The 55,320-nt window shown below is 74.1% G+C and carries 49 protein-coding genes, 2 pseudogenes and 1 riboswitch (1 of these 52 only partly in view); of the genes and pseudogenes, 24 read left to right on the top strand and 27 right to left on the bottom strand.

From position 1 onward, the window contains the following. A protein-coding gene (locus tag IH61_RS0117265; RefSeq protein ID WP_031070614.1) for a pyridoxamine 5'-phosphate oxidase family protein crosses the window boundary here: on the bottom strand, positions 1-575 show its 5' portion. It extends 109 nt beyond the left edge of the window; 575 of the gene's 684 nt are visible here — the first part of the coding sequence; the start codon lies at positions 573-575; its stop codon lies beyond the left edge, outside the window. 34 nt (positions 576-609) lie between these two features. On the opposite strand from IH61_RS0117265, the gene IH61_RS0117260 reads away from it, so the two are divergent. Then, positions 610-1,947: an aminotransferase class I/II-fold pyridoxal phosphate-dependent enzyme gene (locus tag IH61_RS0117260; protein ID WP_031070612.1), complete on the top strand. Its 1,338-nt coding sequence runs from the start codon at positions 610-612 to the stop codon at positions 1,945-1,947. A gap of 158 nt (positions 1,948-2,105) precedes the next feature. After that, positions 2,106-3,314, top strand: coding sequence for a GDSL-type esterase/lipase family protein (locus tag IH61_RS0117255; RefSeq protein WP_234327210.1), 1,209 nt, complete (start codon positions 2,106-2,108; stop codon positions 3,312-3,314). Positions 3,315-3,368: 54 nt separating this feature from the next. Here IH61_RS0117255 and IH61_RS0117250 read toward each other — a convergent pair whose 3' ends face one another. After that, positions 3,369-4,727: an NAD(P)/FAD-dependent oxidoreductase gene (locus IH61_RS0117250; protein WP_031070609.1), complete on the bottom strand. Its 1,359-nt coding sequence runs from the start codon at positions 4,725-4,727 to the stop codon at positions 3,369-3,371. A gap of 182 nt (positions 4,728-4,909) precedes the next feature. Between IH61_RS0117250 and IH61_RS0117245 the strand changes: the two genes are divergently transcribed. The 4 genes from IH61_RS0117245 to purB all read left to right on the top strand — a co-directional run bounded on the left by IH61_RS0117245 (position 4,910) and on the right by purB (position 8,222). After that, positions 4,910-5,665 (top strand): HipA family kinase, encoded by a 756-nt coding sequence (locus IH61_RS0117245; protein ID WP_031070607.1) that lies wholly within the window; start codon positions 4,910-4,912, stop codon positions 5,663-5,665. Positions 5,666-5,705: 40 nt separating this feature from the next. Continuing rightward, positions 5,706-6,122: a DUF3037 domain-containing protein gene (locus IH61_RS0117240; RefSeq protein WP_078911165.1), complete on the top strand. Its 417-nt coding sequence runs from the start codon at positions 5,706-5,708 to the stop codon at positions 6,120-6,122. Between the two features lie 141 nt (positions 6,123-6,263). Beyond that, the gene (locus tag IH61_RS0117235; protein ID WP_031070604.1) at positions 6,264-6,719 is read left to right on the top strand and encodes a MarR family winged helix-turn-helix transcriptional regulator; all 456 of its coding nucleotides are present in this window, start codon (positions 6,264-6,266) and stop codon (positions 6,717-6,719) included. Positions 6,720-6,791: 72 nt separating this feature from the next. Further along, complete coding sequence (gene purB, locus IH61_RS0117230) at positions 6,792-8,222, top strand: adenylosuccinate lyase (RefSeq protein WP_031070602.1); 1,431 nt, start codon at positions 6,792-6,794, stop codon at positions 8,220-8,222. 7 nt (positions 8,223-8,229) lie between these two features. On the opposite strand, the gene IH61_RS0117225 is transcribed toward purB, so the two are convergent. After that, positions 8,230-9,768, bottom strand: a complete 1,539-nt coding sequence (locus IH61_RS0117225) for an MFS transporter (protein ID WP_051837263.1) — start codon at positions 9,766-9,768, stop codon at positions 8,230-8,232. Between the two features lie 312 nt (positions 9,769-10,080). Continuing rightward, positions 10,081-10,262, top strand: a riboswitch (cyclic di-AMP (ydaO/yuaA leader). A 2-nt stretch (positions 10,263-10,264) separates the two neighbouring features. Here IH61_RS0117225 and IH61_RS49955 point away from each other — a divergent pair. After that, a complete protein-coding gene (locus tag IH61_RS49955) occupies positions 10,265-11,239 on the top strand; it encodes a M23 family metallopeptidase (RefSeq protein WP_031070598.1) in 975 nt (324 codons plus the stop codon). A 210-nt stretch (positions 11,240-11,449) separates the two neighbouring features. Here the strand turns inward: IH61_RS49955 and IH61_RS49590 are convergent, their stop codons facing one another. The 4 genes from IH61_RS49590 to IH61_RS0117200 form a co-directional block, all read right to left on the bottom strand. Then, the gene (locus IH61_RS49590; RefSeq protein ID WP_031070597.1) at positions 11,450-12,157 is read right to left on the bottom strand and encodes a DUF2470 domain-containing protein; all 708 of its coding nucleotides are present in this window, start codon (positions 12,155-12,157) and stop codon (positions 11,450-11,452) included. A gap of 113 nt (positions 12,158-12,270) precedes the next feature. After that, positions 12,271-12,726, bottom strand: a complete 456-nt coding sequence (locus IH61_RS0117210; protein WP_051837261.1) for a RidA family protein — start codon at positions 12,724-12,726, stop codon at positions 12,271-12,273. Between the two features lie 35 nt (positions 12,727-12,761). Further along, entirely contained in the window at positions 12,762-13,511 is a 750-nt protein-coding gene (locus IH61_RS0117205; protein ID WP_031070593.1) for an IclR family transcriptional regulator, read from the bottom strand. 31 nt (positions 13,512-13,542) lie between these two features. Next, the gene (locus tag IH61_RS0117200) at positions 13,543-14,664 is read right to left on the bottom strand and encodes a sugar kinase (protein WP_051837281.1); all 1,122 of its coding nucleotides are present in this window, start codon (positions 14,662-14,664) and stop codon (positions 13,543-13,545) included. A gap of 144 nt (positions 14,665-14,808) precedes the next feature. On the opposite strand from IH61_RS0117200, the gene IH61_RS0117195 reads away from it, so the two are divergent. The 5 genes from IH61_RS0117195 to IH61_RS0117175 all read left to right on the top strand — a co-directional run bounded on the left by IH61_RS0117195 (position 14,809) and on the right by IH61_RS0117175 (position 21,398). Beyond that, entirely contained in the window at positions 14,809-16,110 is a 1,302-nt protein-coding gene (locus IH61_RS0117195) for an amino acid deaminase (protein ID WP_234327209.1), read from the top strand. Continuing rightward, positions 16,110-17,738, top strand: coding sequence for an N-acyl-D-amino-acid deacylase family protein (locus IH61_RS0117190; protein ID WP_051837259.1), 1,629 nt, complete (start codon positions 16,110-16,112; stop codon positions 17,736-17,738). The genes IH61_RS0117195 and IH61_RS0117190 overlap by 1 nt, the downstream gene beginning before the upstream one ends. Next, positions 17,735-18,379: a bifunctional 4-hydroxy-2-oxoglutarate aldolase/2-dehydro-3-deoxy-phosphogluconate aldolase gene (locus IH61_RS0117185; RefSeq protein WP_234327208.1), complete on the top strand. Its 645-nt coding sequence runs from the start codon at positions 17,735-17,737 to the stop codon at positions 18,377-18,379. The genes IH61_RS0117190 and IH61_RS0117185 overlap by 4 nt, the downstream gene beginning before the upstream one ends. Positions 18,380-18,618: 239 nt before the next feature. Next, positions 18,619-20,202 (top strand): alpha-amylase family glycosyl hydrolase, encoded by a 1,584-nt coding sequence (locus IH61_RS0117180; RefSeq protein WP_031070581.1) that lies wholly within the window; start codon positions 18,619-18,621, stop codon positions 20,200-20,202. A 137-nt stretch (positions 20,203-20,339) separates the two neighbouring features. Beyond that, the gene (locus IH61_RS0117175; RefSeq protein ID WP_031070579.1) at positions 20,340-21,398 is read left to right on the top strand and encodes a hypothetical protein; all 1,059 of its coding nucleotides are present in this window, start codon (positions 20,340-20,342) and stop codon (positions 21,396-21,398) included. 372 nt (positions 21,399-21,770) lie between these two features. Here the strand turns inward: IH61_RS0117175 and IH61_RS0117170 are convergent, their stop codons facing one another. After that, on the bottom strand, positions 21,771-23,435 hold the full coding sequence (locus IH61_RS0117170) for a peptide-N4-asparagine amidase (RefSeq protein WP_037972917.1): 1,665 nt from the start codon (positions 23,433-23,435) through the stop codon (positions 21,771-21,773). Between the two features lie 300 nt (positions 23,436-23,735). Here IH61_RS0117170 and IH61_RS0117165 point away from each other — a divergent pair, with 300 nt between their 5' ends. Continuing rightward, positions 23,736-24,698 carry a pseudouridine-5'-phosphate glycosidase gene (locus IH61_RS0117165; RefSeq protein WP_037972915.1) on the top strand — a complete coding sequence of 321 codons (963 nt, stop codon included), beginning with the start codon at positions 23,736-23,738 and terminating at the stop codon, positions 24,696-24,698. Positions 24,699-24,709: 11 nt separating this feature from the next. Next, positions 24,710-25,585: a carbohydrate kinase family protein gene (locus IH61_RS0117160; protein WP_199823337.1), complete on the top strand. Its 876-nt coding sequence runs from the start codon at positions 24,710-24,712 to the stop codon at positions 25,583-25,585. A gap of 3 nt (positions 25,586-25,588) precedes the next feature. On the opposite strand, the gene polX is transcribed toward IH61_RS0117160, so the two are convergent. Next, positions 25,589-27,313: a DNA polymerase/3'-5' exonuclease PolX gene (polX, locus tag IH61_RS0117155; RefSeq protein WP_031070570.1), complete on the bottom strand. Its 1,725-nt coding sequence runs from the start codon at positions 27,311-27,313 to the stop codon at positions 25,589-25,591. Between the two features lie 315 nt (positions 27,314-27,628). Between polX and IH61_RS0117150 the strand changes: the two genes are divergently transcribed. After that, positions 27,629-28,375: a hypothetical protein gene (locus IH61_RS0117150; RefSeq protein WP_031070568.1), complete on the top strand. Its 747-nt coding sequence runs from the start codon at positions 27,629-27,631 to the stop codon at positions 28,373-28,375. 32 nt (positions 28,376-28,407) lie between these two features. On the opposite strand, the gene IH61_RS0117145 is transcribed toward IH61_RS0117150, so the two are convergent. Continuing rightward, positions 28,408-29,106, bottom strand: a complete 699-nt coding sequence (locus tag IH61_RS0117145) for a DUF6629 family protein (protein WP_031070566.1) — start codon at positions 29,104-29,106, stop codon at positions 28,408-28,410. Positions 29,107-29,114: 8 nt separating this feature from the next. Continuing rightward, positions 29,115-30,071 (bottom strand): DMT family transporter, encoded by a 957-nt coding sequence (locus IH61_RS0117140; RefSeq protein ID WP_199823336.1) that lies wholly within the window; start codon positions 30,069-30,071, stop codon positions 29,115-29,117. A gap of 191 nt (positions 30,072-30,262) precedes the next feature. On the opposite strand from IH61_RS0117140, the gene IH61_RS0117135 reads away from it, so the two are divergent. Next, positions 30,263-30,526: a dsRBD fold-containing protein gene (locus IH61_RS0117135; RefSeq protein ID WP_031070561.1), complete on the top strand. Its 264-nt coding sequence runs from the start codon at positions 30,263-30,265 to the stop codon at positions 30,524-30,526. A gap of 68 nt (positions 30,527-30,594) precedes the next feature. Here IH61_RS0117135 and IH61_RS0117130 read toward each other — a convergent pair whose 3' ends face one another. Both IH61_RS0117130 and IH61_RS0117125 read right to left on the bottom strand, forming a co-directional pair. Beyond that, positions 30,595-31,365, bottom strand: a complete 771-nt coding sequence (locus tag IH61_RS0117130) for a hypothetical protein (RefSeq protein WP_051837254.1) — start codon at positions 31,363-31,365, stop codon at positions 30,595-30,597. Positions 31,366-31,425: 60 nt separating this feature from the next. Next, positions 31,426-32,352 carry an AEC family transporter gene (locus tag IH61_RS0117125; RefSeq protein WP_031070557.1) on the bottom strand — a complete coding sequence of 309 codons (927 nt, stop codon included), beginning with the start codon at positions 32,350-32,352 and terminating at the stop codon, positions 31,426-31,428. 134 nt (positions 32,353-32,486) lie between these two features. Between IH61_RS0117125 and IH61_RS0117120 the strand changes: the two genes are divergently transcribed. Continuing rightward, entirely contained in the window at positions 32,487-32,945 is a 459-nt protein-coding gene (locus IH61_RS0117120; protein WP_031070555.1) for an HD domain-containing protein, read from the top strand. Between the two features lie 206 nt (positions 32,946-33,151). Here the strand turns inward: IH61_RS0117120 and IH61_RS0117115 are convergent, their stop codons facing one another. Then, a complete protein-coding gene (locus IH61_RS0117115) occupies positions 33,152-33,523 on the bottom strand; it encodes a transglycosylase SLT domain-containing protein (protein ID WP_234327207.1) in 372 nt (123 codons plus the stop codon). A gap of 507 nt (positions 33,524-34,030) precedes the next feature. Continuing rightward, positions 34,031-35,566: a carboxyl transferase domain-containing protein gene (locus IH61_RS0117110; RefSeq protein ID WP_031070552.1), complete on the bottom strand. Its 1,536-nt coding sequence runs from the start codon at positions 35,564-35,566 to the stop codon at positions 34,031-34,033. Positions 35,567-35,878: 312 nt separating this feature from the next. Here IH61_RS0117110 and IH61_RS0117105 point away from each other — a divergent pair, with 312 nt between their 5' ends. Both IH61_RS0117105 and IH61_RS0117100 read left to right on the top strand, forming a co-directional pair. Next, positions 35,879-36,271 carry a ribonuclease gene (locus IH61_RS0117105; protein ID WP_031070549.1) on the top strand — a complete coding sequence of 131 codons (393 nt, stop codon included), beginning with the start codon at positions 35,879-35,881 and terminating at the stop codon, positions 36,269-36,271. 256 nt (positions 36,272-36,527) lie between these two features. Next, positions 36,528-37,103, top strand: a complete 576-nt coding sequence (locus IH61_RS0117100; RefSeq protein WP_078911161.1) for a universal stress protein — start codon at positions 36,528-36,530, stop codon at positions 37,101-37,103. Positions 37,104-37,310: 207 nt separating this feature from the next. Here IH61_RS0117100 and IH61_RS0117095 read toward each other — a convergent pair whose 3' ends face one another. Continuing rightward, the gene (locus tag IH61_RS0117095; protein WP_031070545.1) at positions 37,311-37,937 is read right to left on the bottom strand and encodes a TetR/AcrR family transcriptional regulator; all 627 of its coding nucleotides are present in this window, start codon (positions 37,935-37,937) and stop codon (positions 37,311-37,313) included. 75 nt (positions 37,938-38,012) lie between these two features. On the opposite strand from IH61_RS0117095, the gene IH61_RS0117090 reads away from it, so the two are divergent. Continuing rightward, entirely contained in the window at positions 38,013-38,630 is a 618-nt protein-coding gene (locus tag IH61_RS0117090; protein ID WP_031070543.1) for a DUF2867 domain-containing protein, read from the top strand. A 33-nt stretch (positions 38,631-38,663) separates the two neighbouring features. On the opposite strand, the gene IH61_RS0117085 is transcribed toward IH61_RS0117090, so the two are convergent. Next, positions 38,664-39,470, bottom strand: coding sequence for an IclR family transcriptional regulator (locus IH61_RS0117085; RefSeq protein ID WP_031070540.1), 807 nt, complete (start codon positions 39,468-39,470; stop codon positions 38,664-38,666). Between the two features lie 301 nt (positions 39,471-39,771). Between IH61_RS0117085 and IH61_RS0117080 the strand changes: the two genes are divergently transcribed. The 3 genes from IH61_RS0117080 to IH61_RS0117070 all read left to right on the top strand — a co-directional run bounded on the left by IH61_RS0117080 (position 39,772) and on the right by IH61_RS0117070 (position 42,970). After that, entirely contained in the window at positions 39,772-41,082 is a 1,311-nt protein-coding gene (locus tag IH61_RS0117080) for an extracellular solute-binding protein (protein WP_031070538.1), read from the top strand. 62 nt (positions 41,083-41,144) lie between these two features. Beyond that, a complete protein-coding gene (locus IH61_RS0117075) occupies positions 41,145-42,125 on the top strand; it encodes a carbohydrate ABC transporter permease (protein WP_031070536.1) in 981 nt (326 codons plus the stop codon). After that, positions 42,122-42,970: a carbohydrate ABC transporter permease gene (locus IH61_RS0117070; protein WP_031070534.1), complete on the top strand. Its 849-nt coding sequence runs from the start codon at positions 42,122-42,124 to the stop codon at positions 42,968-42,970. Before IH61_RS0117075 ends, IH61_RS0117070 begins: the two co-directional genes overlap by 4 nt. Before the next feature lie 53 nt (positions 42,971-43,023). Here the strand turns inward: IH61_RS0117070 and IH61_RS0117065 are convergent, their stop codons facing one another. Next, on the bottom strand, positions 43,024-43,668 hold the full coding sequence (locus IH61_RS0117065; protein ID WP_031070532.1) for an alpha-ketoglutarate-dependent dioxygenase AlkB: 645 nt from the start codon (positions 43,666-43,668) through the stop codon (positions 43,024-43,026). A 184-nt stretch (positions 43,669-43,852) separates the two neighbouring features. Here IH61_RS0117065 and IH61_RS0117060 point away from each other — a divergent pair, with 184 nt between their 5' ends. Next, the gene (locus IH61_RS0117060) at positions 43,853-44,374 is read left to right on the top strand and encodes a universal stress protein (protein WP_051837252.1); all 522 of its coding nucleotides are present in this window, start codon (positions 43,853-43,855) and stop codon (positions 44,372-44,374) included. Between the two features lie 13 nt (positions 44,375-44,387). On the opposite strand, the gene IH61_RS0117055 is transcribed toward IH61_RS0117060, so the two are convergent. The 9 genes and pseudogenes from IH61_RS0117055 to IH61_RS0117020 all read right to left on the bottom strand — a co-directional run. After that, the gene (locus IH61_RS0117055; RefSeq protein ID WP_031070528.1) at positions 44,388-45,989 is read right to left on the bottom strand and encodes an amidohydrolase; all 1,602 of its coding nucleotides are present in this window, start codon (positions 45,987-45,989) and stop codon (positions 44,388-44,390) included. Next, positions 45,986-46,831 (bottom strand): PaaX family transcriptional regulator C-terminal domain-containing protein, encoded by an 846-nt coding sequence (locus IH61_RS0117050; RefSeq protein ID WP_037972921.1) that lies wholly within the window; start codon positions 46,829-46,831, stop codon positions 45,986-45,988. Before IH61_RS0117050 ends, IH61_RS0117055 begins: the two co-directional genes overlap by 4 nt. Positions 46,832-46,869: 38 nt before the next feature. After that, positions 46,870-47,625 carry an Asp/Glu racemase gene (locus IH61_RS0117045; protein ID WP_031070524.1) on the bottom strand — a complete coding sequence of 252 codons (756 nt, stop codon included), beginning with the start codon at positions 47,623-47,625 and terminating at the stop codon, positions 46,870-46,872. A 78-nt stretch (positions 47,626-47,703) separates the two neighbouring features. After that, positions 47,704-48,609, bottom strand: coding sequence for a fumarylacetoacetate hydrolase family protein (locus tag IH61_RS0117040; protein ID WP_031070522.1), 906 nt, complete (start codon positions 48,607-48,609; stop codon positions 47,704-47,706). A gap of 16 nt (positions 48,610-48,625) precedes the next feature. Beyond that, the gene (locus IH61_RS0117035; RefSeq protein WP_051837250.1) at positions 48,626-49,777 is read right to left on the bottom strand and encodes a cupin domain-containing protein; all 1,152 of its coding nucleotides are present in this window, start codon (positions 49,775-49,777) and stop codon (positions 48,626-48,628) included. After that, on the bottom strand, positions 49,774-50,745 hold the full coding sequence (locus tag IH61_RS0117030; RefSeq protein WP_031070517.1) for a carbon-nitrogen hydrolase family protein: 972 nt from the start codon (positions 50,743-50,745) through the stop codon (positions 49,774-49,776). The genes IH61_RS0117035 and IH61_RS0117030 overlap by 4 nt, the downstream gene beginning before the upstream one ends. A gap of 8 nt (positions 50,746-50,753) precedes the next feature. Continuing rightward, positions 50,754-53,147 (bottom strand): FAD-dependent monooxygenase, encoded by a 2,394-nt coding sequence (locus tag IH61_RS0117025; RefSeq protein ID WP_051837249.1) that lies wholly within the window; start codon positions 53,145-53,147, stop codon positions 50,754-50,756. Further along, positions 53,144-53,467 (bottom strand): annotated as a pseudogene (locus IH61_RS48555) (acyl-CoA thioesterase); the annotation flags it as partial. The gene IH61_RS0117025 and the pseudogene IH61_RS48555, both read right to left, overlap by 4 nt. Positions 53,468-53,605: 138 nt before the next feature. Then, a pseudogene (locus IH61_RS0117020) lies at positions 53,606-55,204 on the bottom strand (AMP-binding protein); the annotation flags it as partial. Between the last annotated feature and the right edge of the window lie 116 nt (positions 55,205-55,320).

Below are 55,320 nucleotides of genomic sequence, written 5' to 3'. Positions count from 1 at the left end.
AGGTCGAGGTCCTCCGGGTCGTCGTTGGCGCCGTCCTCGCGGGTCTTGGCGGAGACCTCGTCCAGGTCGAGGCGGATGACCGCGGTGGCGGCCAGCTCCTTGGGGTTGGCCGGGCGGACCTCGGCGGAGCGGCCGGGGACGGTGTGGTCGACCAGCGCGGCCAGGGCGACGTCCAGCTCCTCGGGGTCGGTGACCTGGTACGCGGTGCCGTGGGCGACGACCGAGCGGAAGTTCACCGAGTGGTTGAAGGCGGACTTGGTCAGCACCAGGGCGTCGACGAGGGTGACGGTGACGCAGACGGGCAGGCCCTGCTCGTCGGAGGCGCCGCGCAGCGGGCGGCTGCCGGTGGAGCCGTGGACGTAGAGCCGGCTGCCGACCCGGGCGAAGATGGTCGGCAGGACGACCGGGGCGCCGTTGGCGACGAAGCCGAGGTGGCAGATGTAGGAGGCGTCGAGGATGGCGTGGATGGCCTCCTGCTCCCAGGTCGCGCGGTCCTTGTAGCGGGTGGGGGTGGTGCGGGGGGTGCGGGAGTAGCCGGGCGCGCCCGCCGTGGCGTCTGCTGTGTGGACCGACATGACAACCTCTATGTACTAGTGCATAATCTGCTTTGTGCTAGGAGACTATCCGCTCAAAGGGCGACGCGCCAGTGAGATCGCGGCCCACATCGAACAGGGAGTCAGCCGGGGCCTGATCGCCCCCGGCACCGCGCTTCCCCCGCTGCGCGACCTCGCCGCCGAACTCGGCGTCAACCCCAACACCGTCGCCGCCGCCTACCGGCTGCTGCGCGACCGCGGAGTGATCGAGACGGCCGGGCGCCGCGGCAGCCGCGTCCTGCCCCGCCCCTCCCTCACCCCCCGCGACCAGATCCAGGTGCCCGTCCCCCCGCACGCGCGGGACCTCTCCACCGGCAACCCGGACCCGGCCCTGCTGCCCGACCTCGGCGCGGCCCTCGCGGCCGCCGCCGAGTCCGCCCGCACCTCGCCCGTCCTGTACGGCAGCGCCGCCGCCGTGCCCGAGCTCCTCGACCTCGCCCGCGCCTCCTTCGAGGCCGACGCACTACCCGGCGGGCCGATCGTCGTCGCCTCCGGCTCCCTCGACGCCGTCGAGCGCATCCTCGGCGCCTGGCTGCGCCCCGGGGACGCCGTCGCCGTGGAGGACCCGGGCTGGGGCAGCCTGCTCGACCTGCTGCCGGCCATGGGCCTGCGGCCCGCGCCCGTCCTGCTGGACGACGAGGGGCCGCTGCCCGCCTCGCTCGCGGCCGCGCTGGAGGAGGGTGCCCGGGCGGTGATCGTCACCAGCCGGGCGCAGAACCCGACCGGCGCCGCGCTCACCGCGCGCCGGGCCGAGGAGCTGCGGGCCGTCCTCGCCGGGCACCCCGACGTGGTGCTGATCGAGGACGACCACGGGCACGGCATGGTCGACCAGCCCTACCACCCGCTGGCCGGCTCCGGGCCGCTGCGCTGGGCGGTGGTGCGCTCGGCGGCCAAGGCGTACGGGCCGGACCTGCGGCTCTCCGTGGCGGTCGGCGACGCGGAGACCGTCGGGAGGGTCGCCGGGCGGCTGCGGCTCGGGGCCGGCTGGGTCAGCCACGTGCTGCAGCGCACCGTCGCCGAGCTGTGGCGCACGGACGCCGCGCCGGCGGCCGCGGTGGCCGCCACGTACCGCGCCCGGCGCGACGCGCTGCTCGGCGAACTGGCCGCGCGCGGGATCGAGGCGCACGGGGAGAGCGGGCTGAACGTCTGGGTGCCGGTGCCGGACGAGACCTCGGCACTGGCGGCGCTGGTGCAGCGCGGCTGGGTCGTGGCTCCCGGCGCGCGCTACCGCATCCAGTCGCCGCCCGGACTGAGATTCACCACGGCGGCGCTGGACACCACGGACGCACGACGGCTGGCCGACGATCTGGCGGCGGTCCTGGGAACGGGCGGTGGACGCTCCCGGCTGGTCTGAACCCGTCGGTAACAAAGCGGGAAACCTCGTGCACGCCTCTGGCGCGGGCTTGCGCGAGCATGCCATCTTCTTGGCGCCACCGGCCGGCGGCCTTCCCCATCCCGACGCGTCCCCCCGTCCCCACCATGCGGGGGGATCGAGCCGCAGGAGTTTCCGTCGTGCCCGAAAACAGTTCGAGCATCACCCGCCCCGCCGCGCGCCGCGGTTCACGGCTGCTCGCCGCCGCCCTCGCCCTGCCGCTCGCCGCGGCCGGGCTGGTGGCCGCGGCGCCCGCCGCCTCCGCCGCGCCCGCCACTCCTGCCCTGGCCGCTCCCACGGGGCCGACCGCCAGCGTGACCCTCGGCGACAGCTACATCTCCGGCGAGGCCGGCCGCTGGAAGGGCAACGCCGCCGGGACCAGCGGCAGCCGCAACGGCACCGACCGGGCCTGGAACGGCAGTTCGGCCGACCCCTCGACCGTGTACGGCGCCACCGCCGCCAGCGGCTGCGACCGCTCGGACGTCGCCGAGGTGATCGGCGCCCCGACCGTCGCGCAGAACCGGATCAACCTGGCCTGCTCCGGGGCCGTCACCGCCAACGTCTTCCGCGCCTCCAACGGCGGCCAGACGCTCAAGGGCGAGGCCCCGCAGGCCGACCAGCTCGCCACCGTCGCCCGCCAGAACAACGTCAAGCTGATCACGCTCTCGATCGGCGGCAACGACCTCGGCTTCAGCGGCGTCATCTCCGACTGCGTGCAGGACTACCTGATCTGGTACTCGTACTGCCACGACTCGGCGCAGTCCTCGATCGACTCCAAGATGCCCACCGCGATGGCGGGCGTCGGCAAGGCCATCGACGAGATCCGCGCCGTGATGGCCGGGGCCGGCTACGCCCAGGGCGACTACCGCCTGGTGCTGCAGTCCTACCCGTCGCCGATCCCGCGCAGCGCCGAGATGCGCTACCCCGAGAGCGGCTGGAGCCGCTCCGACACCGGCGGCTGCCCGTTCTGGGACGGCGACGCCGACTGGGCGCGCGACACGATGGTGCCGCAGATCTCCACGGCGCTGGCGGGCGTCGCCGCCGCCAAGGGCGCGCAGTTCCTGGACCTGTCCGACATGCTCCAGGGCCGCGAGGTCTGCTCGACGGCCACCAGCCAGCCCACCGCCTCCACCGGGCCGTCCGCGACCACCAGCGAGTGGGCGCGCTTCCTGGACGGCGGGCTGAACAGCACCCAGGGCGTGCTGCAGGAGTCCATGCACCCCAACTACTACGGTCAGGCCGCGCTCGGGCGCTGCCTGACCCTGCTGTGGGGGCGCACCAGCGGTGACTTCGCCTGCCGCAACACCGCCGGGCAGGACGCGAGCGGGATGTACCTGAGCGCGCGCTGATCCGCGCGGCGGCCGCCCCTCGCGCCGAGGGGCGGCCGTCCGTACGCCCGCGGGTCAGCCCTTGGCGAGCAGGGACTGGGCGTGGGAGCGGACCTGATCACTCGTCAGGTACGCGTCGGTGTACTCGAAGTCGCGCAGCCGGGCGGGCTGGCGGGCCAGGAAGCCGGTGCGGACGAAGTCGTCCCCGGCGGTCGCGTTGAGCAGCCAGTTCGCGCCGACGCGGAACTTGGCCGCGTTGGTGCGCATCGCCATCAGGTGGTAGCCGCGCGCCACCACCTGGGCGGGCACCCCGCGCAGCTCGACGCCCATCGGCTTGGAGACCGCGTCCTTGCCGCCGAGGTCGACCACCAGGCCCAAGTCCTTGTGGTAGTACGGCTCCAGGGGCTGGTTGCGCAGCGAGGCGATCACGTTGTTCGCCACCGCGCGGCCCTGGCGGGCGGAGTGCTGGGCGGTGGGCGGGCAGACCGCGCCGTCGCCCTTGGCGAGGTCCGGGACGGCGGCCGCGTCGCCGAGCGCGAACACGCCCTCGAACTGTGGCACCCGCATCTCGGCCGTCACCGCGAGGCGGCCGCGCACCGTCTCGGCGTCCAGGGTGCCGATCAGCGGGCTCGCCGCCACGCCGGCCGTCCAGATCAGGGTGCGGCAGGGGAGTACCCGGCCGTCGGTGAACTTGACGGTCTCGGCGCCGACTTCGGCCACCGAGACGCCCAGCGACACCTCGATGCCCCGCTCGCGCAGCACCTCCAGGGCGGCGGTGCCGAGGGCGTCGCCGAGTTCGGGCATCAGCTTCGGGGCGATGTCGATCAGGTGCCACTTGATCTGCCGGGCGTCCAGGCGCGGGTAGCGGTGGGTGGCGGCGGTGGTCAGGCGCTGCAGGCAGGCGGCCGTCTCGGTGCCCGCGTACCCGCCGCCGACTACGACGAACTGGAGCCGGGACTCGCGCTCCTTCTGGTCCAGGGTGGCGGAGGCGAGGTCGAGTTGGGCGATCACGTGGTCGCGGACGTACGTCGCCTCGGCGAGGGTCTTCATGCCCCGGGCGTAGTCGGTCAGGCCCGGGATGTCGAAGGTGCGGGTGACGCTGCCGGGGGCGAGCACCAGGACGTCGTACCTCTGGGCGATCACTTCGTCGGTGATCTTGCGGACCACGCAGACCTTGGACTGCGGGTCCACGCCGATCGCGCCGCCCGGAATGATGTGGGTGCGGCGCAGGCTGCGGCGCAGCGAGACCGCGACCGACTGGGGGGTGAGGACGCCGGCGGCGACGTGGGGCAGGAGGGGCAGATAGAGCTGGTAGCTGAACGGGGTGACCAGGGAGATCTCGGCCTCGGAGGGCGCGAGTTTGCGTTCGAGGCGGCGGGCGCACTCGAGGCCGGCGAAGCCGCCGCCCACGATCAGGATTCGAGGTCGTTCCATCGCTCATCCCTTTGCCGTGCGGGTCGTTCCGTGATTGTCCCCATCGATGACCGCCACACTCGCACGGAGCAGCGGGGGCTGCCACCGGGGCGGGGCCAGTGGGGGCGGCCGGTGCGGGCGGGGCCAGTGGGGGCGGCCGGTGCGGGCGGCCGACGGGGGCGGCGTCCGGATAAGCTCGTGCCGTGCTCCCCGAGGTGACGGCGATCCGGTACGTGACGCCACTGCGAGAAGGCGGCTCGATGCCGGGCCTGGTCGAGGCCGACGACCGGCGGCTCTACGCGCTCAAGTGGGTCGGCGCCGCCCAGGGCCGCAAGGCGCTGGTGGCGGAGGTGCTGGCCGGGGAGCTGGGCCGGCGGCTGGGGCTGCCGGTGCCCGAGCTGGTGACGGTCGACCTCGACCCGGTGCTCGCCCGCAGCGAGCCGGACCACCAGATCCAGGACCAGATGCGGGCCAGCGGCGGGACCAACCTGGGGATGTCCTTCGTCTCCGGGGCGCTGAACTTCGACCCGCTCTGCTTCGAGGTGGACCCTGAACTCGCGGGCCGGGTGCTCTGGTTCGACGCGCTGATCGGCAACGTCGACCGCTCCTGGCGCAACCCCAACCTGCTGGTGGCCACCGGCGGGCTGCGGCTCATCGACCACGGCGCGAGCCTGATCTTCCACCACAACTGGCCGGGCGCGGCCGCCTGGGCGCGCCGCCCGTACGTGGCCCCCGACCACGCGCTGATCCACCACCGGCCCGACCTCGCCGCCGCCGACAAGGAGTTGGCGCCGCTGGCGGAGGAGGCCATAGAGGGCGCGGTGGCGCAGATCCCCGAGGTCTGGCTGGTGGACGAGCCGGGCTTCGACTCGCCCGGGGCGGTGCGCGCCGCGTACCGGGCCCAGCTGACCGAGCGACTGGCCGGTCCGCGCGACTGGCTGCCGGAGGTGCCCGCATGAGTGAGCGGAGCGAGCGAACGATCGATGGCGGGGCGGGCGCATGACCGAGACCTCGCAGAGCCTGCTGCCGGCCGTGGTCGAGCTGTACGACTACGAGTACGCCGTGATCCGGGCGGTGCCGCGGGTCGAGCGCGGCGAGTGCGTCAACGTCGGGGTGCTGCTGTACTGCCGCCGCAGCACGCACCTGGCGGCGCGCACCCATCTGGACCAGGGGCGGCTGCTGGCGCTGGACCCGGTGGCGGACGTACAGGGGGTGCGGCGGGCGCTGCAGGGCATCGAGGCGGTCTGCGAGGGCGGCCCGCAGGCCGGGCCGGCGGCCGCGGACAGCCCCGGGCAGCGCTTCCGCTGGCTGACGGCGCCGCGCAGCGCGGTCGTCCAGCCGGGGCCGGTGCACACCGGGCTGACCGCCGATCCCGAGGTGGAGCTGCGGCGGCTGTTCGAGCAACTGGTGCTGTGACCGGTGCTGTGACTTCGGTGCGGCGATTGCTGGTGCGATTGGTGCTGTGACCGGTGCTGTGAGGCGTCCCCGCGGCGACGCGCTGACGGTTGCTGTGGTCAAAGCTTGAGTTACTGAAGCAGTTCGCCGTACCCTGGGGCCATGGGTTCGACCTCGACGACGACCGTCCCGACCAACGCCGAGCTGATGGAGGTGTTGGCCGCCGTCGGTGCCGCGTACTTCCAGGACTTCGCGGCCGCCGCCGCCCGGCACGGCCTCTCCTCCTCCCAGGCGAAGGCGCTGGGCGCCGTCCAGGAGCCGGTACCGATGCGCGCGCTGGCCGGGCGGCTGGGCTGCGACGCGTCGAACGTCACCGGGATCGTGGACCGGCTGGAGTCGCTGGGCCTGGCCCACCGCGAGGCCGCCGCCGGGGACCGCCGGGTGAAGATCGTGGTGATCACCGACGAGGGCCGCGAGAGCCTCAACCGCATCCGCGGCGAGATGGCCCGCACCCACCAGGCGTTCGAGGCGATGACCGATGAGCAGCGCATCGCCCTGCACTCGATCTGCGGGCAGGTGCTGCCCGTGCTGGCCGGCCGGACGGGCGCGCCGCAGTAGCGCCATGGCTCTACGGGCGTAGCGCGTCGGTGGCTGCGAGGGCCGTGACCTCGGCTGTTAGGCTTGCGAAGCGTGAGCGCGAAGCCCCAGATCCCCAATGTCCTGGCCTCCCGGTACGCCTCGGCGACCCTGGCCCAGCTGTGGTCCCCCGAGCACAAGGTGGTCCTCGAGCGCCACCTGTGGCTCGCCGTCCTGAAGGCCCAGCAGGACCTCGGCGTCGAGGTGCCCGCGACGGCCGTCGCCGACTACGAGCGGGTGATCGACCAGGTCGACCTCGGCTCGATCGCCGCCCGTGAGCGGGTCACCCGCCACGACGTGAAGGCCCGCATCGAGGAGTTCAGCGAGCTCGCCGGGCACGAGCAGATCCACAAGGGCATGACCTCCCGGGACCTGACCGAGAACGTCGAGCAGCTCCAGATCCGCCAGTCCCTGGAGCACGTGCGCGACCGTACGGTGGCCGTGCTGGTGCGCCTGGCCGGTCTGGCCGCGCAGCACTCCGAGCTGGTCATGGCCGGCCGCTCGCACAACGTGGCCGCGCAGGCCACCACCCTGGGCAAGCGCTTCGCGTCGATCGCCGACGAGCTGCTGGTCGCCTTCCGCCGCCTGGAGGAGCTGATCGCCCGCTACCCGCTGCGCGGGATCAAGGGCCCGGTCGGCACCGCGCAGGACATGCTGGACCTGCTCGGCGGCGACACCGACAAGTTGGCCGAGCTGGAGCGCCGCGTCGCCTCGCACCTCGGCTTCGACAACGTGCTGACCAGCGTCGGCCAGGTCTACCCGCGCTCGCTGGACTTCGAGGTGCTCACCGCCCTCGTCCAGCTGGCCGCCGCGCCGTCCAGCCTGGCCAAGACCATCCGCCTGATGGCCGGCCACGAGCTGGTCACGGAGGGCTTCAAGGAGGGCCAGGTCGGCTCCTCCGCGATGCCGCACAAGATGAACACCCGCTCCTGCGAGCGCGTCAACGGCCTGGCGGTCATCCTGCGCGGCTACGCGTCGATGACCGGCGAGCTGGCCGGCGACCAGTGGAACGAGGGCGACGTCTCCTGCTCGGTGGTGCGCCGGGTCGCGCTGCCGGACGCGTTCTTCGCCTTCGACGGCCTGCTGGAGACCTTCCTGACCGTCCTCGACGAGTTCGGCGCCTTCCCCGCCGTGGTCGAGGCCGAGCTGGACCGCTACCTGCCGTTCCTCGCCACCACCAAGGTGCTGATGGGTGCGGTGCGCGCGGGCGTGGGCCGGGAGACCGGGCACGAGGTCATCAAGGAGCACGCCGTCGCCTCCGCGCTCGCCATGCGCGCGGGCGCCCGGGAGAACGAGCTGCTGGACCGCCTCGCCGCCGACGAGCGGATCCCGCTGGACCGGGCCGCGCTGGACGCGCTGCTGGCCGACAGGCTGTCCTTCACGGGTGCGGCCGGGGCGCAGGTCGCCGAGGTCGTCCGCCGGGTGGAGGCCGTCGCGGCCGCCTACCCGGAGGCCGCCAAGTACGCGCCGGCCGACATTCTCTGACGGCACTTCAGTTTTTGGGCCCCGCTGCCGGACCGGTGGCGGGGCCCTCGTGCGTCTGGAGGCGGCCCGGGTCCAGCGGCGGGGTGGTGGTGCCGCAGGGCCACTCGCAGTTCGGCTCGGCCACCGGGCGCTCCTCGCCCCCGGGGGTGAGGACGTTGCCGCGGATGGTGGAGAAGGCGATCAGGCCGCCGGCGGCCAGCAGGCCCGCGCAGATCAGCATCGCGGTGTGGAAGGCGGAGTCCACGGAGGACGGCACCCGGTAGGCGTCGCCGCTCAGCCCGGCCAGGGCGGGCAGGGCGGCCACCGCGAGCAGGCCCGCCGCGCGGGCGGCGGCGTTGTTGACGCCGCTGGCGATGCCCGCGTGCCGTACCTCCACGGCGGCCAGCACCGTCGCCGTCAGCGGGGCGACCAGCAGCGTCATGCCGCTGCCCATCACGGCGACGGCGGGCAGCACGTCCAGCCAGTAGGAGGAGTGCGCCCCGGTGCGCAGCATCAGCAGGACGCCCGCGGCGCAGAGCAGCGGGCCGAAGGTGAGCGGCAGGCGCGGGCCGATCCGCTTGCCGAGGCGCCCGGCGCGGGCCGAGAAGAGCAGCATCAGCACGGTGATGGGCACCAGCGCGAAGCCGGAGACCAGTGGGGAGAAGCCGGCGACGATCTGCAGCTGCACCACCAGGAGGAAGAAGACCCCGCTGAAGGCGGCGTAGACGCAGAGGGTGACCAGGTTCACGGCGGTGAACAGCCGGGAGGTGAAGAGGCCCAGCGGCAGCATCGGGTCGGGCGTGCGGCGCTCGACGACCAGGAAGGCCGCGCCGAGCAGCACGCCCAGCACGCCGGAGACCCAGACGCCGGGGGAGAGGCCCTCGCCGGCGGCCGTCAGGGCGTAGGTGATCGCGCCGAGGGAGAGCGCGCCGAGCAGGGCGCCGGTCACGTCGAAGCGGCCGCTCGCGCCCTCGTCCCGGCTCTCGGGCACGTAACGGGAGGTGACGGCGATCACGGCGGCGGCCAGCGGCAGGTTCAGCAGGAAGATCCAGCGCCAGCCGGGGCCGTCCACCAGCCAGCCGCCGAGGAAGGGGCCGATCGCGGCGGACACCCCGCCGAGGCCCGACCACAGGCCCACCGCGGGCGAGCGGTCGTCCGGGTGGAAGACGGCCTGGAGCATGGCGAGGGAGCCGGGGGTGAGCAGGGCGCCGCCGACGCCCTGGACGGCGCGGGCGGCGATCAGCACGTGGATGTTCGGCGCGGCCGCGCAGGCCGCGGAGGCGATCGCGAACCAGACCACGCCGAGCAGGAACACCCGGCGCCGGCCGTACCGGTCGCCGAGCGCGCCACCGAGCAGGATCAGCCCGGCGAGGGTGAGCAGGTAGGCGTTGAGCGTCCACTGGAGGGACGCGAGGGAGGCGCCGAGATCGGCGCCGATCCTGGGCAGGGCGACGTTGACGACCGTGCCGTCGAGCATCGCCATGCTGGAGCCGAGCACCGTCGCCAGTAGTACCCAGCGACCCTGCGCGGTGCCCAGGCGCAGGGTGCCGGCCTCGGAGGTGGCCACGGGGTGATCCTCCGCCCGCTGGGGTGTGCGTGACAAGGGTCACCGGGTGGTGTGTCGGTGGTGGGCGGTGGGTGAGCGGGCGGTCACGGGGCGTCGCGGAGTTCGGCGCAGGGTCGTGGATCAGTGGCGCGGGGTGAATGAGTTGTATGCGTACGGTGCTTGTGCCGGTTCGAAGGGTGAGCGTTTCGGCGGGGGTCGGAGTGGTTTCGGGAGATCGACATTGCTTCACCCGGACGGATGAGTTTTAGTTCAGCGACCGACCGGCCAGCCCGGTCGGACCCACCGGGTGGAACGCCGAGTCCTGCCGCTGCCCGGTGGCTCGCAACGAACTCTGTACGGCAGGAGCGGGGGACCCACAGGTAAGTCGCCGGACCGTTTCTGCGCGCCACAGTGCGTGTACGACCAGGGCCGGCTCGGGGTGAAGCCGCGCATGCGGCCGGGCAACTCCAGCCCGAACCCGACAGCTCACCTCGCAGGCGTCGGAGAGGAAAGTTCCATGCCTGCTCAGGCTCGTCGTATCACCATGCCCCGCGCCGTCCGCATCGGCATCGCCACCGCGGTGACCGGGGTCTCCTTCGTCCTCCCGCTGGTCACGGCGGTGAACGCCCAGGCCCACACCGGCGGTCACACCGCTCCGGCCGCTCCGGCTGCTCCGGCCGCCGCCGCTGCTCCGGCTGCTGCCGCCGCCGGTTCCGCTGCTCAGGAGAGCTACCGGGTCGTCAGCGGTGACACCCTGTCGAAGATCGCCGACGCGAAGCACGTCGAGGGCGGCTGGCACGCGCTGTACGAGCGGAACCGCTCGGTCGTCGGCGCCGACCCGAACCTGATCTTCCCGGGTCAGCAGCTGACCGTGGCCGCTGCGGCCGCCGCCGCTGCTCCGGCCGCTCCCGCCGCCCCTGCGGCTCCGGCTGCTCCGGCCGCTCCGGCGCAGAAGCCCGCCGCCGCGCCGAAGGCCGACCTCCAGGTCACCACCGAGGCCGCCAAGCCGGCCGCCAAGGTCCAGACCCAGGTTCAGACCGCCGCCCCGGCGCAGGCCGTGACCGCCGCTCCGGTCGCCGCCACCTCCGGTTACGTCGCGCCGCTGGCCAACCCGGTCCTGGGCGAGGCGTACGGTGTCGCCGGTTCGATGTGGGCCTCCGGCCACCACACCGGCCAGGACTTCGTCGCCTCCACCGGCACCCCGCTGCGCGCGGTCGCCAACGGTGTCGTGGTGAAGGCCGGCAACGGCGGCGCCTACGGCAACGAGGTCGAGATCAAGCTCGCCGACGGCAAGTACGCGCAGTACGCGCACCTCTCGTCGATCGGCGTGAAGATCGGTCAGACCGTCACCGTCGGCCAGCAGCTCGGCCTCTCCGGTGCGACCGGCAACGTGACCGGCCCGCACCTGCACTTCGAGATCCGTACCGGCCCGGAGTACGGCTCGGACATCGACCCGGTCGCGTACCTGCGTGCGCACGGCGTCGCGCTCTGACGCGACGGGGTCGCTCCAACCACCGCCGGTGCGGGGCGAATCGATCGTCCGGGATGGTCATGTCGGGTGACCGCTCGACCGGATGACCGCCGTACCGGTGGACATGGGCGCGGGACACGCCCAGGCCGGCCCGGCTTCGCGGGACCTCTCCCTGCGAGGCCGGGCCGGCCGTTGCCGTTTTCCGGGCTCTGCACGGCAGTTGGGGCCGTGTCAGGCACGGTTGGCGTGCAGGCCCTGGTGGGCGGCGGTGAGGAGCTCGTGCACGAGGTGGCCGAAGTCCTCGGCGTCGCGGGCGGGTTGGGGGAAGACCAGGCGTACGTCGCGGTGGCCGTCCGGGTGTTCCAGGCGCAGGACGAGGCCGAAGCGGTCCACGGCGAGCGGGCGCACCTCCGGGCGGCCGGCGAGCAACTCCCGGTCGAGCAGCCGGGTGAGGACGTGCAGGGCGTCGGCGTGGTCGTCGGCGAGGTGGGTGAGCAGCGCGGCCTCGTGGCGGGCCAGGGGGTCGGGGGTGGCGAGGGCGAGGTCGGCGGCGGTGAGCGCGCCGGTGCCGTACGGGGTGGAGACGACGGCGTGGGCGACGTCGATCCGCAGGTGGACCGAGAGTCCGTCCTCGGCGAGGTGGGCGAGGTGCAGCCGCCCGGCGAGGGTGAGGCGGGCGCGGACGCGGTCGCGGACGGCGACGGGGGCGACGTCGGTGAGGTCCACGACGACGGCGAGGCCCTCCGTGGCTCCGGTCGCCGCGCCGGTGAGCGGGGAGTCGAGCGGGACGCGCAGGCGCAGTCGGGAGCCGTGGACGGAGACGGGGGTGTCCAGGTCGTGGCGCTCGCCGTGGGCGCGGACGGTGAGCGAGGAGGCGGCGTCGAGCAGGCTCAGGGCGCGTTCGGCGTAGGTGGGCTCGGGGGTCCCGGGCAGGCTCACGGCAGTCCTCCAGTTGGTTAGGTGAGCCTAACCTAATCATGTGGAGTGGCTGTGGCAAGCGTGCGAGGGCCCGGACGCGCGGCGCGTCCGGGCCCTCGGGGGCGGGGGTGTGCTCAGGCGACGACGGCCTGGGCGTCGATCTCCACCAGCATGGGCTCCTGGGGCAGTTCGACGAAGATCGTGGTGCGGCAGGGCTTCACGCCGCCCGGCTGGATGTTCTCGTCGATGAACTCGGCGTAGACCTCGTTCATCAGCGGGAAGTCCGCCCGCTTGGTGAGGTAGACGCGGAACATGACCACGTCCTCGATGGTCGCGCCGCCGGCCTCGACGATGGCCTTGACGTTCTCCAGGGTGCGGCGGGTCTGGGCCTTCACGTCGCCGTGGTGCAGGTACTCGCCGGTGGCCGGGTCCTGCGGGCCCTGGCCGGAGACCTGGAGGATGGGGCCCTTGCGGACGCCCTGGGAGAACATCCAGGCGGGCGCGGGGGCGCCGTCGGTGCGGATCTCGGTCTTCTCGCTCTTCGCGGACTTCTGGTAGTTCTCGTAGTTCTCGGACTTCTCGCTGGACATGGGTGTCCGGGCTCCTCGCGGTGGGTGACGGTTCGTCAGGTGTGGTCGGGGCGGCCGCAGTCGGCGGAGATCGCGCGGGTGGTGGCGAGCAGCTGGGGCAGGAGGTCCAGCACCTGCTCGTACGGGAGGAGGACGTCGGGAACGGAGATCGAGGCGGCGGCGATCACCCGGCCGCCGACCTCCCGGATCGGCGCGGCCACGCAGTTGATGAACGCCTCGTGCTCGGCGTGGTCCTGCGCCCAGCCCTGGACGGCGACCTTCTCCAGCTCGGAGAGCAGCGCCTCGGGGGAGGTGATCGTGTGCGGGGTGTGCGGGGTGAAGTTGATCCCGGCGACGACCCGGCGGCGCTCGGGCAGCGGCAGGTCCGCGAGCAGCACCTTGGAGACGGCGGCGCTGTGGAGGGCGGCGCGCAGGCCGATCCGCGAGTACATCCTGACCGGGTGGCGGGAGTCGAACTTGTCGATGTAGACGACCTCGCCGCCCTCGTACGCGGCCAGGTGCACGGTCTGGCCGGTGGCGGCGTTGAGCTCGGCCAGGTGCGGGGCGGCGATGCGGCGGATGCCGCGCTGCTCCAGGGCGAGGCCGGAGAGGGCGAACAGGCCCGCGCCGAGGTGGTAGCGGTAGCCGGCGTCCCGGTAGACGAACCGTTCCTCCTCCAGGCTCTGGAGCAGGCGCAGCACGGTGGTCTTGTGCACGCCGAGCACCTCGGCGAGCTGGTCGAGGGAGCGTTCGCCCTCCCCGAGTTCGGCGAGGATGCGCAGGGCGCGGGTGACGGTCTGGCTCATCGGGCTCGGCTCCGGGGGTCGGGGTTCCCGCTCATTGTGCCGCCCGGTCGCGTACCGGCAGGTCGGAGGGCCGGGCGGCGGCCGGGTCGGCGGGGAGGGCGGGGCAGGTGATGCCCTCGGCGCTGACGCGGGTGGCGGCCCAGTCGGCGGCGGAGGCGTCGAGCAGTGCGGTGAGCACCGGGGCGGGCGGCAGTTCGGCCTGGTCGCCGTGGGCGGTGAGCGCGCAGGCGGCGCTGAGGTGGCCCAGTCGCAGCCGTCCGCGCTGGTCCAGGCCGTGGACGGTGCCGGCGAGGTAGCCGGCCGCGAAGGCGTCGCCGGCGCCGGTGGCCTCGACCACCTCGACGCTGAGCGCGGGTTCCGTCACGGCCGTCCCGTCGCGCTCCAGCGCGGTGACGGCGCGGGCGGCGTCCTTGACCACCACCGTCGCGGGGCCGGGGAAGCGGCGGCGCAGGGCGGCCGCGTCGCCGGTGCCGAAGGCGTCCTCGGCCTCGTCGGCTCCGAGCAGCAGGACGTCGGCCGCGTCCAGCAGGGGCGGCAGGACGGACGGGTCGCGCTCGCGCCACAGCGCCGGGCGCCAGTTGAGGTCGAAGCTGACGATCCGGCCCGGGCGGCGGTCGGCGAGCAGGGCGCGCAGCAGGGCCAGGCAGTCGTCGGAGAGTGCGGCGGTGATGCCGGACAGGTGCAGCAGGCGGGCGCCGGTCAGCAGCGCGGCGGCGGCCGGGTCGGCGAGCAGGGTGGGGGAGAGGGCGGCGGCGGCCGAGCCCCGGCGGTGGTAGTGCAGGCGGCTGCGGCCGGGGCCGAGGTCGTGGAGGTGGCCGGAGGCGCCGCCGACCTCCTTGAGGTACAGGCCCGTCGGGCGGTGCGGGTCGACGGTGACGGCGGAGACGTCCACGCCGCGCGCGGCGACCTCGGCGAGCAGCCGCCGCCCGAAGCCGTCGTCGCCGACGCGGCTGATCCAGGCCGTCGGCACGCCGAGCGCGGCCAGCGCGCTCGCCACGTTGGACTCGGCGCCGCCCACGGAGAGGCGGAAGTTCTCCACGGCCTCCAGGGGGCCCGGCCGGTCCGGGAGCAGGACGGCCATCGACTCTCCCACACAGACCGCGACCGGGGGAGGGCCTGGTCGGGGTGGTGGCGGGGTGTCCTGTCGCGGCATCTGCTGGGGCTCCTCGTCCGGCTGGTCCGGCAAGCGGTGGTGACGGTTCCGTTGACCCTGATCCGGCGCCGATGCTAGAACCGTGATGCCAGCATGTGCAACCCTCATTGCGCATGTTGCAACACGGCTGATGGAGGAAACACGGTGGAGCAGACCTTCGCACACAGCGTCCGCGGGCCCGGCATCGCCGAGGGCGCGGTGGCGGCCCTCGCCGACGAGACGCTGGACTGGAGGTTCAAGGCCGCCCCACCGCAGTCGTGGGGCCGGACCGTCCGCGACTGGCTCGCCACCGGACCGACCCTCGGCGACCTCGGTACCCCGCTGCTCACCCTCGACGCCGGCGCCCTCGAGTACAACCTGCGCACCATGGCCGACTGGTGCGCCGACGCCGGCGTGGCCCTCGCCCCGCACGGCAAGACCACCATGGCCCCCGCCCTCTGGCAGGCGCAGCTCACCGCCGGAGCCCACGGCATCACCCTCGCCAACCTCCCGCAGGTCCGCGTCGCCCGCGCCTTCGGCGTGCGGCGCATCCTGCTCGCCAACACCCTGCTCGACCCGGCCGGGCTCGGCTGGCTCGCCGCCGAACTCGCCGACGACCCGGCCTTCGCCTTCGCCTCCTGGGTCGACTCCGTCGAGAGCGTCCGTTTGATGGACGAGGCGCTGCGCGCCGCCCGGGCCGAACGGCCCGTCGAGGTGCTCGTCGAACTCGGCGGCCCCGGCGGGCGCACCGGCGCCCGGGGCGTGGACGCCGCCGTCGAGGTCGCCGCCGCCGTGCTGCGCGCCCCCACCCTGCGCCTGGCCGGCGTCGCCGGGTACGAGGGCGCGCTCGCCCACGACGCCACCCCCGAGGCGCTGGCCGCCGTCCGCGCCTACCTGAACGACCTCGCCACCCTCCACGGCCGGCTCTCCCGCGCCTACCCCGACGACGCCCGGCCCGTGGTCTCCGCCGGCGGCAGCGCCTACTTCGACCTGGTCGTCGAGGAGTTGGGCGGCCTGCCGGACGCCCTCGTACTGCTGCGCTCCGGCGCCTACCTCGCCCACGACGACGGCTTCTACCGCGGCATCTCCCCCTTCGCCCGGGGCACCGGCGCGGCCCCGCTGCGCGGCGCGCTGCACGGCTGGGCCCGGGTCGTCTCCCGCCCCGAGCCCCAACTCGCCCTGCTGGACGCCGGAAAGCGCGACCTGCCCTTCGACGAGGGCCTTCCCGAGCCCCAACACGTACGCGGCGGAGCCGAGTTGACGGGCACCACCGCCCGCGTCACCGCGCTCAACGACCAGCACACCTTCCTGCGCGACGCGGGCGACCTCGCCCCCGTCGGCGCGGTGCTGCGGCTGGGCCTCTCGCACCCGTGCACCGCCTTCGACAAGTGGACGGCGATCCCGGTGCTGGACTCGGCGGACGCAGCCGAGCCGAAGGTGACCGGCCTGGTAAGGACGTTCTTCTGATGGGTGGGCCTTCGACGGGGAGCGCCGGAGCGACCGTCTTCCGGGGCGCCACCGTCGTGGACGGCACCGGCGCAGCGCGCTACCGGGCCGACGTGCGGATCGAGGGCGGCCTGATCACCGAGGTCGGCCCGGGGCTCGAGGCCCCGGAGACGGTGGACGCGGACGGGCTGGTCCTCACCCCCGGCTTCATCGACATGCACGCCCACTCCGACCTCGCCCTACTGCTCGAACCCGAGCACCCGGCCAAGGTCACCCAGGGCGTCACCTGCGAGGTCCTCGGCCAGGACGGGCTCTCCTACGCCCCCGTCGACGACACCACCCTTCCCGCGCTGCGCCGCCAACTCGCGGGCTGGAACGGCGATCCCGACGGCTTCGACTGGGACTGGCGCGGTGTCGCCGGCTACCTCGACCGGATCGACCGCACCGGCGTTGCCGTCAACGCCTGCTACCTCGTCCCGCACGGCTCCCTGCGGATGCTCGCCATGGGCTGGGCCGACCGCGCGCCGAACCCCGCCGAACTCGACCGGATGCGCCAGCAGTTGGCCAAGGGACTGCTGGAGGGCGCGGTCGGCATGTCCAGCGGCCTCAGCTACACCCCCGGGATGTACGCCGACACCGCCGAACTCGTCGACCTGTGCGTCGTGGTCGCCGCCTACGGCGGATTCCACGCCCCGCACCAGCGCTCGTACGGGCGCGGCGCGTTGGAGGGGTACGCGGAGATGGTGGAGATCGCCCGCCGCAGCGGCTGCGCCCTGCACCTCACCCACGCCACGATGAACTTCGGCGTCAACGAGGGGCGCGCCGGTGAGTTCCTGGACCTCCTCGACGACGCCCTGGCGGACGGTGTCGACCTCACCCTGGACAGCTACCCCTACCTGCCCGGCTCCACCAGCCTGGCCGCCCTGCTGCCTAGTTGGGCCACCGAGGGCGGCCCGGAGGCCACGCTGCGCAGGCTCGCCGACCCGGCCGCCCGGGAGCGGATCAGGTACGAGGTGGAGGAGAAGGGCAGCGACGGCTGCCACGGCGTGGTCACCGACTGGGCCACCATCCAGGTCTCCGGCGTGCGTTCGCCCGGCCTGGCGGGTGCGGTCGGCCGGACGGTCGCCGAACTCGGCGCCGAACAGGGGCGCGGTGGGACGGAGGTCTTCCTCGACCTGCTGGAGCGCGACGAGTTGGCGACCACCATCCTCCAGCACGTCGGCCACGAGGAGAACGTCCGGGCGATCATGCGCCACCGCGCCCACACCGTGGGCAGCGACGGCCTGCTCGTCGGTGCCCGCCCGCACCCGCGCGCCTGGGGCACCTTCCCCCGCTACCTCGGCCACTACAGCCGGGAGTTGGGCGTCCTCACACTGGAGGAGACGGTGGCGCGGATGACCGGCCGCCCGGCCGCCCGCCTCGGGCTGCACCGGCGCGGGCGGATCGCCCCCGGCTTCCACGCCGACCTGGTGCTCCTGGACCCGGAACGCGTCCGGGACGCCGCCACCTTCGAGCAGCCCCGGCTGCCCGCCGAGGGCATCGAGCACGTCTACGTCAACGGCACCGCCGTCGTCCGGCAGGGCCGCACCACGGGCGCCAGGCCCGGGCGCGCCCTGCGCCGCACCGATCGAGGGACCATGGCCCAGTGAGCACTCTCCCCGTGAGCACGCTGACCGACGAACTGCGCGAGGACCCGGTCATCGCCGTCGTCCGCGCCCCCCGGATACCGGACGCCGCCGCGCTCTGCGCCGCGCTGGCCGAGGGCGGCATCGGCGTCACCGAATTCACCTACACCACGCGGGATGTGACGGACCATCTGAAGCGCGCCTCCGGCGCCGGATGGAAGGTCGGCGTCGGCACGGTGCTGACCGCCGAGCAGGCCGAGCGGGGGATCGCGGCCGGGGCCTCCTTCCTGGTCACCCCCGGCTGCCGGCCCGAGGTCGCGCGGGCGGCCCGGGCCGCCGGGGTGCCGGTGGTGCTCGGCGCGCTGACCCCGACCGAGGTCGCCCAGGCGGTGGACCTCGGGGCCGCCGCCGTCAAGATCTTCCCGGCCCGGGCGTTCGGGCCCGGCTACTTCAGGGACCTGCGCGGCCCCTACCCCGGCGTGCCGCTGGTCGCCTCCGGCGGCGTCAACGCGGGCAACGCGGCCGACTTCCTCGCCCAGGGCGCCCTGGCGGTCTGCGCGGGCACGGACGTGGTGGCCCCGGAGGCCGTCGCGGCGGGGGACTGGGCGGAGATCACCCGGCGGGCCCGGGCCTTCACCGAGGCGTGCGGCGTCGTGCGCCGCTGACCGTCGTGCGCCGCCAACCGTCCTGTCCCGCCAACCGTCGTGCGCCGCTGGCCTGACGCTCGGGTCCTGGTGGACAGCGCGGGTCCGGACGTACGGGCAGGTCGGGGCGGGCTGTCGGGGCGGGCGGGATTGGACGAGAATCGATGGCACCCGGGGCCCGGTCCTCTCCTGGCGGGAGGGACGCCGCCCCGGGCGCTCGGCCGTTCACAGCCCCGGACCCGGCAGGAGGACCCGCCCCCATGACCGCGACCCGCCCAGGCCCCTCGTGGCTCGCCGACGCCGTGCTCTACCAGATCTACCCGCAGAGCTTCGCGGACTCCGACGGCGACGGCATCGGCGACTTCGCCGGCATCACCGAGCACCTCGACCACCTGGCCTGGCTCGGCGTCGACACCGTCTGGCTCAACCCCTGCTTCGCCTCGCCCTTCCGCGACGCGGGCTACGACATCACCGACTACCTCACCCCGGCGCCCCGTTACGGCCGCACCGAGGACCTGGCGGCGCTCGTCGAGGCCGCCCGCCGCCGGGGCGTCCGCGTCCTGCTGGACCTCGTCGCCGGCCACACCTCCGACCGCCACCCCTGGTTCCTGGCCGCCGCCGAGGACGCCTCCGACCACCGCTACATCTGGTCCGACCGGCAGGTGGACGGCTTCGTCGGCTCGCCCGGCAGCCGCCCCGGCTGGTACCGGCCGAATTTCTTCGACTGCCAGCCCGCCCTCAACTTCGGGTACGCGCGCAGCAGTTCCGAGGAGCCCTGGCGCCAGCCGGTGGACGCCGAGGGCCCGCGCGCCAACCGGGCCGCCCTGCGGGAGATCATGGAGCACTGGCTGGGCCTGGGCGTGGCCGGCTTCCGGGTGGACATGGCGTACTCGCTGGTCAAGGACGACCCGGACAAGGCCGAGACCACCAAGCTCTGGGCGGAACTGCGCGACTGGCTCGACCGCGCCCACCCCGAGGCCGCCCTGTTCGCCGAGTGGGGCGACCCGGCCGCCGCCGTCGCCGCCGGTTTCCACGCCGACTTCTTCCTGCACTTCGGCGGCGAGGACGACGGGCTGCCCCTGCGCTCCCTCTGGAACAACAACGGCGGGACGGTCGAGGAGTCCTGGCACCAGGACGCCTGCTACTTCGAGGCCGAGGGGCGCGGCACCCCGCAGCCCTTCCTCGACGCCTGGCGCTCCGCCGCCGCCCTCACCCGGGGCAGCGGCCAGATCGTCCTGCCCAGTGCCAACCACGACTTCTCCCGCCTCGCCACCGCCCCGCGCACCTCCGAGCAACTCGCCCCCGCCTTCGCCCTGTTGCTCACCTGGCCGACCCTGCCCGCGATCTACTACGGCGACGAGATCGGCATGCGCTACCTGCCGGGCCTGCCGGACGTCGAGGGCAGCGTGCTCGGCCCCCGCTTCAACCGGGCCGGCTCGCGCACCCCGATGCAGTGGACGCCGGGCCCCACGGCCGGCTTCTCCAGCGCCCCGCCCGAGCGGCTCTACCTGCCCGTCGACCCGGACCCGCGTCGGCCCGACGTGCTCTCGCAGCGCGCCGACCCGACCTCCCTGCTGCACACCGTCCGCCGGCTGATCGCGCTGCGCCGCTCGCACCCGGGGCTGGGCCCGGCCGGGGCGGTGGAGGTGCGGCACGCCGGGTACCCGCTGGTGTACGTGCGGGACGGGCGCTACCTGGTGGCCGTCAACCCGCGCCGCGAGCCGGGCGCCGTCGCGGTGCCGCAGGGGCGGCGGCTGCGGGCGCTGGACGCCCAGGGGGTGCGGGCGGTGGACGGGGAGCTGCGGGCCGAGGGGTTCTCGTACGGGGTGTTCGAGCTGAGCTGATTCCCCGGGGGTGACCGGGCCGGCTTCCGGCCGATGTCGGACGGTTGTAAGCTACATCCATGGATGGTTGCATTTGCCACCTTCATTGGTTGTAAAAGCCATCCATGTCGGAGATTTCGGAGGACGGAACGAACCCCATGAGCACACCCCAGACCCCCGCCGCGGCGCCCACCCCGGGGCCCGCGCTCAAGCACCTCGCCGTCCACCTGCTCACCCCGCTGCTCATGTGCCTGGGCATGGCGCTCGCCTACCAGGGCGCCTTCCACCAGCCCGAGCCGAACCACCTCAAGGTCGCCGTGGTCGGCACCACCGCCCAGGCGGACGGGCTGGCGCAGACGATCCGCGCCAAGGCCGGCGACGCGCTCGACGTCCGTACGCTGCCCGACCGCGCCGCCGCCGAGCAGCAGCTGCGCGAGCGCGAACTGGTCGGCGCCTTCGTGCCGGACGCCAGGAGCCCCGAACTGATCGTCGCCAAGGGCAACTCGGACACCTCGGTGGTGGCCGCGACGGCCGTCTTCAGCACCGTCACCGACCACCAGGGCGTCCCGCTGCGCGTCACCGACCTGACCCCGCTCGCCTCGGGCGACCCGACCGGCCAGGGCCTGTTCTTCCTGCTGGTCGCGCTGAGCATCGGCTCCTACGCGAGCGTCGCGGTGATCGGCGCCGCCGGCGCCGGGCTGAGCATGCGGCTGCGGGCGCTGGTGGGCGTGGCCGTCTCGCTGGTGGTGAGCGTGATCGGGATCGTCACGGCCGGGCCGGTGTTCCACGTGGTCGAGCACGACCGGGCGGCGGTCTGGGCGCTCGGCTGGCTGTACTCGGCGGGCATCGTGCTGGTCGGCATCGGCCTGCACAGCTTCCTCAGGAGGTGGACCACCCTGGCGCTGATGGTGCTGTTCGTGATGCTGAACTTCACCTCCTCCGGCGGGATCTACCGCCCCGAGCTGCAGAACGGCTTCTTCGGCGGGCTGCACGGCTTCTGGAACGGCGCCGGCTTCATGGAGGGCGCCCGCAGCCTCCTGTACTTCGACGGCGGTGCGGGCTTCGGCGGGCACCTGGTGACACTGGTGGTGTGGCTGCTGCTCGGCGGGGCGGCGATGGTGGCCGCGGCGCTGTACGAGGGCCGGGGGCGGCGCCCGGTGGAGACGGGGGCGCAGGCCGAGGAGGAGATGGAGGAGGCGGCTGCGGCGGCGGTCTGACCTCCGTACGACCTCACCCGGGGGTCGGGGCATCGAAGGCGGGTGAAATTATCCGAATTCGGGTGAAAAGCCCCTGGTGCAACAGCTCGGAGAAGCGCATGATGAGAGATGGACCTGTGAGGTAGCTGAAGGAGTTCGACCGCAGGAGGCAGGGGCGACGGATCGAGACGGATCAGGGTCCGCCGCTGAGCGACTACCTCGGTCGACGATCGAACTACCGGCCGGAGGGCGTGAGTCAAGCCCGGAGGCCACCCCCACCTCACAGGTTCCACGCGTCCACGGAGCATCCCCTCGGCTCCGTGGACGCGGTCGTGTCCGGCTCAGGCGTGTCCGGCTCAGGCCCTCAGACTCCGATCCTCCAGGCTCCGATCCTCACGACGTGGGCCAGCCGTCCACGAAGCTCAGGGTCCGGTGGTACGGCCCCTCGGGCCCGGTGCTGCGGTAGTCCTCGGTGCTGCTGCCGGTGCGGACGGTGCGGTCCCCGTCGTGGCGCTGCGCCGTCGGCCGCAGGGTGTGGTCGACGGTGGCGCGGTCGGTGACGTGGCCGCCCGTGGCACCGGTGGTCTCGCGGTGGTAGCCGAGGTCCATGGCGGTGCGCTGGTCGGTGTTCCCGGCGGCGTCGTGGGTGACCAGGTAGGTGACGTCCAGCGGTTCGCCCTCGTGGACGGTGGTGGTGCGGTGCGGGCCCGAGCCCCAGGTACTGGTGCTGCGGGTGAGGTCGGCGCGGTTGTGGAGGGTCACGTCGTTGCCGGTGTCGCGCAGCCGCTGGGCGGAGCTGAAGGCGAGGTCGTCACGGACCTCGGTGGTGACCCGGCCGTGCGAGGTCTGGACCCAGCCCCGGGCGAGGTCGTGCCGGGCGGCGGTGACCGTCCAGTCGCCGCTGCCGCCGCCGTGGTCGGAGAGGTCCGTGGTCACCGCGGCCTCGGGGGCCACGCGGTGCTCGGTGAGCGCGCCGGTCGTGCGGGCGGTGCCGTGGTCGGTCTCGGCGAGGAAGTTGACCTGGCCGGTCCAGAGGTCGTTGCTCTGCGCCTCGCTCGCGTTGACGGTGATCCCGAGGCTGTGCGGGCGCCCGTCCAGCAGCAGGCCGACGTACGGGGTGAGGTCGAGGCGGTAGGCGGGCAGGTCGAAGGCGAAGATGCCGGGGACGGGCCGCCAGAGCAGCGGGTCCCAGCCGCCGGTGTAGATCACCGGGTACGGCCAGACCGCGCCCGCGACCCGGCCGTCCACGCTGAGCCGCAGCTCGCGGAACGGGCCCTTGCCGCAGATGCCGCTGCCCGGGTTGGCGGCCGCGAAGGCGTCCGGCGCGGAGGCGTACGCGAACTCCTCGCAGGCGCCGCCGCCCCGGGCGTACACCTCGGCGGTGAGGCGCTCGAGGTTCTGCGGGAAGGTCAGGCTGCCGGTGGCGGTCGGGGTGGCCTGGGCGAGGGCGAACGGGCCGGTGGTGAGCACCTGGTCGGGGGTTCGGGCGGCGGGCCGGTGCTCGTCCGCCGTGTAGAAGGTGAGGCTCGCGCTGATGGTGAAGACACCGGTGTAGGTGGCGTCGGTGACGTTGGCGAGGTCGAAGGAGAAGGGCTGCGGGCCGGCCGCGAACAGGGGCGCGTAGCGGGTCAGGTCGTGTTCGAGGCGCCACTCGATGCCGTCCTTGGACGGCTCCGGGGTGGAGGACAGCATCACCTGCACGCCGCCGACGCGGACGCCGAACATCCGGTCGAACTGCCGCCCGGCGACCTGGCCGTGGAGGTCCATGACCACGGCCGACCAGGGGCCGGCGCAGTCGGCGGGCGGGGTGAGGGTGGTGGTGTACGGGGTGTCGGGCGGGTTGCCGTACCCGTTGCGGAACTGCCGTTCGTGCATCACCTCGACGGTGCAGGCACGGGTGTCGGGGCGGGTCAGCGGGCGGGTGGCGGTGACGGGATCGTGGTAGTCGGTGCCGAAGTCGGCGTGCGCGGGGCCGGCGGCGGTGAGGCTGCCGGCGAGCACGAGGGTCGCGGCGCCGAACAACCGGGCGGCGCGGCGGAGCAGTTGGCGGACGGCCAAGGTCGGTTCCCGGGGTCGGGCGGCCCGGGGCGCGGGCCTCGGGCCGGGTGGGTGATCCGGGCATCCTTCCGGTGGTGGCATGTGAGGGTCAAGGGTGGGGGCGGCGTCGATGCGGCGGGCTGTCGCGGCGTCAGGGGAGGTGGGGGTGGGGGTACGTGGGTGCGCGGAGGCCCTCTGGATTCCGGTGCGCACCGTGCCTACGCTGAAGCCCCTGTCGCCCCCCGTCCCAGTGGCACCCCCGGCACCCCCGGTACCCCTGGCACCCCCGGCATCCCCGGCATCCCTAGGAGAGCGCGCACCATGACCGCACCGCCCGCCCGCCGCCCCGCCGCCCGCTCCCCGCAGGCCGTCCACGTCGCCGAGGAGGTCGAGCGGGCCGTGGCCGAGGGCCGGCCCGTGCTCGCCCTGGAATCGACGATCTTCACCCACGGGCTGCCACGGCCGCGCAACCTCGCCGTCGCGCTGGAGGCCGAACGGCAGCTGCGCGCGGCGGGCGTCGTCCCCGCCACCATCGGCGTGCACGCCGGCGTGCCCACGGTCGGGCTGAGCACCGAGCAGATCACCGAACTCGCCGCCACCGACGGCCTGGACAAGGTCAGCCTGCGCGACCTGCCCGTGGTCGCCGCGCTCGGCCGCCACGGCGGCACCACCGTCGCCGCCACCGCCTTCCTCGCGCACCGCGCGGGCGTGCGGGTCTTCTCCACCGGGGGCCTCGGCGGGGTCCACTTCGGCGCCTCGGAGAGCTTCGACGAGTCCGCCGACCTGACCACCCTGGCCGCGACGCCCGTCACCGTGATCAGCGCCGGCGTGAAGTCCATCCTCGACATCCGGGCCACGCTGGAGCGGTTCGAGACCCTCAACATCCCGGTCCTCGGCTACCGCACCCTCAGGTACCCCGGCTTCTACGTCACCGACTCCGGGCACACGGTCAACTTCAGCGTCGACTCGCCCGAGCAGGCCGCCGCCGTCATCGAGGCCCGCGACCGGCTCGACCTGCCGCAGGCCGTCCTGATCGCCAACCCCGTCCACCCTGACAAGCAGCTGCCGCCCGAGGAGCTGGACGGCATCCTCGCCCGCGCCTGGGCCGAGGCCGAGCGCAAGGGCGTCACCGGCAACGCCTCCACGCCGTTCCTCCTCGACTTCATCCAGCGCGACACCGGCGGGCGCAGCCTCGAGGTCAACGTCGAGGTCTACCGGGGCAATGTGCGCCTCGGCGGCGAGATCGCCACCGCGCTGGCTGCCGCTGCCACCACCGGGGCCTGACCGTGCTGGGGGTGCTCGGCGACCTCGTCGAGGACATCGTCGTCTGGGTCGACGGGCCGTTGCGCCACGGCACCGACTCCGCCGCCCAGGTCTTCCGCCGGCGCGGCGGCAGCGCCGCCAACGTTGCTTGCTTCGCCGCCGGGCGGCACCCGGTGCGCTTCCTCGGCTGCGTGGGGCCGGACGCGGTCGGGGACTCCGTCGTCGCCGAACTCGGCGGCCACGGCGTGGACGTACGGGTGCAGCGGCGCGGGCACACCGGCAGCATCGTGGTGCTGATCGACCAGGACGGCGAGCGGACCATGCTGCCCGACCGGGGCGCCGCGACCCTGCTGGAACGCGTCCCCGGGGAGTGGCTCGACGGCCTGACCCACCTGCACGTGCCCGGGTACTCCTTCGACGGCGAGCCGGTCGGCGACGCCGCCGTGGACGCGCTGCGGCGCGTCCGGCGGGCCGGGGGCACCACGTCGGTGGACGCCTCCTCCACCGGGATGCTCGAACAGTACGGGCGGGAGCGCTTCCTCACGCTGCTCGCCGAGTTGGCGCCGACCTTCCTGTTCGCCAACCGCTTGGAATCGGCCTGCCTGGGGCTGCTCGTGGACGGCCTGCCGGGGCCGGCGCGCGCCCGGCTCGCGGCCACCACGGTCGTCACCAAGGCGGGGGCGCAGGACACCACCGTCGACGTGCCCGGGCGGGTGCCGTTCACGGTGGCGGTGCCGCCGGTGGCGGAGGTGCGTGACCTCACCGGGGCCGGGGACGCCTTCGCGGCGGGGTTCCTGGCGAGGTTCCTGGAGCGCGGGGGTCTGGAGTCCGGGGGCCTGCGGTCGGCGGCGCAGGCGGGGCACCGCAGCGCGGCCCGGGTGCTGGCCTCGCCGGGGGCCTCGTTCTAGCTTCTAGCGGCCGGTTTTGTGGAGGAAGCGCTTCAGGCGCTGCCAGGGCCAGGTGTTGATCACGTCCTCGGTGGTGAGCCAGCCGCGCTGCGCGGTGCCGATCCCGTAACGGGGGTAGGCGAGTTGGCCGGTGGCGTGGGCGTCGCTGTCGATCGAGAAGCGGACGCCGTGCTCCTTCGCCCTGAGCACGTCCTCGTCGCGCAGGTCGAGGCGCTGGGGCGAGCTGTTGATCTCGATCGCGGTGCCGGTGCGGGCGGCGGCCGCGAACACCGCGTCCAGGTCCACGTCGATCGGCCCGCGCCGGCCGAGGCGGCGGGTGGTGAGGTGGCCGATGACGTTGACGTACGGGTTCTCGCAGGCGCGGACCAGGCGGCGGGTCTGGGCGGCGCGGTCGAGGGCGAAGTGCGAGTGCACGGAGGCCACGCAGACGTCGAAGCCCGCCAGGAACTCGGCGGGCCAGTCCACGTCGCCCTCGGGGCCGATGTTCAGCTCGGTGCCGTGCAGCAGGCGCAACTTGCGGTGTCGGCCCGCCAGTTCGCGCAGCTGTTCGCGCTGGGCGAGCATCTTCTCGTCCGTCATCCGCTGCATCACCAGGTCGGGGGCGTGGTCGGTGACGGCGTAGTAGGAGTAGCCGCGGGCGGCGGCCGTGTCGACCATCTCGGTGAGGGTGGCCAGGCCGTCCGTCAGGTCGGTGTGGGTGTGCAGGTCGCCGCGCAGGTCCGACTCCTGGACGAGGTCGGGCAGTTCACCGCGCAGGGCGGCCTCGATCTCGCCGCGGTCCTCGCGCAGCGGAGGGGCGATCCAGGGCAGGCCCAGCGCCGCGTACACCTCCTCCTCCGTCGCCGACACCAGCTTCGCCCCGCCCTCGGCCTCGAACAGGCCGTACTCGGAGAGCTTCAGGCCCGCCTTGACGGCCATCGTGCGCAGCCTGATGTTGTGGGCCTTCGAGCCGGTGAAGTAGACCAGCGCCGCGCCCCAGTCCTCCTCGGGCACCACCCGCAGGTCGATCTGCACGCCCCGGTCGGTGCGCACCGAGGTCTTGGTCGGGCCGCTGCCGATCACCTCGGCCACGTAAGGGAGTTCGGTGAGCGCGGCCATCAGCGGGGCGGAGTCGGCGGCCGTCGCCAGGACGTCGACGTCGCCCACCGTCTCGCGCATCCGGCGCAGCGAGCCCGCGTACGCGCAGCGGGTGCAGCCGGGCACCCGGGAGAGGGCCTCGACCAGCTGCTCGGCGAGCTCGGTGGCGGCGTCCAGGAGGGTGCGGCCGCCGGACTGCCGCATCAGCTCGATGCCGTGGAGGATCTTCTCGGCGCTGCGGTCGCCGAACCCGGCCAGGCCGGAGAGCCTGTCGGCGCGGATCGCGGCGGCGAGGTCGTCGACGGAGGAGAGGCCCAGGTCGCGGTGCAGGGCCAGGGCGCGCTTGGGGCCGACACCGGGAACGGCGGTCATCTCCCGGACGCCGGGCGGGATTTCGGCGCGGAGCTTCTCCAGGGCGGGGATGTGGCCGGTGGCGAGGTACTCGGCGACCTTCTCGGCGGTGGACCTGCCGACGCCGGGGATCTTCTGGAGCGCCTTGGCGTCCAGGCCGTCGATGTCGGCGGTGTGCTCGCCGACGGCCCGGGCGGCCTTCTCGTAGGCGCGGGCGCGGAAGGCGTCGCCGCCGGTGATGTTGATCAGGTCGGCGTACTCCTGGAGCAGCTCTCTGACCTGGTCGTTGAGCCGGGGCATGAGGTCAGTCTAGGTGGGGGTGGTTCAGGGGGCCCGTCGGCTCGTGTGAACCTGCGGGGGCCCGCGGCCGTGGGACGGAGTGGGAGCGGTGCGTGCGGCCGGGCCCGTACCCCCCGATCGGCGGGTGCGGGTCCGGCCGCTCGGCGGGGGCGGGCGCCCAGGCTGCGGCCCGGAGCCGGATTGTCACCCGGGCGGGTGAGGCGCAGGCTGGCTGGAGGGCCGGGTGGTCGGCCCGGTGCGGCCGGTGCGCGGCCGATGGTGAGGCACGACGGCCCGTTCGCGGCCGCTGGTCAGGCACGAGGGGCAGGCAGGGCGATGGCACGCGGGAAACTCTGGGGCTACGTCGCTTCCGGGGCCCGATCGGGCGCCCGGGCGCTCGGTGCGTTCGGCAAGCCGGGGCGTACGGGCTCGGCGAGCCTCGGCCATCTGCGGGAGACGGCCGCCGGGGTGGCGGCCGAGGGCCTGGGGGCCGTGCGGCCGGGCGTGGTCGCCGGGCCGAGGGCGCTGACCGGGCCCGAACTCGACCGGCTGCGCTGGTCCGGACGGCAGGCTGGCTGCGGGCCGATGGCGCGGCACGTCCAGGTGGCCGAGGTGCTGCGCCGGGTGGTGCGCGGCGGCGGCCGGGCGGCCGGGGTGACGGTGCAGGTGGCGGCGGGGCTGCCGGTGGTCGCCGGGGACGCGAGGCGGCTGGAGGCCGCGGTGGCCGGGCTGGTCGACCACGCGATCCGGCGCAGCCCGCTGGGCGCGCGGGTGTCGGTGCGGGCGGAGGTCGCCGGAGGGCTGCCGGAGGGGCTGGACGGCGGGCCCGCGAGGCTCGGCGCGGGCCCTGCTGCCGTGGGGCGGGGCGGCGGTCGTGGCCGGGTGGAGATCCGGATAGCGGACCGGGGCTGGTACGACGCGCCCCAGGCCGGGGAGTGGCTGCTGGCCGGGGTGCGGCAGGGGGCGCCGGTCGGGCCGGCGCTGCACAGCCTGGTGCTGGCGGCGGGCGCGCGGCTGGCGGTCGAGCCGACGCCGGGCGGCGGGCTCACGGTGGTGTTGCTGATGGCGGTCGCCCAGGAGTAGGAGGGCTCTCCGCTTCCGTACTGCGGAACCGGTCACCCGGCCGGAGGGCGGCCGGACCACCGGAACAGGACGACGCTCGCGACGGCCGCGAGCGCACACCAGGTGGAGATGAACGCCAACTCCCAGAGCAGCCCGCAGAGGACGGCGCCCACGCCGATGAGCAACCCGAGGCGGCGGAGCAGCCGGTCCCCGCTGAGGAGGAGCGCCCCGACGGTGGCGGACAGGTACCCGACGAGCAGCACGGCCGGATGTGCGACCCCGACGCCGTAGGCGAGCGTGTGGCCGTGCACCGAGGCACTCACAGGGTGCGTACCGACGGCGACGGCGAGCGGAATCGCCACCCCGAGCCCGAGCACGGCGAGGGCCGCCAGTGCCCGCCGACGGGTGGACCTGGTCGCTGTGCGCCGGGGAGGCGCCGGGGCGGTTGGCGTTGGGCGGGTGTGCTCGGCGGCTGCGCACCACACGCCGGCCGGGACGAGGACGGGCAGCAGCGGCAGGGCGATCACTGCCCACGCGGTGCGGGCCGCGGCGCCCAGGGCGTCCGGTAGCCGACCGTCGGCGCCCAGCCAGACCAGCGCCTCGATCAGCTGGTGCACGCCGAGGACCAGCGGCAGCGCGGCGAGCAGCAGGCGCCCGGGCTGCTGACTCCGTGCGGCCCGGGCCAGGCAGAGGACACCGACACCGGCGATCAACCCGCCGGCCACCAGGTCCACCCGCGCGCTCCAACACATCGGCGGGCCTATGCGCCGCCGTCGGTCGGGCGATCGGGCGGACCCGGTTCGCCCGGGCCGTCCGGGCCGTCCGGGGTGTCGGGGGGTGAGGCGCCGATGGATTCGAGGGTGTCGCGGACGGTGCCGGGCAGGGCGGGGTGGCGGCCCAGGAGGACGACGCCGGTGATGATGGCGATCAGGCCGACGGTCTGCCAGGCGAGGGCGGCGGGGGTGACACGGAGGCGGTCGCCGAGGAAGCCGACGGCGCAGGCGATGCCGGAGAGCGGCTGGGCGGCGGTGAGGGCGGGGAGGGACATGCGCAGGGGGGCGGCCTCGAAGGCGCTCTGGACGAGGAGGAGGCCGACCACGCCGGCGGCGATCACGGCGTAGGGCTGCCAGCTGCGAAGGACGGCGTCGAGGCCGCTGTGGTCGAGGCGTTGGGTGGTGGTGCGGGTGAGGGCGTCCTGGAGGCCGTAGAGGAGGCCCGCGGCGAGGGCGAGGAGGGTGGCCTCCTCGAAGAGGGGCAGGCGGCGGGCGAGGGAGACCAGCAGCAGGGTGAGGCCGACGACCGTGCCGACGACCAGCCAGTGGCGCAGTTCCCCGGCGGGGGCGCCGCCGCCGGTGGGGCGGCCGGCGACGATGAACGCCGTCACCCCGAGCCCCAGCAGCAGGATCCCGGCCCAGCCGGAGCGGCCGAGGCTCTGGCGGGTCAGCACCCGGGACAGGGCCATGGCGAACAGCAGGTTGGTGGTGAGCAGCGGTTCGACCAGGGAGACCTCGCCCTTGTTGAGGGCGAGCGCGGAGAGGATGAGCCCGCTCACCATGAACCCGGTGCCGAGCAGCCACTCGGGCATCCGCATCAGGTCGAGCAGCAGCCGCCAGCGCAGCAGATCGGCACGGGGGGCCCGCTGCGCCGCGTGCTGCTGGAGGACGAAGCCGAGACCCAGGCAGCAGGCCGCGCCGAGGGCGAGGAGGAAGACCGCCACGGAGGGACCACCAGGTTGTCGCTGCCGCGTCGGTCGGCCGGGGGTCGGTCGGCGGTCGCGGCGTGCCTCCGTCAGCGTACCGCCGGGGCGGCGCCCGGGCAGCGCTTGCCGGTGCGGGGGCGCCGGGCGCACGCTGGTGTGAGCGGCCGCGGCGGGCCACCGCCTGTACCGGCGGCGCCAGGAGGTGTGGGATGCACAACCAATGGGATGTGGAGCTGAGCTTCGAGGAGGACGGCGTCAACACGGCGTGCGACGCCCGGCTGACCGGCGCGAGGGCGCCGGGGCTGAGCGCGCACGGGGAGTCCGTGAAGAGCGCCGACGACCGTCCGCTCGCCAGGATCGGCGAGGAGATGGCGGCCTCCCGCGCCCTGGAGGAGCTGTCGCGCAAGCTGGCGGCCCAGGCCACCGGGGAGATCGACGACGAGGGCCGCCGGCCGAACTACCTGATCTACTGAGCGGCCGGTTCCAGGGGCAGGGTCCAGCGGTCGGTTCCAGCGGTCGGTTCCTGGGGCTGGCGGGGGCGCTAACTGCGCCACCAGGGCGGGCGGATGACGTCGTCCGGGTCGACGGCGCAGTTGGCGCCGCTGACCACCTCGTGGGCCGGGATGTCCCAGGCGACCACGCCCGGTGCCGAGCGGTCCAGTTCGACCACCCGGGCCCGCTGCGGGCCCGAGCCGGTGTCGACGTCGCAGCGCAGCACGCTCGTCCAGGAGCGGCCGTTGAGCGCGGCCGAGACGGCGAGGACGGGGAGGACGGCCAGGGCCAGCACCATGGCCACGAGGCGGATCACCTCGGCGACGCGGGGCCACAGGCCGGCGGCGGGCCGTCCGGTGCGGTGGCCGGTCTCGGCGGAGCGGCCGCCCGTCCGGTACTCCATGACGACCCCGAGCCGCATCGCGTACCCGAGGAGGCCCGTGGCCACGCCCCACCCGAGGCCGTTGAAGGCCCCGACCACGACGGCGACGGCCACCGGGAGGATCGCCGCGGTGGCCGCCGTGGCCGCGCGGGAGCGGTCGCGGTGCCGGGCGGCGCCGCCGTGGGCGGCCTGGTAGGCGTAGGTGAAGTGGCAGGCGACGGCGGCGAGGACGGCGGCGAGCACCGGTTCGGCGAAGAACATCCCGATGACGACGTCGAGCCAGTTGGCGGGGCCCATGGCGAGCAGGGCGTCGCGGGCGGCGTCGCCGCCGCCGAGGGTCCAGGCGAGTTTGAGGACGGGGATCGTGAAGACCACCGCGGAGGTCATCAGGTGCGCCGCGTTGGTCGAGGGCCCGGTCTCCGCGGTGGAAGCGCTCATCCGGTCACGCTAAGGCCGCCGCCGCTGACTCCTCGTCACGACACCACCGGCGGGCGGGGGTCAGGCGGGCCCGAGGGACCAGCTGATCACCGAGAGGGTGGCCATCGAGACGAGCGTCGACCAGAGCACCGCGTCCCGGGCGAGGCCCGAGCCCTGCCCGTACTCGCGGGCGTAGGTGTACACGTTCTGCGCGGTGGGGAGCGCGGAGAAGAGCACGACGGTGAGCAGCTGGTGCGAGGAGAGGTGGAGGACCGGTCCGGCCACGGCGAGGGCGGCCAGCGGCTGGACGAGGGTCTTGATCGCGACGGTGAGCGCGGTCTCGGCGCGGTGCGAACGGCCTTCCGCGGGCGGGCGGTTGTGCAGCGACATGCCGAGGGCGATCAGGGCGGTCGGCACGCCGGCGCCGCCGAGCAGTTCGGCGGAGCGGTTCACCTCGGCGGGCAGGTGCACGCCGGTGGCGGAGAAGACGGCGCCGAGGGCGGTGGCCAGCAGGATGGGGTTGCGCACCGGCAGGGTGAGCAGGGCGCGGCGCCCGGCCGCGCCGCTGTCGAGGACGGCGAGCACGGCGGGGGTGACCAGCAGGATCTGGAAGAGCACCACCGGCGCCACGAAGGAGGCGTCGCCGATCACCTGCATGGTGACGGGTATGCCGAGGTTCGCCGAGTTGACGTACCCGGAGGCCATCGAGCCGATGGCGAGTTCGCCGGCCTTGCGGTGGAACAGCAGGTGCCCGGCGAGCAGGCCCAGGCCCGTGGCCACGGCCGTGCCTGCGGCGAAGGCCAGCATGGAGGGGTTGGCGAAACGGTCCAGCGGGGTGCGGGAGATCATCAGGAACAGCGCGGCGGGCATCGCCACGTGGAAGACGAACCGGTTCAGCACCGTCTCCGCCTGCGGCCCCAGCAGCCCGGTGCGCGCCACCAGGTAACCGACCCCGGTGAGTGCCCAGATCGGGGCGAAGCCGGACAGCAGCGGATGCAGGGAGGGCATGGGTTCCTCGGATCGCTCGGAAGGTTCTGCCGGTGCGGCGGGGGTCGCCCGCCCGGGGCAGTAAACCAAGCGCCCGCTGACGCCGTGACGACGGGGCCCCGGCAAGATCCACGGGGCGCGCCTACGATGAGGCGATGGACGACCGGTACCTGGACCTGACCGAGGTGGAGGCCATCGCCCGCCGCGCCCACGAGGGGCAGGTGGACAAGAACGGCCACCCGTACGCCGAGCACATCGCCGCCGTGGCGGGCGGGACGGAGCGGCGCGGCGGCAGCGCGGCGCAGATCGCGGCGGGCTGGCTGCACGACACCGTCGAGGACGACCGGCTGACCCGGGGGTGGCTGGAGGGCGCGGCGCTGCCGGAGGAGACCAAGGCGATCGTGGACGCGCTCACCAGGCGCCCGGGGGAGCCGGTCGAGGAGTACACGGCGCGCATCCTGGCCACGCCGGGCGCGCTGCTGGTCAAGCGCGCCGACCTGGCGCACAACTCGGACCCGGCCCGGCTGGCGGCGCTGCCGCCGGCGACGGCGGAGCGGCTGGCGGCGAAGTACGCGCGGATGCGGGAGCTGCTGGGGCTGACCGGGGAGCTGTGAGCGTGCGGGGGAAGGCCGGAGGGAACGTGGAGGAGGAAGGCCGGAGGGAACGTGGGGGGGAAGGCCGGAGGGAACGTGGGGGGGAAGGCCGGAGAGGGCCCGGGCCACGCGGATCGCGCGGGCCCGGGCCCTCTCGGGTCACCTCGGAGGCCCCTGTCCGACCCCCGGGGTGAGGGGGGAGTGGTCAGGTGTGCCGGCGGGCGGGCTTAGTACCAGTGGTTGGCCTGCCAGAAGGACCAGGCGGCGTTCGGGCTGCCGTAGCGGGAGTTCATGTAGTCCAGCGCCCACTTGATCTGGGTGGTCGGGTTGGTCTGCCAGTCCGAGCCGGCCGTGGCCATCTTGGAGCCCGGCAGCGCCTGGGCCAGGCCGTACGCGCCCGAGCTGGGGTTGGTCGCGGTCACGTTCCAGCCGGACTCGTGGGAGATGATCTGGCTGAACGAGGCCAGCTGGTTCGCGGGCACGATCTGCGCGGCGACGCTCTGCGGGGTGGCGGCGCTGGCGGCCGTGGCGGGCAGGACGCCCGCGCCGAGGGCGGTCAGGGCGGCGGTGCCGGCGAGAATCGCGGCGGAAGTACGCATACGGAGCTTGAAAGCGGGCATGTAGAACAAGACCTCAATCGGGTTGGGCCGGGTCACACCCCGCCCTGGACCGTGGCCGGACAGGGGCCATGACGGTCGCGGAGTGTGACTCGGCAGCACGCCGTTCACCGGCGGGACAGGTGCCGGTGCGGCTGACGATGGAGCCATTGTTGCCAGAGGGGATCGGCACTCGCCAAGACCCCTCCATTACGACGCACCGTCGTAGGCGCGGTGGACGCCGTGGATTCGAAGGCCCGGTGATCGCGGAGCGCGGGGGCCTTGTGGGCGCTGAGCGGACGGGCCCTCGAAGGCTGCCCGGGGGCGGGTGGCGGCCGCCGGGCGGCGCTCCACTATCGGGCGTCGTGGACGCGATCGGGGTGTGAGCGCACTCACCGTTTGAGGCCGGGGTCCGTCACGCGCAGGTCGGCGGGCGGCACGGTGCGTACGGGCCGTACCGCCCCTGTGTGTACGGAGAGTGTGTACGGAGAGTTGTCGGGGGTCGGAGAGTTATCGGGGGTCGCCGAGGCGGCGGTGACGCAGGGCACGGGCCGCGAGGCGGTTCGCCTCCGTGGTTCCGGTGAGGGCGGCGAGTGCGGCTCCGATCGCCCCGCCGAGGCGGGCGCAGAACGCCTCCGGGTCCCCCGCCGGGTCCTCGGGCTCCGGGACCACCTCGTCCACCAGGCCCACCTCGGCCAGGTGCCGGGCCCCGATGCCCTGGGCGCGGGCCAGCTCGGCCGCGTGCGCGCCGTCCCGGTGGACGATCGCCGAGGCGCCCTCGGGCGGCAGCGGCGCCAGCCAGGCGTGCTCGGCGGCGATCACCCGGTCCGCCGGGAGGAGGGCCAGGGCGCCGCCGCCCGAGCCCTGGCCGAGGAGGACGGCCAGGACGGGGGTGCGCAGGGCGAGCAGGGTGGTCAGGCAGTGCGCGATCTCGACGGCGATGCCCTCCAGCTCGGCCCCGGCGGACAGCTCGGCCCCGGCCGTGTCCACCACCGTCACCAGGGGCAGGCCCAGCTGCTCGGCCAGGCGCGCGGTGCGGCGTACGGCGCGCAGGTCGGCGGCGGTGAAGGGGCGCTCGTGCCCGGGGGTGGCGCGCTGCTGGCCGACGACCAGGACGGGGCGGCCGCCGAGTACGGCGAGGGCCCGCACCAGGGCGCCCGAGCGGCCGCCGGGGGCGTCCAGCAGGACCAGGTCGGTGGCGGTGCGGCGCAGCAGCTCGCGAGTGCCGGGGCGGTCGGGGCGGCGGGTGCGCTGGACGGAGTCCCAGGCGTCGGGGGTCCGCGTGGTCGCGGTGGTGGTTGCAGGGGCGGCGGTCGCAGGGGCGGGGGAAGGGGAGGGGGTGGTGGAGAGGACGGCGAGGGTGCGGCGGAGCAGTTCGCGCAGCTCCTGCGGCGGGACGACGGCGTCCACCAGGCCGCGCTCGGCCAGGGTCTCCGCCCGCTGCACGTCCGGCGGCAGCTCCACGCCGCGCAGTTCCTCGTACACCCGCGGCCCGAGGAAGCCGAGGCGGGCGCCGGGCTCGGCGAGGACCAGCTGGCCGAGCGTGCCCCAGGAGGCGAAGACGCCGCCCATGGTGGGGTTGCGCAGATAGGTGAGGTAGGGCAGTCCGGCCGCCCGGTGGGCCTGGACGGCGGCGGTGATGCGCAGCATGCAGAGGAAGGCCGCCGAGCCCTCCTGCATGCGGGTGCCGCCGGAGACGGGCAGGGCGAGCAGGGGCAGCCGCTCGGCGGTGGCGCGTTCGACGGCGCGGGTGATGCGTTCGGCGGTGGCGACGCCGATGGAGCCGCCGAGGAAGCCGAACTCGGAGGCGACCAGGGCGATCGGGCGACCGTCGATCAGGCCGACGCCGGTGAGCACGGCCTCGTCCAGGCCCGTGCGCTCGCGGGCGCGGGCGAGGGAGGCGGCGTAGCCGGGGTCGGCGGGCGGGGTGGCCGGGGCGGTCGGCGGGGCTGTCGGAGGTTCGTCCCAGGTCTCGAAGCCGCCCGGATCGACGAGCAGGCCGATCAGCTGGTGTGCGGTCAGTGCGGCTGCGGCGCCCGTGCTCATGTGCACCCCGTAGGTGATCGTTCCGGTCCGAGACGATCCGTCACTCTATGCGGCGGGGGTGGCGGGGGCCGGGATCGTGGTGAAGGTGTGAGCAGGCCGACAGAGGGGTGGCGAGGGGCGCGAACCGGCAGAAGTGCTTGTTCGACGGCGGTCGACCCATAGGGTGGGCGGGCGGTTCGTGGACGGCCCCGGCGGGGGTGGCCGAGGGGTCGGGATACTGGTCAAGTCGCTGGCCGGGCAGGTGAGTTACCTGCGGGTTAATTGTTGTCGCGAGGCTTCCGGAGTTGACCGTGGCTCGCCACACTGGTGGACATGACTCGCACTCTACGCGCGTGGAAGACCCGCGCTGCCGCCGCCGTCGCCGTCACCGTGATGACCCTCGCGCCCGTCGCCGTCGCGACCGACGCGCACGCCGCCGTGAGCGGATCGGTCTGTCTGTCCACCCTCCCGCCGGAGGCCAACGACACCCTCAACCTGATCGCCACCGACGGGCCGTTCCCCTACTCCCAGGACGGCGTGGTCTTCCAGAACCGCGAGCAGGTCCTGCCGAGCCAGTCCTACGGCTACTACCACGAGTACACCGTCATCACCCCGGGCTCCCCGACCCGCGGCGCCCGCCGCGTCGTCACCGGCGAGGGCGTCCAGGAGGACTACTACACCGGCGACCACTACGCCACGTTCTGGCTCATCGACCAGACCTGCTGACCCACGGGTCGCCACCGCGGGAGCGGACGGCCCCGGCGTGCCTCGGCGCCGGGGCCGTCCTGCCGTTCCCCGGTGGCGGCCGGTGTCGGAGGGCGGCCGGTGTCGGGCGGTGTCAGGGAGGCGTACGGAACGCCGGGTGCCGCGTCAGGACGGCGTCAACGCCCGTGGTCGGGGCATGGTCCGGCCGCTTTGCTGGGGGAACCCGCGGGCCCGAGCCGGGCCGGGGCGCGAACCGGGCGGAGAGGCGGAGCGGGCCATGGACGACGGCGATACGGGCGATGCGTACGACGCGTACGGCGCGTACGACGCATACGACGCCGATGCGGCAGAGGGCAGGATCGTGGTCGGCGTCAGCGGCTCCCTCGGCAGCCTCGCCGCGCTCCACCACGCCGTCGCCGAAGCCCGCCGCACGGACGCCGAGGTGCTCGCCGTCCTGTGCTGGGCCCCGCCCGCCGAGGAGATCGGCTACCGCCGCACCCCCTGCCCGATCGTCCACACCGCCGGACGCGACGCCGCCGTCGCCCGGCTGCGCCAGGCCCTCGACGACGCCTTCGCCGGACAGTACGCGGGCGCGCGGCTGCGCTGCCAGGCCGTACGCGGCGAGGCCGGGCACACGCTGATCCGCTGCGCCGACCGGCCCGGCGACCTGCTCGTCCTCGGCGCGGGCCGCGACCGGGGGCGCCTCTCCCGGCTGCTGCGCCCCTCCGTCACCGCCTACTGCGTGCGCCGGGCCTCCTGCCCGGTGCTGACCGTCCCGCGCCCGGCGCTGCAGCGCGACCTCGAGGCGCTCGAACGCGGGTACGGGCTGCGGGAGCTGGTCACGGGCGGGTGATCCGGGCGGAAGCCTCCGGCCACGGCGGGAGCATCTCGTCCTCGCGCTGCATCATCACCTCCTCCTCGCACCAGCCCTTCCCGTCCAGCCGGTCGGCCTGCCGGGCGGCGAGCGAGGGGGAGCCGGCGAACCGTTCGAGGGCGGGCCCGCCACCGCAGGGTGCGGGCGGAGCGGCGGCCGCGCAGGGCGCCGTTCGGGGTGTCGGCCTCAGGTGCGGGCATCGGGCCGCTCCCGCGCGGGGGCGGCGGTCAGGGCGAGGGCCGCGTCGAGGAGGGGGGCGGTCAGGACGGGGAGCCGGTCGGGGGATTCGGAGAGCAGGAAGAGCCAGGCGAAGACGGGGCCGACGAGCAGGGCGTTGAGGGCGGTCGGGTCGGGGCGGACGGCGAGTTCGCCGCGTTCGGCGGCGCGGTCGAGGATCTCGGTGAGGGTCTGCCGCTGGATGCCGAGGTACTTCTCGTCGAAGCGCTCGTGCAGGGCGGGGTCGGCGTGGATGTCGGCCAGGATGCCGGGGATCGTCCCGGGCGGGGCGGAGGCCATGGCGCCGGCGATCTCCTCGATCAGGGCGGCGAGGTCGGCGCGCAGCGAGCCGCGGTCGGGGGCGGCGGCGAGGAACCGGTCCGGCAGCAGGGCGTCGAAGATCATCTCCTGTTTGGTGGCGTGGCGCCGGTAGATGGCCGGCTTGCCGACGCCGGCGCGGGCCGCGACCTCGGCCACGGTGAGCCGGGCGTAGCCGACTTCGACCAGCAGGTCCCGGACGGCAGAGGTGATGGCGTCGTCGACGCGGGCGTCCCGGGGGCGGCCGCCCTGGGCGCGGGCTTGCTTCCGTACTGGCATGGGTGCACCATACAGAACCAGGAGTAACGAAACCAGCGGTTACGTAACCGTGCCCGGCCCAGGAAGGAACGACCGATGCGCATCCCGAAGGCGGCCCACACCGAACAGCCTTGGCGGATCCACGAGTTCACCCGAGACTTCCGGATCGAGGACGTCTGGTCCTTCCGCGTGCCCGATGCCGGGCCCGAGGACTTCCCCGTCATGGTCAAGGCCCTGAAGACCGCCTACGCCAACCGCACGGACCCGCTGCCGGTCCGGTTCCTGTTCGCGGTGCGCTGGAAGCTCGGCGCCCTGTGCGGCTGGGACACCGCCGAGGAGAGCGTGGGCGGGCGGGTCGCCTCGCTGAGGGACCGTCTCCCGCCCGAGATCGCCCGGACGGTGGAGGATGCCGCCCCCGGCGTCGACCCGTTCAGCGAGGTGTACCAGCTCGAGGACGAGGCGGCCCGGGAGCTGGGCAACTTCACGATGCACACGATCATGCACCTGGGCTGGGTGCGGCTCGACGACGGCGGGTACGAGCTGCGCATGGCCGCGCTGGTCAGGCCCAACGGGCTGTTCGGGCGCCTCTACATGGGCTTCATCATGCCGTTCCGGTACGTCTTCATCTATCCGGTGCTGACCCGCCAGTGGGAGCAGGCGTGGCTCGATCACGGCCGCCCGAACCGGCACGGGAAGGCCGCTGCCTCGGAGTGATCCACCCGCGGTCCACCGGCGTTCCCCGGCGCGTCAGGACGGCTGGCGGTCCGACCCCAGCTCCCGGGAGATCCGCAGGCCGGCCTGGGCGACGACCGGGCCGAGGGCGCGGACCCGGGCGGCCGTCATCCGGGAGGTCAGGCCCGAGACGGAGAGCGCGGCCGTCACCTCGCCGGCGTGGTCGAAGATCGGGGCGGCGACGCAGCGGACCTCGGGCTCGTTCTCGCGGTCGTCGATCGAGTAGCCGCGGGCCCGGATGCGGGCGAGGTCGGCGCGCAGCCTCGGTTCGTCCGAGATCGTCCAGGCGGTGACCGGGCGCAGCCCCGCCGCGACCACCTCGGTGACGGCCTCGTCGGGCAGCCAGGCCAGGATCGCCTTTCCCGTCGCGGTGCAGTACGCGGGGGCGCGGCTGCCGACCCGGGAGGCCATCCGGACGTTGGTCTCGTCCTCGACCTTGTCCAGGTAGACGATGCCCGGCGCCTGCCAGACCGTCAGGTGGACGGTCTCGCCGGCCTCGCGCTGGAGGCGGCGCAGGTGCTCGGCGGCGACGCTGCGCAGGTCCAGGGTGGACAGGTACGCCTGACCGAGCCGCAGGGAGCCGTGGCCGAGGCGGAACCAGCCCGTCTCCCGGTCGCGCTCCAGCAGGTGCTCGTCCAGCATCGGGCCGGTGAGTCTGAGGACGGTGCTCTTGTTGAGGTCGAGGGCCTCGGCGAGCTGCGCGAGCGGGACGCCCCGGCCGTCGCTGTGGTCGCGGACGTAGCCGAGGACGGCGAGCGCGCGGCGCAGCGAGGAGGACTGGTTGCGTTCGGTCGCGGGCTTCCTGGGCGCCGTGTCCGTCATGGGTCGGTCCGTTCCCTCGTCTCGGGCAGTCGTCCGAACGTACCCCTTCGGGGGCGCAGCCCCCCATCTTCGATACAACGTTGTGCAGTGCAAAACTTCACGAACCCCCTCTTGTTGGGGTCGATCGTGCCCGCTTAACGTCCCTGCCACGAGCAGGCCACGACGCCCACCCGAAGCGCCGCACCCTGCCGCACCCCCACCAACTCACCCACCATCGGCCCCGGTCAGGGCCTGCTTCGACGTGCCCGTCCCCAGCGGCGCACGTCTCGGCGGCAACTGTCGGGAGGGGAGGTCTCCACCCATGCGACTCACCGGACGGACCGCGATCGCCGCCCTGCTCGCCGCCGGATGCCTGGCCGCCACCGCCTGCGCCCCGGGCACCGCCGCGCCGGCCGGCGACAGAGCGGCCGACGACCGGACGGGCACCCTGAAGGTCTGGCTGTTCAACGAGGCGGGCAACGCGGCCAAGGAGGCCGTGATCGCCAAGGCCGTCACCGAGTTCCAGACCTCCCACCAGGGCGTCACCGTCAACGTCAGCTACATCGACACCGACGCCGCCGCCCGCGCCGCCAAGATGAAGGGCGCCTTCAACGACCCCAACAGCGCCCCCGACCTGGTCGAGTTCGGCAACACCGACCTGCCCGGCTACGTCGCCGCGGGCGGCCTCGCCGAGATCGGCACCGAACTCGACAAGTGGAAGGACAAGGCCGACCTCGACCCGGTGATCGCCAGGACCGCCGTCGTCGACGAGAAGACCTACGGCCTGCCCTGGTGGGTCGCCGTGCGGGCGCTGTACTACCGCACCGACCTGTTCGCCGAGGCCGGGCTCAACCCGCCCACCTCGTACGCCGAACTGGTCGCCGCCACCCAGAAGATCCACGGCGCGCACCAGGACACCTTCGGCATCGCCGTCGGCGGCAAGTACACCTTCGGCGCGCTGCCCTTCGTCTGGGACGCGGGCGGCGACATCGCCACCAAGGACGGCGCCACGTACAAGGCGTCCATCGACTCGCCCGCCTCCCAGGCCGGCGTCAAGCGCTACACCGACCTGTTCGGCGCGGACGGCTGCCCCGCCCAGCAGTGCGCGGACCTCACCGGCGGCAAGACCGTCGACCTGTTCGCCGCCGGCAAGTCCGCGATGGCGATCCTGCCCAACTCCAGCCGCAGCAAGGTGGACGCGGGCCCCGTCAAGGGCAGGTACGGCGTGGTCCCGCTGCCCGGCGAGAAGGCAGGATCCATCGCCCCCGCCTTCGCCGGCGGCAACAACCTCGGCGTCATGAAGGCGGCCAAGCACCGCACCCTGGCCGTCGAGTTCGCCGAACTGCTCGCGAGCCCCGCCTACCAGGAGCAGATGTACGACGCGATGGGCAACCTGCCGACGCTCAAGTCCGTCAGCGGCAAGGTCGCGGCCAAGGACGCGTTCCTCAAGCCGTTCACCGACACCATCGCGGCCGGGACGAAGTTCGTGCCGCTGGACCAGGCGTGGGCGCAGATCGACGCGCAGTCGGTCGTCCCGACCATGCTCCAGCAGGTCGTCACCGGCAAGGCGGACGTGGCCAAGGCGTCCACCGACGCCGCGGCGCAGATCAACTCGGCCTTCGCGGCCCACTGATCGCCTTCACCGCTGATCGGCTCCAGGACTGAGCAGTCTGCGACAGAGAGCAGGTCCCGCACGTGTCCGTACCCACCACGACCGCCCCGACGGCGCCGCCTTCCTCCCGCGGGCGCCGTGGGGGTGAGGCGCCGGCCGCACCCCCGGGCGGCCGGCGCCGCAGGCCACCGCTGCTGCTGCTCCTGCCCGCCGCGGTCATCCTGATCCCGCTGGTCGCCTACCCGATCTACCAGCTCGGACTGCTGTCCGTACTGGACTTCGGGCAGGCGCAGGCGTCCGGGGGCGCGCCGACCTCCTTCGTCGGCTTCGGGAACTACGCGAAGATCCTGGAGGACGACCAGTTCTGGACGGTGCTCGTCCAGACGATCGGCTTCGCCGCGTTCTGCGTGGTCGCCACCCTGGCCGTCGGCGCCACCCTCGCCGTGCTGCTCACCAAGGTCGGCCGCCGGCCCCGGCTGCTGCTCACCACGGCGGCGATGGCGGCCTGGGCGGCGCCGGCGATGACCGGCTCGACGGTGTGGAGCTTCCTGTTCGACACCAACCTGGGCCTGGTCAACCACACGCTGGAGCGGATCGGGCTCAGCGGCTTCCACGAGTTCAACTGGTTCTACGACAGGTGGACGGCGTTCCTGATCGTCGGCGCCGTGGTGGTCTGGCACTCCTTCCCCTTCGTGATGGTCACCCTCTACGCGGGCATCCGCGCCATCCCCGAGGAGATCCACGAGGCCGCCGCCCTCGACGGCGCCGGTACCTGGACCACCTTCCGCCGGATCACCGCGCCGATGCTGCGGCCGATCCTGACCATCGTGGTGATCCAGTCCGTGATCTGGGACTTCAAGGTCTTCACCCAGATCTACGTCATGACCAACGGCGGCGGCATCGCCGGCCAGAACCTCGTGCTCAACGTGTACGCGTACCAGAAGGCGTTCGCCTCCTCGCAGTACGGACTGGGCGCGGCGATCGGCGTGATCATGCTGTTGATCCTGGTGATCCCGACCGCCTTGTACATCCGCAGCCTGCGACGGACGGGGAACGAGCTGTGAACACGCGCAGGAAGTGGCGCCTCGCCGCCGACGTGTCGGCGATCGTGGTGGCGGTGGTGACCGCCTTCCCGATCTTCTGGATGGTCCTGTCGGCGTTCAAGCCCAAGGGCGAGGTGCAGTCGCTGGACCCGAAGCCGTGGACGGCGCACCCGACGCTGGAGAGCTTCCGTCAGGTGCTCAGCGTGGACGGCTTCGGGCGGTACTTCGTCAACAGCGTGGTGGTCGCGCTGTCGGTGGTGGTGCTGTCGGCGGTGGTGGTGTTCCTGGCGGCGGTGGCCGTGACCAGGTTCAGGTTCCGCTTCCGGACCACGATCATGGTGATGTTCCTGATCGCCCAGATGATCCCGGTCGAGGCGATGACCATCCCGCTGTTCTTCATGTTCCGCGACGCCGGGACCCTCGCCCCCGGCGTCGGGCTGAACACCCTGGCCTCGCTGGTGCTGGTGCAGTTGGCGTTCTCGCTGCCGTTCGGGATCTGGATGATGCGCGGCTTCGTCGCCGCCGTGCCGGTCTCCATCGAGGAGGCGGCGCAGATCGACGGGGCCGGCCGCACGCGCATCCTGTGGCGCATCCTGCTGCCGCTGGTGGCGCCCGGGCTGGCGGCGACCAGCGTGTTCTCCTTCATCGCGGCGTGGAACGACTTCGTGTTCGCCAAGACGTTCATCATCAGCGCGACCGAGAACCAGACGCTGCCCTCGGCGCTGCTGGTCTTCTTCAAGCCGGACGAGAACGACTGGGGCGGCATCATGGCGGCGTCCACGCTGATGACGGTGCCGGTGCTGATCTTCTTCATCGCGGTGCAGCGCAAGCTGGTCTCGGGCCTGGCCGGGGCTGTCAAGGACTGAGGGGCGCGGTCAAGGGCTGAGGGGCGCGGACGTCAGGGCCCGGGTCCTCGGGCTCAGGCCACCCCCCGCGGGCGGAACTGGATGCTGATCCGGGGGCCCACCGGGCGGGCGGTCTTGGGGACGGCGTGCTCCCAGGTGCGCTGGCAGGAGCCGCCCATCACCACGAGGTCCCCGTGGCCGATCGGGCGGCGGACGACCGTCCCGCCGCCGTGGCGCGGGCGCAGGGCGAGGACGCGCGGCTCGCCGACCGAGAGGATCGCCACCATGGTGTCCTCCCGGGCGCCGCGCCCGATCCGGTCGCCGTGCCAGGCGACGCTGTCGCGGCCGTCGCGGTAGTAGCAGAGGCCGAGGGTGCGGAAGGGCTCGCCGAGTTCGGGCGCGTAGTGCCGGCTCAGGGCCGTACGGGCCTCGCCCAGGACGGGGTGCGGGGGCTCGGCGTCCGCCGGGTAGGAGGCGAGCAGGCGCGGGACGTCGACCGTTCGGTCGTACATCTCGCGCCTTTCGGCGCGCCAGGGGACCTCGGCGGCCAGCTGTTCGAACAGCTGGTCGGCGCCGTGGAGCCAGCCGGGCAGGACGTCCAGCCAGGCGCCGTCGCCGAGTTCCAGCCGCCGCAGGCCCGTGAGCGGGCCCAGGCGGACGCCCCCGGCGGCCGGGGCGTCGTCGAACAGCGAGGGCTGGAGGTGGACGGTGCCGTGCATGGGGCCAGCGTACGCCCTGAATCGAACGGGTGCTCGAATTGGCGGACCTGGGGGCGTAGGGCACCGTGGATTTTGCGATACAAGGGTGGATCGGAGGTTAGGGCTTCGATTTGAAGGCTTGATGGCGACTGTGGGAGTGTTATCGCAGACACTGGATCGGTTTGGCATCGGAGAACGAAGGATCATGTCGGACGTCGCGCGCGTCATCGTCGGAGTCAGCGGTTCGCTGCACAGCCTGACCGCCCTGCACCGGGCGGCGGACGAGGCACGGGCCCGGCGGGCCGTTCTGGTGCCGGTGCTGGCCTGGGCCCCGGTCGGCGGCGAGCGCAACTACCGGGCGCGGCCCTGCCCGTCGCTGCTGCGCGCCTGGCAGCAGGCGGCCGGTGCCCGGCTGGGGTCCGCGCTGGAGGAGGCGTTCGGCGGGCTGCCGATCGGGGTGCCGATGGAGCCGATGGTGGTGCGCGGGGAGCCCGCCGAGGTGCTGACCGGCCTGGCCGACCGGCCCGGGGACCTGCTGGTGATCAGCGCCGGACGGCAGGGCCTGGTGCGCGGTCGGGCGCACCGGCTGCTGCGCGGGTCGGTCCGTCGCCGGTGCCTGGACCGGGCGCGTTGCGGCGTGCTGGTCGTCCCGCCGTCCACGCTGCACGCGGACCTGCGGGCGCTGCACCGGGACGGGGTCGACCTGCGGGAGCTGGTGGCCGCTTAGGCCCCGTCCGGGCCTAGACCGTGCGGCCGTCGACGATCGTCCGGGTGGGCCTGAGGTCGTGCAGCCGCTCGACCGGGCAGGTCAGCGGGTCGACCGGCCAGAGGGTGAGGTCCGCCAGGGCGCCGGGCCGCAGGCTGCCGCGCAGGGTGCTCTCGCCGGTGAGGCGGGCGGCGTTGACGGTGTGCAGGGCGATGGCCTCGGTGCGCGAGAGGGCGTGCTCGGGGCCGAGCACCCCGGCGGTGGTGTCGCGGGTGGTCATGCCCCAGACGGAGAGCATCGCCCCGTACGGTCCGATCGGGAAGTCCGAGCCGGCGGAGAGTTCGGCGCCCTCGTCCAGCCACTCGCGCAGCGGGAAGACGGCGGTGGTGCGCTCCTCGCCCCAGGCGCGGCGCAGGGTGAGCGCGCCGTCGTGCAGCAGGGGGTGCTGGACGGTCACCGGGATGCCGAGGGCGACGGCCCGGGCGCGCTGGTCGGCGCGGGCGAGGCCCCCGTGCTCGACCACCAGGGTGCCGGGCGCCAGGCCCGGGCGGCGCTTGACGACCTGCTCGAAGACGTCCAGCAGGACGCGCAGCCCGCGGTCGCCCCAGGCGTGCACGCCGACGCGCCAGCCGCGTTCGACCACCCGGTCCACCGCCGCGACCAGGTCCTCCGGCTCCCAGAGCAGGTGGCCGTGGTAGCAGGGCTGCCCCTCGTAGTGCTCCTCCAGCGCGCCCGCCTCGAAGCCGCCGTCGATGCCGAACTTCACGCCCCACAGGCTCAGTCGCCCGTCGTCGCGGCCGGAGGCGCGCCAGTCGTCCATCCGGTCCAGCAGCGCGTCGACCTGCTCTCGGGTGCGGGCGGCGAAGCCGGAGACCAGGACCCGGACCCGGACGGCGAGGGCGCCCTCGGCGCGGGCCGCGTCCAGGACGTCCAGGTCCTCGAGCGGGACGGCGCAGTCGCGGACGGTGCCGATGCCCGTCGCGGCGTACGCGGCGGAGGCGGCGCGCAGGCCCTCGACGCGCTCGGCGAGGCCGGGGCGGGGCAGGACCTGCTCGACGGGCTCGATGGCCCGGTTGATCAGCCGGCCGGTCATCCGGCCCCGGTCGTCGCGCTCGATCACGCCGCCGGGCGGGGCCTCGGTCTCCTCGGTGATCCCGGCCAGGCGCAGCGCGGCCGAGTTGAGCACCATGTTGTACGCGCCGCGGCGCACCAGCACCGGGTGGTCGGTGGTGACGGCGTCCAACTCGGCGGTGGTGGGCATGCGTTGCTCGGCGAGGAGGACCTCCTGCCAGTTGACCGTGGTGGTGATCCAGCGGCCGGCCGGGGTGGTGGCGGCGCGCTCGCGGATCAGGTCGAGGAAGCCGGCGAGGTCGCGGGCCCGGTGGACGGGGACGCCGTGGACGCTGTGGGCGGCCATCACCAGGTGGGTGTGGGTGTCGTCGAAGGCCGGGAGCACGGTGGCGTCGGGGGCGTCGACCACTTCGGTGCCCGGGCCGATCAGGGCGTCGAGGCCGTCGGGTTCGGCGGCCAGGGCGGTGATCCGGCCGCCGCTGACGGCGATCGCCCGCCGCGGCGGCTCGCCGGGGACGAGGGTGTGCACGGTGGCGCGGATCAGCAGGTCGGCGCGGTCGTTCATGGTGACTCCTGAGGGTGGGAGAGTCCGGTGACCTTCTCGACGTACCGCAGGCTCGGCTCGGCCAGCTTCCCGTGCAGCTCGGCGAAGACGGCGCGGGCGGCTCCGGCGCTCCAGGTGTCGGGCAGCAGCGGCTCGGGCAGCCCGGGGTCGAGGTAGGGGAGGCGGCGCCACCGGGTGAGCATCGGCACGTAGCTGCGGAAGGCTTCGGCCGGGCCTTCGGTGCGCGGTCCCTGCGCGACCGGGCGCCAGGCGTCGGAGAAGGCCGCGTACTGCGCGTCGATCGCCGGGAGGTCCCACCAACTCGCCACCGCCGTACGGAGATCGGCGAAGCCGGCGTACTCGGCGGAGAGGAAGAGGTGGACGTAGGCGCTCAGGTCCAGGCGCTCCAGCAGCCGCCGGGCGTCCGGCAGCAGCCGGGCGGGCGCCAGCCAGACGCCGGGGGCGGCGTTGCCGAAGCCGAGTCGGCTGAGTTGGGAGCGCAGCTGGTGGCGGTGGGCGCGGGCGGACTCGGGGACGGAGAAGACGGCGACCACCCAGCCGTCGGCGAGGTCGGCGGGCTCCAGGCTGTGGAAGATCCGGCGGTCGCCCTCCTCGAACACCGGCTCCACGGCGGGGGCGAGGCGGTAGCCGGTGGCGCCACGGCGCTCCTGGAGCAGGGTGCCGGCCTTCTTCAGCCGGGAGATGGCCGAGCGGACGGCGGGGCCGTCGACGTCCAGCTCGGCCATCAGGGCGATGAGATCGGCGATCGATATCCAGCCGCCGAGGCGGCGGACGAACTCGCCGTAGACGGTGTGGATCAGGGAGCTGGGGCGGGGAAGCGCGCTCTGCGGCGTCTGCGGCATGTGCGGGCCCTCCTCCCCGGTGGTCCCGGTGATCATAACTACGGGTACTCGCCCGAGAGCAGCCGCCCCGCTCCGGGGGCGAAGGCGGGCAGGCCGAGGGCGCGCAGCAGTTGGTGGGTGGTGCAGATCGAGGCCGAGACGACCGGTTTGCCGAGGAGCTGTTCGGCCTCCTCCACGGCGGTCAGGGACGGCAGTTGGACGCAGGCGGAGAGCACCACGGCGTCGGCCTCGGTGTGGGCCAGGCCCTTGGCGATGCCGGGCAGTTTGGCGGGGTCGTGCGCGGCCACGTCCAGGTTGTCGGCGATCTCCAGGGCGGCGTGGTCGAGCACCTCGATGCCCTCCTCGGCGAGGTAGCCGACGACCGTACGGGCGAGCGGGCGCATGTAGGGGGTGACCATGGCGACCCTGCGGGCGCCGAGGGTCTGCAGCCCGGCGACCAGGGCGCCCGCGCTGGTGACCACGGGCGCCGGGGCGCCGTTGCCGACGGTGCGCCGGTGCAGGCGCCGTTCGGCCTCGCGGTGGTAGCCGGGGCCGGTGGCCATGACGGCGACCAGGCAGGCGTAGCCGATCACGTCCACCCGGGCGTCGGAGAGTTCGAGGGCGCAGCGGTCCGACTCGGCGTCCATGGCGCGCAGTTGCTCGGGGGTGACCCTGGTCATCCGCATGCGGCTGGAGTGGAAGGTGAACCGCTCGGGGGCGACGGCCTCGCGGGCGCGCAGCAGGGCGGGGACCTCGGTCTCCATGGTGACGTTGGAGCTGGGGACGATCTGGCCTATCCGGTACGTGGGCGGCATCGGCGGGCCTGTTCCTTTCCTTCGGCCGGGCTTCTCGACAGGCTTCTCGACGGGCCTCTCAGCGGGCCTCCCAATGTTTCAGCGGGCCTCTCGACGGGCGTCGGCCACGGGGTTGGTGAGGGTGCCGATGCGCTCGACGGTGGCCGCGACGAGGTCGCCGGGCTGGAGGAACTGCGGCGGGACCATGCCGGAGCCGACGCCGGAGGGGGTGCCGGTGGCGATCACGTCGCCGGGTTCGAGGGTCATGCCGGAGGAGATGTCGGCGATCAGCCGGGCGACGCCGAAGAGCATGTGGCGGGTGTTGGAGCTCTGGCGCAGCTCGCCGTTGACGGTGAGCGAGAGGTCGAGGCGCTGGGGGTCGGGGACCTCGTCGGCGGTGACCACGACCGGGCCGAAGGGGGCGTAGCCGTCCTGGCCCTTGGAGAAGAACCACTGGCCCGAGCGGCGCTGGTCACGGGCGCTGACGTCGTTGACGATGCTGTAGCCGAACACGTGCCGCAGGGCGTCCTCCTCCGACACCCGGAAGGCGGACTCGCCGATGACCACGGCGAGTTCGCACTCGTAGTCCAGCTGCTTGGTGAGGTCGGCATTGTGCGGGATCGGCGCGCCGGGGCCGGTGACGGAGGTGGAGGGCTTGCCGAACAGGAGCGGACGGTCCGGGAGTTCGCGGTCGGTGTCCAGGGCGCGGTGCGACTCCTCCACGTGCTCCACGTAGTTGAGGCCGACGCCGACGATCTTCCCGGGGCGCAGCGGGGCGCAGAGCGCCACCTCGGCGAGCGGGCGGGTGGCCGGGTGCGTGCCGAGCAGTTCCCGGGTGAGGTCCAGGGCGGGCTGTCCGGCGCGGACCAACCCGAGGAGGTCGCCGGGCAGTTCGACGCCGGCCGCGCTCGCGAGGGCCGTCAGGTCGGCGAGGCGGTCGGTGCCGATCCGGGCGCCGAGGCGCGGGGTGGCGTCGCCGTCCGTGCGGAAGGTGAGTAGGTGCATCGGGCTGTCTCCTGGATCAGGCGGTGGTGGGCTGGTGGCCGTCGGGGTGCGCTTCCTCGCGGAAGAGGCCGAGGGAGTGCATCACCGGGAAGTCGTTGAAGGAGAACAGGCAGGCGTCCTCGCCCCGGTCGAGGTTCTCGTGTTCGTGCCAGGCCCACGAGGGGACGACGAAGATGTCCCCTCGGGTCCATTCGAAGCGCTGTCCGGCGATCACCGAGACGCCCCGCCCCTGGGCGGCGGTGTAGACCACCGAGCCGGTGTGCCGGTGGGCGCGGGTGGCCTGGCCGGGGCGCAGCAGTTGCAGGTGGGCGCCCATGGTGGGCATGACCGATCCGCCGGCGACGGGGTTGGTGTACTCCATGATCACGCCGTCGTAGGGCGATCCCTCGCCGGTGCGGGCGAGTTGCCGCAGCGCGTCGTAGCTGGGCTCCCAGGGCCAGCCGAGCAGCGGGGAGTACGGGCGGGTCCACTTCTCGACGCCGTACGGGAGCAGGTTGCCGCCGTGGCTGAGCAGGGAGGAGTTCACCACCGGGCCCGGGCGCTGGTAGAGCTCGGGGTGGACCTCGTAGAAGTTGGCGTCGAGGGTGTTGACCAGCGGGATGTCCAGGCCGTCCTGCCAGATGACCGGCTCGTCCTCGGACTCGTTCCCGTGCTCGTGCCAGGTGCCGTTGGGGGTGATGGCGAAGTCGCGCGGGCCGACCTTGAGCTTCTGGCCGTCGACGATCGTCCAGGCGCCGACGCCCTCGTGGACGAAGCGCAGGGCGGCGGCCTGGTGGCGGTGGGCGGTCATCGCCTCGCCGGGGCCCATGATCTGCAGGCCCGTGTACAACAGGCCGACGGCGGCGCTGAGTTCGCGGCGTCCGGGGTTGACGAGCATCACCACCCGGCGTCCGGCGTCGTCGGCCTTGACCAGCGGCAGGGCCTTCCTGACCAGCGGGCGCAGGTCCTCGTAGCGCCACAGGACGGGGACGGACCTCGGCTGCGGGTACCAGGGCTCGATCTCGTTGGCGACCGTCCACAGGGCGCCGGCCTGGACCTTGGCCAACTCCTCGTAGTAGGCGAGCAGTTCCGGGCTGTCGGTGACGCGGGCCCGGCCGATCCTGTCGTCGTCGAAGGTTGCGTCGTGCGTTGCGTCGTGCGTTCCTTCGTCGAAGGGGGTGCTGGTCATGACTGCTCCTCGGGGAACACCAGGGGCCGCAGCGGGCGGTCGTCCACGTGCAGCCGGAAGACGTCGAAGCGGTTGTAGTGGCCGACGATGTCGTGCATCTGCTTGGGCTGGATGCAGCGGGCGAGGTCGATCTCGGCGTAGACGATGCCCTCCTCGTCCACCAGCGGCTCGGTGACCGGGCGGCCGTCCGGGCCGAAGACTCCGGACAATGCGGCGTGGGGCCGGGCGAGTTGCTTGCGCACCAGCGGGTCGTCCCCGGCGATCAGGTCGGCGATCTCGGGGGAGATCGTGGAGCAGGAGACCACCGTGAACAGCTTGCCCTCGAAGCAGTGGGCGGCCGTGCGCAGGGTGATCGCCTCCGCCATGTCGTAGTCCTCGGGGGCCACCGGCAGGGCGATGTAGCAGGCGGCGTGCACGAGTTCGCCCTGCGCCATCAGGGTGAAGCGGGCCAGCGGGTTGGTGTTCTCGCCGCAGGCGAGGGCGCCGAGCGGGCCGACGGACGTGCGGTGGACGCGCAGGGTGCTGCCGTCGCCCTGGGTCCAGGTCAGCTTCTCGGCCCAGGTCGGCACCAACTTGCGGTGGGCGGCGAGGAGTTCGCCGTCATCGCCGATGATCAGCAGGGTGTTGTGGAGCACCCCGAGGCTGTGCCGGCCGCGCTCGTTGACGCCGATCACCACGACCACCCCGGCCCGCCGGGCGGCGGCGCACAGCGCCTCCACGTGCGGGCCGGGCACGTCGACGGCGGCGCGGTAGAGCCGCTCGTACCAGGGGGAGCCCTGGACCGGGGTCATCGTCCAGTTCCAGTACGGGTAGCCGGGGACGAAGACCTCGGGGAAGACGACCAGGGAGGCGCCGTTGCGGGCCGCCTCGTGGATGAGGGCGACGGCCTTGTCCACGGTGGCGGCCGGGTCGAGGTAGACGGGGGCCGTCTGGACGGCGGCGGCGGTGAAGCGGGGGAGGTCCAGCACGGTCGCGTTCACTCCTCGGGCGAGGTCGGTGCGGCGGGCGAGGTCGGTGCGGCGGGCGCGGGCGCGCCCGGGTGCCAGCGGCGGTGGACCGGCGGGGCGGGGGCGCGCAGCAGGTGCAGGCGCGGGGCGACGCGGTCGGCGCCGGGGCCGGGCGGCTTGCGGCTGCCCGCCGCCCAGGGGTGCGGCCAGGGCGCGGCCGGGCCCCGGTAGCCCTGTTCGGCGGCGGCGTGCAGCGTCCACAGCGGGTCGTACAGGTGGGCGCGGCCGACGGCGACCAGGTCGGCGCGGCCCGCCAGCAGGACGGAGTTGGCGTCGTCGTGGCCGGAGATCGCGCCGACGGCGACGGTCGGCAGGCCCGTGGCGGCGCGCACCAGCTCGGCGAAGGGCGTCTGGTAGCCGCGCCCGTACGGCGGTTCCTGGTGCGCCACCACCTCGCCGGTGGAGACGTCCACCGCGTCGGCCCCGGCCTCGCCGAGGGCGCGGCAGACGGCCACCGCCTCGGCCTCCGTGGTGCCGCCGGGCGCCCAGTCGCTCGCCGAGATCCGCACCAGCAGGGGCCGCCCGGCGGGCCAGGCCGTTCGGACGGCGGTGAGGACCTCCAGGGGCAGGCGCAGCCGGTGGGCGAGCGGGCCGCCGTAGCGGTCGGTGCGGCGGTTGGTGAGCGGCGAGAGGAAGGAGGAGAGCAGGTGGCCGTGGCCGAACTGGAGCTCCAGTACGTCGAACCCGGCGCGGGCGGCTCGGTCGGCGGCTTCCGCGAAGTCCCGGGTGACGGCGGCGAGTTGGTCCGAGGTGGCGGCCCGGGGGGCGGGGTACCCGGGGGCCCAGGGCTGGGGGGAGGGGGCGATCGTGGGCCAGCCGTCGTCCGAGGGGAGTGGCAGGCCGACGCCGTCCGGTCCCGGCGGGGCGGTGGCGGCGCGGCGGCCGGCGTGGGTGAGCTGGAGGCCGAGCGGGGTGTCGCTCACCGACCGTACGGCGGAGAGGAGTTCGCGCCAGGCGGCCTCCTGCCGGTCGTTCCAGAGGCCGGGGCAGTGGTCGGTGGCCCGGCCCTCGGGGCTGACGGCCGTCATCCCGGCGATCACCAGCGCGGCGCCGCCGAGCGCCAGGCCGGTCAGCTGGGCCCGGTCGAAGGCGCTGGGCAGGGCGTCCGGCGAGGTGAAGGTGGCCAGCGGCGGCGCCACGATGCGGTTGCGCAGCTCCAGCGCGCCCAGCTTCAGCGGCCGGAACATCGGCGCCACCCCGGGGGAGCCGCCGACGGCGGTGTCCACGGCCTCGACGAAGGCCGGGTCGCGCTCGCGCAGGTTGCCGTAGGTGACGCGGCGGCTGCGGGTGAGCAGGTTGAAGGCGAACTGGTCGGCGCCCTGCCCGGTGCGCCGTCCGACCGTCTCGAACCACTCCAGGCTGGCCTGGGCGGCGCGCTGGGTGGACTCCACGACGGGCCGGCGCTCCGCCTCGTACGCGGCCAACGCCCCCTCCAGGGTGGGTTGTTCGCCCAGCGCGGCGGCCAGGGCCAGCGCGTCCTCCAGGGCGAGCTTGGTGCCGGAGCCGATCGAGAAGTGCGCGGAGTGCGCGGCGTCGCCGAGCAGTACGAGGTTGCGGTGGTGCCAGCGGGCGTTGCGCACGGTGGTGAAGCGGATCCAGCGGGAGGCGTTGGGGATCAGCCGGTGGCCGCCGAGGTGGGCGGCGAGCAGTTCGGCGCAGCGCTCGACGCTCGCCGTGTCGCTCTCGCCGCGCGCGAACTCCCGTGCGGCGAGGGCCTCGAAGCCCGCGCGGCGCCAGTCCGCCTCGGCGAGTTCGACGATGAAGGTCGAGCGGGTGGCGCTGTACGGGTAGGCGTGCACCAGGACGGTGCCGAAGTCGAACCGCTCGACGATGAAGGTGAAGGCTTCCAGGGGCAGGTCGGTGGCGAGCCAGATGTAGCGGCTGTGTCGCGCGTCCAGCTCGGGGCGGAAGGCGTCGGCGAAGGCCGCGCGGGTGGCCGAGTGGATGCCGTCGGCGGCCACCACCAGGTCGTACCCGCAGGCGAGTTGGTCCACGGGCGGGGCGGGGGTGCGGTAGCGGACGTCGACGGCCAGCTCGGCGCAGCGCTCCTGGAGGATGGCGCGCAGCCGGTTGCGGTCCAGGGCGGCGAAGCCGTGCCCGCCGCTGGTGCGCACCTGGCCCGCGTACCGGACGTCGATGTCGCTCCAGCGGGCGAACTCGGCGCCGATCGCGGCGAAGACCCGGGGGTCGGCCTGGGCGATGCCGTCCAGGGTCTCGTCGGAGAACACCACGCCGAAGCCGGACTCGGCCTCGCGGGCCTCGCGCTCGAAGACGGTGATCTCGCGGGACGGGTCCAACTGCTTGGCGAGCGCGGCGAAGTAGAGCCCGCCGGGCCCGGCGCCGATCACGGCGATCCGGGTCACCCGATCACCTCCTCGGCCTGGGGCCCGGCCTCGGCCAGGGCCCGGCGCACGGGCTCGGGCCAGGGCTCGGAACCCTTGCCGTGCGGGACGGCGTGCACCACGGACATCCGCCCGGCGGCGGCGAGGCCGCCCGGGCCGTGCACCTCGAAGGCGTAGTGCAGCGAGGAGCCGCCGACCCGCACCACCCGCAGTTCGGTGCGCACCACGTCCCCGAACCAGAGCCGCTCGCGGTAGTCGGCCTCGAAGTGCACCCGGGGGATGCGGCCGAACAGCTCCGCCAGGCCGAGCCGGCGCAGCAGCGCGGCCTCCGCCGCCTCCGCCCAGCGCTGCACGGCGGAGAAGTGGTAGTGCCCGGCGGCGTCCGTGTCCGACCACTCGACCCGGCGCTCGATGGCCACGCTCGCCGGTCCCGGTACCGCTCCCGGCTGCTGCTGCGGCGGGCGCTCGGCGGCCCGGCGGCGCAGTTCGGCGCGGTGCAGCTTGCCGGTGGCCGTGCGCGGCAGCTCCTGGACGAACTCCACGGCGCGCGGGTACTTGTACGGCGCGATGGCCGCCTTCACGTGGTCCTGGAGCGCCCGGGCGGTCTCCGGCCCGGCGGCCGCGCCCGGGCGCAGCACCACGTACGCCGTGACCACCGCGCCGCGCAGCTCGTCCGGTGCGCCGACCACCGCGCAGTCGGCCACGTCCGGGTGCGCGGCGAGCGCCTGCTCGACCTCGGGGCCGGCGATGTTGTAGCCGGCCGAGATGATCATGTCGTCGTTGCGGGCCCGGTACCAGAAGTAGCCCTCGCCGTCGCGGACGTAGGTGTCCCCGGTGAGGTTCCAGCCGTCGCGGACGTACGCGCGCTGGCGCTCGTCGTCGAGGTAGCGGCAGCCCGTCGGGCCCTTGACGGCGAGCAGCCCGGGCGTGCCGTCCGGCACCGGCTCGCCCCGCTCGTCCAGGACCGCCGCCCGGTAGCCGGGCACGGGCCGGCCGGTGGCGCCGGGGCGGATGTCCTCCCCGGCGGCCGAGATGAAGACGTGCAGCAGCTCGGTGGCACCGATGCCGTCGATCAGCCGCTTCCCGGTGGCCGCGTGGAACGCCTCCCAGACGGCGACGGGCAGCGGCTCCCCGGCCGAGACGCAGCTGCGCACCCCGGCGAGGCGGTCGGCGAGCCCGGCGGCGAGGACCGCCCGGTAGGCGGTGGGGGCGGTGAACAGCACGGTGGCGCCGTGGCGTCGGACCTGCTCGGTGAGCTGCTCGGGCGTGGCCTGCTCCAGCAGCAGGCTGGCGGCGCCGGCCCTCAGCGGGAAGACCAGCAGGCCCCCGAGGCCGAAGGTGAAGCCGAACGGCGGGGTGCCGGCGAACAGGTCCTCGGGCGTGGGCCGCAGCAGGTGGCGGGAGAAGGTGTCGGCGATGGCGAGCACGTCCCGGTGGAAGTGCAGGGTGGCCTTGGGGCGGCCGGTGGTGCCGGAGGTGAAGGCGATCAGCGCCACGTCGTCGGCGGCGGTGGCGACGGCCTCGAAGCCCGGGCGTTCGGCGGCGCTGAGGGCGGTGAGGTCCTCCGGGCCCGGGCCGCCGTACGGCAGGACCCGCAGGCCGGGGATGTCGGCGCGGTGAAGCTCGTCCAGGTAGCGGTGGTCGCACAGGGCGAGGACGGGCCGGGCGATGGCGTGCAGTTCGGTCAGCTCGGGGGCGCGCAGCAGCGGGACGGTGGTCACCACCACCCCGCCGGCCTTCAGGACGGCGAGCCAACAGGCCGCCAGGTGGGGCGTGTTGGGGCCGCGTAACAGCACCCGGTTGCCGGGGACGAGCCCGAGGCGGCCGGTCAGCAGCCGGGCGATCCGGTCGGTGCGGTCGCGCAGTTCGCCGTAGGTCCAGGCGGTGGTGGGGGTGAGCAGGCAGCGGCGGTCGGGGCCGAGGCGCTCGATGGTGTCGTCCAGCAGGGCCCGGGCGCAGTTGAGGCGGTCCGGGTAGGCCGACTCCGGCTGATCCAGGAGGAGTTCGGGCCACTGGTCGAAGGGCGGCAGGTGGTCTCGGCAGAACGTGTCCACGTGTGCGGAGGGCGACAGCTCCATGGGCGGGCACCTCATCGTGCGAGCGGGGAGTGAGGCCAGTATGGCGTGCTTGTGACGGCAGTCAAGAGAGCGATACACGCATTCGGGGGAGGGGCAGGTCGGGGGAGGGGTGGACG

Source organism: Streptomyces sp. NRRL WC-3742 (assembly GCF_000720635.1).
GTDB lineage: Bacteria > Actinomycetota > Actinomycetes > Streptomycetales > Streptomycetaceae > Kitasatospora.
Note: the sequence above shows the minus strand (reverse complement) of the source record. Positions and strands in the feature narration are given on the sequence as shown.

Excerpts from the sequence above, each read along its gene's own strand:
- IH61_RS0117250 (WP_031070609.1), bottom strand. The coding sequence starts at position 4,727 with ATGGAACGACCTCGAATCCTGATCGTGGGCGGCGGCTTCGCCGGCCTC.
- IH61_RS0117240 (WP_078911165.1), top strand. The coding sequence starts at position 5,706 with ATGACCGAGACCTCGCAGAGCCTGCTGCCGGCCGTGGTCGAGCTGTAC.
- IH61_RS0117235 (WP_031070604.1), top strand. The coding sequence starts at position 6,264 with ATGGGTTCGACCTCGACGACGACCGTCCCGACCAACGCCGAGCTGATG.
- IH61_RS49955 (WP_031070598.1), top strand. The coding sequence starts at position 10,265 with ATGCCTGCTCAGGCTCGTCGTATCACCATGCCCCGCGCCGTCCGCATC.
- IH61_RS0117210 (WP_051837261.1), bottom strand. The coding sequence starts at position 12,726 with ATGTCCAGCGAGAAGTCCGAGAACTACGAGAACTACCAGAAGTCCGCG.
- IH61_RS0117205 (WP_031070593.1), bottom strand. The coding sequence starts at position 13,511 with ATGAGCCAGACCGTCACCCGCGCCCTGCGCATCCTCGCCGAACTCGGG.
- IH61_RS0117200 (WP_051837281.1), bottom strand. The coding sequence starts at position 14,664 with ATGCCGCGACAGGACACCCCGCCACCACCCCGACCAGGCCCTCCCCCG.
- IH61_RS0117190 (WP_051837259.1), top strand. The coding sequence starts at position 16,110 with ATGGGTGGGCCTTCGACGGGGAGCGCCGGAGCGACCGTCTTCCGGGGC.
- IH61_RS0117180 (WP_031070581.1), top strand. The coding sequence starts at position 18,619 with ATGACCGCGACCCGCCCAGGCCCCTCGTGGCTCGCCGACGCCGTGCTC.
- IH61_RS0117175 (WP_031070579.1), top strand. The coding sequence starts at position 20,340 with ATGAGCACACCCCAGACCCCCGCCGCGGCGCCCACCCCGGGGCCCGCG.
- IH61_RS0117165 (WP_037972915.1), top strand. The coding sequence starts at position 23,736 with ATGACCGCACCGCCCGCCCGCCGCCCCGCCGCCCGCTCCCCGCAGGCC.
- polX (WP_031070570.1), bottom strand. The coding sequence starts at position 27,313 with ATGCCCCGGCTCAACGACCAGGTCAGAGAGCTGCTCCAGGAGTACGCC.
- IH61_RS0117150 (WP_031070568.1), top strand. The coding sequence starts at position 27,629 with ATGGCACGCGGGAAACTCTGGGGCTACGTCGCTTCCGGGGCCCGATCG.
- IH61_RS0117145 (WP_031070566.1), bottom strand. The coding sequence starts at position 29,106 with ATGTGTTGGAGCGCGCGGGTGGACCTGGTGGCCGGCGGGTTGATCGCC.
- IH61_RS0117135 (WP_031070561.1), top strand. The coding sequence starts at position 30,263 with ATGCACAACCAATGGGATGTGGAGCTGAGCTTCGAGGAGGACGGCGTC.
- IH61_RS0117130 (WP_051837254.1), bottom strand. The coding sequence starts at position 31,365 with ATGAGCGCTTCCACCGCGGAGACCGGGCCCTCGACCAACGCGGCGCAC.
- IH61_RS0117125 (WP_031070557.1), bottom strand. The coding sequence starts at position 32,352 with ATGCCCTCCCTGCATCCGCTGCTGTCCGGCTTCGCCCCGATCTGGGCA.
- IH61_RS0117120 (WP_031070555.1), top strand. The coding sequence starts at position 32,487 with ATGGACGACCGGTACCTGGACCTGACCGAGGTGGAGGCCATCGCCCGC.
- IH61_RS0117115 (WP_234327207.1), bottom strand. The coding sequence starts at position 33,523 with ATGCGTACTTCCGCCGCGATTCTCGCCGGCACCGCCGCCCTGACCGCC.
- IH61_RS0117110 (WP_031070552.1), bottom strand. The coding sequence starts at position 35,566 with ATGAGCACGGGCGCCGCAGCCGCACTGACCGCACACCAGCTGATCGGC.
- IH61_RS0117105 (WP_031070549.1), top strand. The coding sequence starts at position 35,879 with ATGACTCGCACTCTACGCGCGTGGAAGACCCGCGCTGCCGCCGCCGTC.
- IH61_RS0117100 (WP_078911161.1), top strand. The coding sequence starts at position 36,528 with ATGGACGACGGCGATACGGGCGATGCGTACGACGCGTACGGCGCGTAC.
- IH61_RS0117095 (WP_031070545.1), bottom strand. The coding sequence starts at position 37,937 with ATGCCAGTACGGAAGCAAGCCCGCGCCCAGGGCGGCCGCCCCCGGGAC.
- IH61_RS0117090 (WP_031070543.1), top strand. The coding sequence starts at position 38,013 with ATGCGCATCCCGAAGGCGGCCCACACCGAACAGCCTTGGCGGATCCAC.
- IH61_RS0117085 (WP_031070540.1), bottom strand. The coding sequence starts at position 39,470 with ATGACGGACACGGCGCCCAGGAAGCCCGCGACCGAACGCAACCAGTCC.
- IH61_RS0117080 (WP_031070538.1), top strand. The coding sequence starts at position 39,772 with ATGCGACTCACCGGACGGACCGCGATCGCCGCCCTGCTCGCCGCCGGA.
- IH61_RS0117065 (WP_031070532.1), bottom strand. The coding sequence starts at position 43,668 with ATGCACGGCACCGTCCACCTCCAGCCCTCGCTGTTCGACGACGCCCCG.
- IH61_RS0117060 (WP_051837252.1), top strand. The coding sequence starts at position 43,853 with ATGTCGGACGTCGCGCGCGTCATCGTCGGAGTCAGCGGTTCGCTGCAC.
- IH61_RS0117055 (WP_031070528.1), bottom strand. The coding sequence starts at position 45,989 with ATGAACGACCGCGCCGACCTGCTGATCCGCGCCACCGTGCACACCCTC.
- IH61_RS0117050 (WP_037972921.1), bottom strand. The coding sequence starts at position 46,831 with ATGCCGCAGACGCCGCAGAGCGCGCTTCCCCGCCCCAGCTCCCTGATC.
- IH61_RS0117045 (WP_031070524.1), bottom strand. The coding sequence starts at position 47,625 with ATGCCGCCCACGTACCGGATAGGCCAGATCGTCCCCAGCTCCAACGTC.
- IH61_RS0117040 (WP_031070522.1), bottom strand. The coding sequence starts at position 48,609 with ATGCACCTACTCACCTTCCGCACGGACGGCGACGCCACCCCGCGCCTC.
- IH61_RS0117035 (WP_051837250.1), bottom strand. The coding sequence starts at position 49,777 with ATGACCAGCACCCCCTTCGACGAAGGAACGCACGACGCAACGCACGAC.